Annotated in this window: 53 protein-coding genes, 3 tRNA genes, 1 pseudogene and 1 riboswitch (2 of these 58 cut by a window edge); of the genes and pseudogenes, 41 read left to right on the top strand and 16 right to left on the bottom strand. The window is 36.7% G+C overall.

Annotation, left to right across the window (positions count from 1 at the left end):
- From mfd to HT698_RS02275, 8 genes are all read right to left on the bottom strand, one after another.
- On the bottom strand, positions 1 to 2,705 hold the 5' portion of the coding sequence (mfd, locus tag HT698_RS02310) for a transcription-repair coupling factor (protein WP_173218737.1). The gene continues 805 nt to the left of window position 1, outside the view; only the first 2,705 of its 3,510 coding nucleotides appear in the window; it begins with the start codon at positions 2,703 to 2,705; its stop codon lies off the left edge, out of view.
- On the bottom strand, positions 2,706 to 3,275 hold the full coding sequence (pth, locus tag HT698_RS02305; protein WP_173218739.1) for an aminoacyl-tRNA hydrolase: 570 nt from the start codon (positions 3,273 to 3,275) through the stop codon (positions 2,706 to 2,708).
- 71 nt (positions 3,276 to 3,346) lie between these two features.
- Positions 3,347 to 4,462: a redox-regulated ATPase YchF gene (ychF, locus tag HT698_RS02300; protein WP_001218700.1), complete on the bottom strand. Its 1,116-nt coding sequence runs from the start codon at positions 4,460 to 4,462 to the stop codon at positions 3,347 to 3,349.
- Between the two features lie 84 nt (positions 4,463 to 4,546).
- On the bottom strand, positions 4,547 to 4,741 hold the full coding sequence (locus HT698_RS02295) for a DUF951 family protein (RefSeq protein ID WP_000285186.1): 195 nt from the start codon (positions 4,739 to 4,741) through the stop codon (positions 4,547 to 4,549).
- A 64-nt stretch (positions 4,742 to 4,805) separates the two neighbouring features.
- The gene (dnaN, locus tag HT698_RS02290) at positions 4,806 to 5,942 is read right to left on the bottom strand and encodes a DNA polymerase III subunit beta (RefSeq protein ID WP_173218741.1); all 1,137 of its coding nucleotides are present in this window, start codon (positions 5,940 to 5,942) and stop codon (positions 4,806 to 4,808) included.
- Between the two features lie 158 nt (positions 5,943 to 6,100).
- On the bottom strand, positions 6,101 to 7,462 hold the full coding sequence (gene dnaA, locus HT698_RS02285; protein WP_023944973.1) for a chromosomal replication initiator protein DnaA: 1,362 nt from the start codon (positions 7,460 to 7,462) through the stop codon (positions 6,101 to 6,103).
- A 212-nt stretch (positions 7,463 to 7,674) separates the two neighbouring features.
- Positions 7,675 to 8,433 (bottom strand): ParB/RepB/Spo0J family partition protein, encoded by a 759-nt coding sequence (locus HT698_RS02280; protein WP_173218743.1) that lies wholly within the window; start codon positions 8,431 to 8,433, stop codon positions 7,675 to 7,677.
- Positions 8,434 to 8,490: 57 nt separating this feature from the next.
- Entirely contained in the window at positions 8,491 to 9,672 is a 1,182-nt protein-coding gene (locus HT698_RS02275; protein WP_173218745.1) for a S1C family serine protease, read from the bottom strand.
- Positions 9,673 to 9,854: 182 nt separating this feature from the next.
- On the opposite strand from HT698_RS02275, the gene rlmH reads away from it, so the two are divergent.
- The 7 genes from rlmH (at position 9,855) to HT698_RS02240 (ending at position 13,039) form a co-directional block, all read left to right on the top strand.
- Complete coding sequence (rlmH, locus tag HT698_RS02270; RefSeq protein ID WP_000695935.1) at positions 9,855 to 10,334, top strand: 23S rRNA (pseudouridine(1915)-N(3))-methyltransferase RlmH; 480 nt, start codon at positions 9,855 to 9,857, stop codon at positions 10,332 to 10,334.
- A gap of 43 nt (positions 10,335 to 10,377) precedes the next feature.
- Positions 10,378 to 10,451: transfer RNA gene (locus HT698_RS02265), tRNA-Arg, on the top strand.
- Between the two features lie 165 nt (positions 10,452 to 10,616).
- Positions 10,617 to 10,742 (top strand): competence-stimulating peptide ComC, encoded by a 126-nt coding sequence (gene comC / locus HT698_RS02260; RefSeq protein WP_173218747.1) that lies wholly within the window; start codon positions 10,617 to 10,619, stop codon positions 10,740 to 10,742.
- A gap of 20 nt (positions 10,743 to 10,762) precedes the next feature.
- A complete protein-coding gene (gene comD / locus HT698_RS02255) occupies positions 10,763 to 12,088 on the top strand; it encodes a competence system sensor histidine kinase ComD (RefSeq protein WP_173218749.1) in 1,326 nt (441 codons plus the stop codon).
- Positions 12,085 to 12,837: a competence system response regulator transcription factor ComE gene (comE, locus tag HT698_RS02250; RefSeq protein ID WP_000866064.1), complete on the top strand. Its 753-nt coding sequence runs from the start codon at positions 12,085 to 12,087 to the stop codon at positions 12,835 to 12,837. The genes comD and comE overlap by 4 nt, the downstream gene beginning before the upstream one ends.
- 51 nt (positions 12,838 to 12,888) lie before the next feature.
- A tRNA-Glu gene (locus HT698_RS02245) sits at positions 12,889 to 12,960 on the top strand.
- A 5-nt stretch (positions 12,961 to 12,965) separates the two neighbouring features.
- Positions 12,966 to 13,039, top strand: a tRNA-Asn gene (locus HT698_RS02240).
- Between the two features lie 40 nt (positions 13,040 to 13,079).
- Here HT698_RS02240 and HT698_RS02235 read toward each other — a convergent pair.
- Entirely contained in the window at positions 13,080 to 13,622 is a 543-nt protein-coding gene (locus tag HT698_RS02235; RefSeq protein WP_001158275.1) for a TetR-like C-terminal domain-containing protein, read from the bottom strand.
- Positions 13,623 to 13,749: 127 nt separating this feature from the next.
- On the opposite strand from HT698_RS02235, the gene HT698_RS02230 reads away from it, so the two are divergent.
- Positions 13,750 to 16,392 carry a YhgE/Pip domain-containing protein gene (locus tag HT698_RS02230; protein WP_173218751.1) on the top strand — a complete coding sequence of 881 codons (2,643 nt, stop codon included), beginning with the start codon at positions 13,750 to 13,752 and terminating at the stop codon, positions 16,390 to 16,392.
- Positions 16,393 to 16,418: 26 nt separating this feature from the next.
- On the opposite strand, the gene HT698_RS02225 is transcribed toward HT698_RS02230, so the two are convergent.
- Together HT698_RS02225 and HT698_RS02220 are read right to left on the bottom strand one after the other, a co-directional pair.
- Entirely contained in the window at positions 16,419 to 18,962 is a 2,544-nt protein-coding gene (locus HT698_RS02225; protein WP_164226123.1) for a YfhO family protein, read from the bottom strand.
- 61 nt (positions 18,963 to 19,023) lie between these two features.
- Positions 19,024 to 20,646 (bottom strand): ATP-binding cassette domain-containing protein, encoded by a 1,623-nt coding sequence (locus tag HT698_RS02220; RefSeq protein WP_000958774.1) that lies wholly within the window; start codon positions 20,644 to 20,646, stop codon positions 19,024 to 19,026.
- Positions 20,647 to 20,851: 205 nt separating this feature from the next.
- Between HT698_RS02220 and trpS the strand changes: the two genes are divergently transcribed.
- The gene (gene trpS / locus HT698_RS02215) at positions 20,852 to 21,877 is read left to right on the top strand and encodes a tryptophan--tRNA ligase (RefSeq protein ID WP_000165458.1); all 1,026 of its coding nucleotides are present in this window, start codon (positions 20,852 to 20,854) and stop codon (positions 21,875 to 21,877) included.
- 151 nt (positions 21,878 to 22,028) lie between these two features.
- The gene (guaB, locus tag HT698_RS02210) at positions 22,029 to 23,507 is read left to right on the top strand and encodes an IMP dehydrogenase (RefSeq protein ID WP_173218753.1); all 1,479 of its coding nucleotides are present in this window, start codon (positions 22,029 to 22,031) and stop codon (positions 23,505 to 23,507) included.
- A 49-nt stretch (positions 23,508 to 23,556) separates the two neighbouring features.
- Here guaB and recF read toward each other — a convergent pair whose 3' ends face one another.
- Entirely contained in the window at positions 23,557 to 24,654 is a 1,098-nt protein-coding gene (recF, locus tag HT698_RS02205) for a DNA replication/repair protein RecF (RefSeq protein WP_173218755.1), read from the bottom strand.
- Between the two features lie 2 nt (positions 24,655 to 24,656).
- Complete coding sequence (yaaA, locus tag HT698_RS02200) at positions 24,657 to 25,025, bottom strand: S4 domain-containing protein YaaA (protein WP_061438545.1); 369 nt, start codon at positions 25,023 to 25,025, stop codon at positions 24,657 to 24,659.
- A gap of 158 nt (positions 25,026 to 25,183) precedes the next feature.
- Between yaaA and HT698_RS02195 the strand changes: the two genes are divergently transcribed.
- From HT698_RS02195 to tsf, 12 genes are all read left to right on the top strand, one after another.
- Positions 25,184 to 26,434 (top strand): pitrilysin family protein, encoded by a 1,251-nt coding sequence (locus tag HT698_RS02195; RefSeq protein WP_112445431.1) that lies wholly within the window; start codon positions 25,184 to 25,186, stop codon positions 26,432 to 26,434.
- Positions 26,431 to 27,714, top strand: coding sequence for a pitrilysin family protein (locus HT698_RS02190; protein WP_173218757.1), 1,284 nt, complete (start codon positions 26,431 to 26,433; stop codon positions 27,712 to 27,714). The genes HT698_RS02195 and HT698_RS02190 overlap by 4 nt, the downstream gene beginning before the upstream one ends.
- A gap of 41 nt (positions 27,715 to 27,755) precedes the next feature.
- A complete protein-coding gene (gene rodZ, locus HT698_RS02185) occupies positions 27,756 to 28,598 on the top strand; it encodes a cytoskeleton protein RodZ (RefSeq protein ID WP_173218759.1) in 843 nt (280 codons plus the stop codon).
- A gap of 10 nt (positions 28,599 to 28,608) precedes the next feature.
- Entirely contained in the window at positions 28,609 to 29,154 is a 546-nt protein-coding gene (gene pgsA / locus HT698_RS02180; RefSeq protein ID WP_050441171.1) for a CDP-diacylglycerol--glycerol-3-phosphate 3-phosphatidyltransferase, read from the top strand.
- Positions 29,151 to 29,978: an energy-coupling factor ABC transporter ATP-binding protein gene (locus HT698_RS02175; protein WP_173218761.1), complete on the top strand. Its 828-nt coding sequence runs from the start codon at positions 29,151 to 29,153 to the stop codon at positions 29,976 to 29,978. The genes pgsA and HT698_RS02175 overlap by 4 nt, the downstream gene beginning before the upstream one ends.
- Positions 29,963 to 30,802 carry an energy-coupling factor transporter ATPase gene (locus HT698_RS02170; protein ID WP_061088579.1) on the top strand — a complete coding sequence of 280 codons (840 nt, stop codon included), beginning with the start codon at positions 29,963 to 29,965 and terminating at the stop codon, positions 30,800 to 30,802. Before HT698_RS02175 ends, HT698_RS02170 begins: the two co-directional genes overlap by 16 nt.
- The gene (locus tag HT698_RS02165; protein ID WP_020902295.1) at positions 30,795 to 31,589 is read left to right on the top strand and encodes an energy-coupling factor transporter transmembrane protein EcfT; all 795 of its coding nucleotides are present in this window, start codon (positions 30,795 to 30,797) and stop codon (positions 31,587 to 31,589) included. The genes HT698_RS02170 and HT698_RS02165 overlap by 8 nt, the downstream gene beginning before the upstream one ends.
- A gap of 58 nt (positions 31,590 to 31,647) precedes the next feature.
- On the top strand, positions 31,648 to 32,466 hold the full coding sequence (gene mreC, locus HT698_RS02160; protein WP_061654451.1) for a rod shape-determining protein MreC: 819 nt from the start codon (positions 31,648 to 31,650) through the stop codon (positions 32,464 to 32,466).
- Positions 32,466 to 32,960: a rod shape-determining protein MreD gene (gene mreD / locus HT698_RS02155; RefSeq protein WP_061654453.1), complete on the top strand. Its 495-nt coding sequence runs from the start codon at positions 32,466 to 32,468 to the stop codon at positions 32,958 to 32,960. Before mreC ends, mreD begins: the two co-directional genes overlap by 1 nt.
- A 93-nt stretch (positions 32,961 to 33,053) precedes the next feature.
- Positions 33,054 to 34,232 carry a CHAP domain-containing protein gene (locus HT698_RS02150; RefSeq protein WP_112445445.1) on the top strand — a complete coding sequence of 393 codons (1,179 nt, stop codon included), beginning with the start codon at positions 33,054 to 33,056 and terminating at the stop codon, positions 34,230 to 34,232.
- A 226-nt stretch (positions 34,233 to 34,458) separates the two neighbouring features.
- Complete coding sequence (gene rpsB / locus HT698_RS02145; RefSeq protein ID WP_014017378.1) at positions 34,459 to 35,238, top strand: 30S ribosomal protein S2; 780 nt, start codon at positions 34,459 to 34,461, stop codon at positions 35,236 to 35,238.
- A gap of 79 nt (positions 35,239 to 35,317) precedes the next feature.
- Complete coding sequence (gene tsf / locus HT698_RS02140; protein WP_000808091.1) at positions 35,318 to 36,358, top strand: translation elongation factor Ts; 1,041 nt, start codon at positions 35,318 to 35,320, stop codon at positions 36,356 to 36,358.
- Positions 36,359 to 36,479: 121 nt separating this feature from the next.
- Here the strand turns inward: tsf and cysK are convergent, their stop codons facing one another.
- The 3 genes and pseudogenes from cysK to HT698_RS02130 all read right to left on the bottom strand — a co-directional run bounded on the left by cysK (position 36,480) and on the right by HT698_RS02130 (position 38,327).
- Positions 36,480 to 37,406, bottom strand: coding sequence for a cysteine synthase A (cysK, locus tag HT698_RS02135; protein ID WP_112444666.1), 927 nt, complete (start codon positions 37,404 to 37,406; stop codon positions 36,480 to 36,482).
- Positions 37,407 to 37,502: 96 nt separating this feature from the next.
- Positions 37,503 to 37,616: pseudogene (locus HT698_RS10265) on the bottom strand (PH domain-containing protein); the annotation flags it as partial.
- Positions 37,617 to 37,691: 75 nt separating this feature from the next.
- Complete coding sequence (locus HT698_RS02130) at positions 37,692 to 38,327, bottom strand: YigZ family protein (RefSeq protein WP_112444668.1); 636 nt, start codon at positions 38,325 to 38,327, stop codon at positions 37,692 to 37,694.
- Between the two features lie 56 nt (positions 38,328 to 38,383).
- Here HT698_RS02130 and HT698_RS02125 point away from each other — a divergent pair, with 56 nt between their 5' ends.
- The 19 genes from HT698_RS02125 to HT698_RS02035 form a co-directional block, all read left to right on the top strand.
- Complete coding sequence (locus HT698_RS02125) at positions 38,384 to 39,682, top strand: DEAD/DEAH box helicase (RefSeq protein WP_173218763.1); 1,299 nt, start codon at positions 38,384 to 38,386, stop codon at positions 39,680 to 39,682.
- A complete protein-coding gene (locus HT698_RS02120) occupies positions 39,679 to 40,341 on the top strand; it encodes a ComF family protein (RefSeq protein ID WP_173218765.1) in 663 nt (220 codons plus the stop codon). The genes HT698_RS02125 and HT698_RS02120 overlap by 4 nt, the downstream gene beginning before the upstream one ends.
- Before the next feature lie 79 nt (positions 40,342 to 40,420).
- A complete protein-coding gene (gene raiA / locus HT698_RS02115; RefSeq protein WP_050073478.1) occupies positions 40,421 to 40,969 on the top strand; it encodes a ribosome-associated translation inhibitor RaiA in 549 nt (182 codons plus the stop codon).
- 524 nt (positions 40,970 to 41,493) lie between these two features.
- On the top strand, positions 41,494 to 42,702 hold the full coding sequence (locus tag HT698_RS02110) for an acyl-CoA dehydrogenase family protein (RefSeq protein WP_050242834.1): 1,209 nt from the start codon (positions 41,494 to 41,496) through the stop codon (positions 42,700 to 42,702).
- An 81-nt stretch (positions 42,703 to 42,783) separates the two neighbouring features.
- Positions 42,784 to 43,629 (top strand): 3-hydroxybutyryl-CoA dehydrogenase, encoded by an 846-nt coding sequence (locus tag HT698_RS02105; protein ID WP_050242833.1) that lies wholly within the window; start codon positions 42,784 to 42,786, stop codon positions 43,627 to 43,629.
- Between the two features lie 17 nt (positions 43,630 to 43,646).
- Positions 43,647 to 44,825, top strand: coding sequence for an acetyl-CoA C-acetyltransferase (locus HT698_RS02100; protein WP_050242832.1), 1,179 nt, complete (start codon positions 43,647 to 43,649; stop codon positions 44,823 to 44,825).
- A 610-nt stretch (positions 44,826 to 45,435) separates the two neighbouring features.
- Positions 45,436 to 46,215: an enoyl-CoA hydratase-related protein gene (locus HT698_RS02095; protein ID WP_050242831.1), complete on the top strand. Its 780-nt coding sequence runs from the start codon at positions 45,436 to 45,438 to the stop codon at positions 46,213 to 46,215.
- A 16-nt stretch (positions 46,216 to 46,231) separates the two neighbouring features.
- Positions 46,232 to 46,954, top strand: a complete 723-nt coding sequence (locus tag HT698_RS02090; RefSeq protein ID WP_050242830.1) for a 3-oxoacid CoA-transferase subunit A — start codon at positions 46,232 to 46,234, stop codon at positions 46,952 to 46,954.
- Position 46,955: 1 nt separating this feature from the next.
- Complete coding sequence (locus HT698_RS02085) at positions 46,956 to 47,609, top strand: 3-oxoacid CoA-transferase subunit B (RefSeq protein WP_050242829.1); 654 nt, start codon at positions 46,956 to 46,958, stop codon at positions 47,607 to 47,609.
- 297 nt (positions 47,610 to 47,906) lie between these two features.
- Complete coding sequence (locus tag HT698_RS02080; RefSeq protein WP_173218767.1) at positions 47,907 to 48,815, top strand: LysR substrate-binding domain-containing protein; 909 nt, start codon at positions 47,907 to 47,909, stop codon at positions 48,813 to 48,815.
- Between the two features lie 15 nt (positions 48,816 to 48,830).
- Entirely contained in the window at positions 48,831 to 49,943 is a 1,113-nt protein-coding gene (locus HT698_RS02075; protein ID WP_173218768.1) for an acyl-CoA dehydrogenase family protein, read from the top strand.
- 3 nt (positions 49,944 to 49,946) lie between these two features.
- Positions 49,947 to 50,864, top strand: a complete 918-nt coding sequence (locus tag HT698_RS02070) for an MBL fold metallo-hydrolase (RefSeq protein WP_050242826.1) — start codon at positions 49,947 to 49,949, stop codon at positions 50,862 to 50,864.
- A gap of 105 nt (positions 50,865 to 50,969) precedes the next feature.
- Positions 50,970 to 51,908 (top strand): DUF561 domain-containing protein, encoded by a 939-nt coding sequence (locus tag HT698_RS02065; protein ID WP_050242825.1) that lies wholly within the window; start codon positions 50,970 to 50,972, stop codon positions 51,906 to 51,908.
- Between the two features lie 203 nt (positions 51,909 to 52,111).
- Positions 52,112 to 54,085, top strand: coding sequence for a DHH family phosphoesterase (locus HT698_RS02060; protein WP_173218770.1), 1,974 nt, complete (start codon positions 52,112 to 52,114; stop codon positions 54,083 to 54,085).
- Positions 54,082 to 54,534 carry a 50S ribosomal protein L9 gene (gene rplI, locus HT698_RS02055; RefSeq protein ID WP_000864214.1) on the top strand — a complete coding sequence of 151 codons (453 nt, stop codon included), beginning with the start codon at positions 54,082 to 54,084 and terminating at the stop codon, positions 54,532 to 54,534. The genes HT698_RS02060 and rplI overlap by 4 nt, the downstream gene beginning before the upstream one ends.
- A gap of 43 nt (positions 54,535 to 54,577) precedes the next feature.
- Positions 54,578 to 55,930: a replicative DNA helicase gene (gene dnaB / locus HT698_RS02050; RefSeq protein WP_112444677.1), complete on the top strand. Its 1,353-nt coding sequence runs from the start codon at positions 54,578 to 54,580 to the stop codon at positions 55,928 to 55,930.
- A 1-nt stretch (position 55,931) separates the two neighbouring features.
- Positions 55,932 to 56,198: a Veg family protein gene (locus HT698_RS02045; protein WP_000128619.1), complete on the top strand. Its 267-nt coding sequence runs from the start codon at positions 55,932 to 55,934 to the stop codon at positions 56,196 to 56,198.
- Positions 56,199 to 56,285: 87 nt separating this feature from the next.
- Complete coding sequence (gene cbpD / locus HT698_RS02040) at positions 56,286 to 57,404, top strand: choline binding-anchored murein hydrolase CbpD (protein WP_112444678.1); 1,119 nt, start codon at positions 56,286 to 56,288, stop codon at positions 57,402 to 57,404.
- Positions 57,405 to 57,486: 82 nt separating this feature from the next.
- Positions 57,487 to 57,589: riboswitch (TPP riboswitch) on the top strand.
- 68 nt (positions 57,590 to 57,657) lie between these two features.
- Positions 57,658 to 57,671 carry the 5' end (the start) of a thiamine-binding protein gene (locus HT698_RS02035; protein WP_049513323.1) on the top strand. 277 nt of this gene lie beyond the right edge of the window, so only the first 14 of its 291 coding nucleotides appear in the window; the start codon lies at positions 57,658 to 57,660; the stop codon falls past the right edge of the window.

Here is a 57,671-nt window from a genome sequence, read left to right as displayed (position 1 = left end):
TGGTCCGCATTTTCAATAAATAAAGTATTGGCATTTGGAATGTCCACTCCTGTCTCAATAATGGTAGTTGTCACCAAGATATCGTATTGTCCCTCAATGAAGTCTAATAGAGTATTTTCCAACTGAATCTCACTCATTTGCCCATGAACATAACCAATCGAAGCCTCTGGAATCAACTCCTGTAATTCAGAAATCTTCTGGTCAATCGTGTCAACTTTATTGTAAAGATAGTAAACTTGACCTCCACGCTCCATTTCACGTAAGACAGCATCACGAATGACACTATCATTCTTTTCTAAAACATAGGTTTGCACTGGATAACGATTAGTCGGCGGAGTTTCAATAACAGACAAATCTCTGATTCCCAGCATAGACATGTGAAGGGTACGAGGAATTGGCGTTGCTGTCAAGGTCAGGACATCTACTTGTTTTTTCAGTTCTTTCAAGGCTTCCTTATGCTTGACACCAAATCGCTGTTCCTCATCAATAATCATCAAGCCCAAATCAGCAAACACAACATCTTTTGACAAAACACGATGCGTTCCAATCAAAATATCAACTTGACCATTCTTTAATTTTTCAAGTGTCTCTGCCTGCTCTTTTTTACTTCTAAAGCGACTCAACACATCAATATTAACAGCAAAATTTTGGAATCGTTCCTTAAAATTAGTATAGTGCTGTTGCGCTAAAACCGTCGTTGGAACTAGAACGACCACCTGTTTATGATCATTGACTGCCTTAAAGGCTGCACGCATTGCAACTTCGGTCTTTCCAAAACCAACATCCCCAACCAATAGCCTATCCATTGGCTGAGAATTTTGCATATCTCTCTTGATTTCCTCGATACTACGAAGTTGATCATCTGTTTCAACATAAGGGAAGGCATCATCAAAAGCATCTTGCCCTTCATCATCGGCTGAGAAAGCAAAGCCTTTCAACTGACTACGCTCAGAATAGAGTTTGATTAAATCGTCTGCTATATCCTCTACCTGGTTCTTAACTTTTTGCTTTGCTTTTTTGAAATGACCATCATTTAATTTATTGAGTTTAGGTTCTTTACCGTCACTTGAAACGTATTTGGAAAGTAGATGAATCTGTTCCACTGGGATAGAGATTTGATCCCCGTTTTGGTATTGAACACTAACATAATCACGGTGAATCCCTTTGATTTCAATTGTTTCAATCCCTAGATATTGACCAATTCCATGAATGTGGTGAACAACGTAATCTCCTTTTTCAAGTTCATTGTAATCTTTTAATCTCTCTGCGTTTGAAACATGTTGTCTTCGAAAACGACGTTTCAATTTCTTTTGAAAAATCTCATGTTCAGTTATCAATAAAATCTTTTCATCTACAAAATGAAAACCATGTCTGAGATTGCCCTCGATTAAGTTTACAGATTCTTTACAGATACTTGACTTATCTCTGGAATCCAATTTAATCTGGTATTCCTCTAACATATCCTCCAATGCCTTACTTCCCATTGAATTGCTAGATTGCAAGATAATAGTATAATTCATTTTTTTGTATCGTTCAATTTCTTCTTTTAGAAAAGAAAACTGATTGAAAAATTCCTGCATAGGATATTGATTGAATTGATAAATTTTGTCAAACTTGAGATTTCCTAACCCCTTTTGTAGATTAGAGAAAAAGGTAACCGGACTCTGTTTTTTATAGATTTGTTCTGTATCTGCAAAATACTGCATCTCAGAAAATGCTTTACCATTCTGTAATTCTTCTGTAAAGTATTGCGCTAGCTCCCTTTCAAAGACTTCATACTGATTCATCAATTTTTGATAATCATCAAAGAATATTGGAGTATCTTTTTCAATATAATCAAAGACAGTCCATGTCTTATCATAGCACAAAGATAAAAACTTCCGAGAATCAGAATGAATTTGTTTTTTGTGAAAACTTGAAAGAATTTCTTCTAAGTATGATTTTAAAATAGGTGATAAAGTCTTTGAAATTTGTTTTTCTAAAGCTGACTGACCTCTTTGATAATCATTTTCTCTCAAAAGTATGTCGCTAGCTGGAAAGATTGTGAGTTCTGTCTTATTTTCTTTCGATAATTGTGTTTCTACTTCAAATGACCTGATACCATCAATTTCATCACCAAAAAACTCAATTCGGCAAGGTTCTAACTGGGATATTTCAAAAATATCTAAAATATCTCCTCGTATACTAAACTCTCCCTGAGTTTGTACTTGTGTAACTTTTCGATAGCCTATTTCCTTTAACTGATGGATAAACGCATGTTGATCATATTCTTCACCAACTGAGATTTTTACAATACTATCTTTGAATACATTGGGAGACGGTAAAATTAATCGACTTGCTGCGATATTACATACTAAAATCCCTTTCTTAGACGGATCAGTCAAAAAACGCAAGGCTTCAACCCGTGAAATAATTTTTTCTTGTGAAGACATCAAAAACTCGACCATAGGGGAGTCATCTACCAAAAATGGATAGACAAGTTCCTCACCCAAGATAGAGATAAGATCACTAATAAGACCTTCTGCTTCTCCATAAGTTGATAGCAATAGAACAATCTTATCTTCTTTCTTCAAACTACTAGCGATTGCTAAAGCTTTTGTAGAAGTTGACAAACCTAACATTAATTGTCTTTTCTTATCTGTCAGATTTTGATGCCATTTTTGGATCTGATCATTTTCTGAGAATAAATCTAATAAGGTCGCCATTTATCCGTTATACCTCTGCATCGTTTTCTCAAAGTTTTTCTCTTGTAAATAGTAATTTACAGAATCGTCAACTTTGTCAATAGACTGTAAAATACCGATATAATCATCCTTGTCAAAGGTACTCAAAACATGGTTAACAACTGACATGCCATTTTTAGGTCTTCCGATTCCAATCTTAACACGGTTAAAGACCTGAGTTCCAATATGTTGAATAATAGACTTGATACCATTATGACCACCTGCTGAGCCTTTTGCTCTTAAACGAATCTTTCCAACTTCCATATCAAGATCATCGTAAATGATGAGTAAATCTTCAATATCTAAACCATAGTAAGTCAATAAAGCATGAACTGCTTTTCCACTTTCATTCATAAATGTCGTTGGTTTGACGAGATAAATTTTTTCTCCATTGAAGAAAAAAGATGCTAGATCAGCTTGAAATATCTTATCGTGTGTAAAAGTGACATTCTGCTTCTTCGCTAGTTGATCAATCAACATAAAACCAACATTGTGTTTTGTTTCAAAATATTTATCCCCTGGATTTCCCAAGCCTACAAGTAATTTGGTCATTTATTTTTCCTTTCAAAAGCCAAAAGGGTTGGAATTTTTTTCCAACCTAATTGACACTATTTATTAATTTTTTAGACATTAAAGCGGAATTCCATGATATCGCCGTCTTGGACGATATATTCTTTTCCTTCTTCACGCAAGCGTCCAGCTTCTTTTACGGCCTTTTCAGATCCATATTTCACTAAATCCTCATATGACATAGTTACTGCACGAATAAAACCTTTTTCAAAGTCTGAGTGGATAATACCAGCTGCTTGAGGAGCCTTCATACCACGTTTGAAAGTCCAAGCACGAACTTCTTTTTCACCAGCTGTGAAGTAAGTTCCAAGTCCAAGTAAGTGGTAAGCTGCACGAGTCAACTTGTCAACGCCTGATTCTGTCAACCCAAGAGCTTCAAGAAACTCTTGCTTGTCTTCATCGTCTAACTCAGAAATTTCTTCCTCAGCACGCGCAGAAATCACTACTACCTCTGCATTTTCTGTCGCTGCAAATTCGCGAATTTGTTTGACATAGTCGATAGAATCTGGATCTGAAACTACATCCTCATCTACATTAGCAACATAAAGAACTGGTTTAGTTGTCAAAAGGAAGAGACCTTTGACAACTTTTTGTTCTTCATCTGTAAATTCAATAGTTCGAGCTGATTTTCCATCTTCAAGAACTGGTTTAATCTTTTGAAGAACATTGAATTCTGCTACTGATTCTTTATCTTTTTGCGTACGTGCCATCTTTTCTACACGCGCATAGCGCTTATTAACTGATTCTAAGTCAGCAAGAATCAACTCCAAGTTAATGGTATCAATATCTGCAAGTGGATCCACAAAGGCATCTTCACGTCCTTGCTCGCGCATCACATTTTCATCATCAAAAGCACGAACTACATGAACAATCGCATCTACTTCACGGATATTAGCCAAGAATTTATTCCCTAGCCCTTCTCCTTTTGAAGCTCCTTTTACAATCCCTGCAATATCTGTAAATTCAAATGTTGTTGGAACTGTCTTTTTAGGAGTGATCATTTCAGTCAATTTTTGTAGACGTTCATCTGGAACTTCCACCATTCCAACGTTTGGATCAATAGTCGCAAATGGGTAGTTCGCTGCCTCTGCTCCTGCTTTTGTAATTGCATTAAATAGTGTTGATTTACCAACGTTTGGCAAACCAACGATACCTGCTGTTAAAGCCATATTTTCTCATTCTCCGTTTTCATTTCAATCCCTAATATTATAACACAAAAAGGGAAAACTTGCTAACCCTCTAACTAAGGCTTCCTAGTCAATAATTTTATTCATTTTTCGATCAAAATCATAGCGTCCCATCATGACAACATGGTCACAATTGCTACATTTGATTTTGATATCTGCTCCTACACGCGTAATTTCCCAACGATTAGCCTTTTTACCTGTTGACTTGATGGTGCAAGCGTGTGGTTTTTTCATTTCAACAAAATTTCCAACTTGATACATACTACTCTCCTTTTCTTTTTCGATTATATCATAAAAGAGGCGAGCTAAGCTCAACCTCTTTAACTTAATTTGTACGGACTGGGGTGATAAGCTGCATAAAGTCCTCATCAGTGTCTGCTGGCACAAGAGTAAATGGACGAACAGCTGAGATAAAGCTAATGGTCACCTTTTCGCTATTTAAAGCTTTAAGAGAATCAATCAAATAAGTTGGATTGAAACTAATAGTCAAATCATCACCAGTAACCTGCTCCGTATCGATTTCTTCATTTACTTTACCAACTTCTGGAGAGTGAACATGGGCGCTAACAACCCCATCTTTAATTTCAAGCTTCACAGTACCATTTTGAGTCGCACTTGATAAAAGGCGAGCACGCTCCATTGACTGACGTAAGTTTACAACATCAAAAGTAATAGTAGTGTTAAAATCTGTTGGAATCAAACGATCTGTATCAGGATAGTTTCCTTCGAGGAGACGAGTATAGAAGCTAATATTTTCACTTCTAAAGAGGATTTGATTGTTAGCAAAGAAAATCTCTACAGTTTCAATATCATCTGTAAATACCGCTGAAAATTCGCGTAAAGAACGGCTAGGAATTACAACATCAAAATCATCACTATTTTTCTCAAGCGTTAATTTTTTCTGGCTTAGACGATGAGAGTCTGTTGCCACTGTTTTGAGCTCCTTGTGGTTACTCAATACAAAATGAACACCTGTTAAAATCGGACGACTCTCTTGTGTGCTTGCAGCAAAGGCTGTTTCATTGATAATTTTCTTGAGTAATTTTGTTTCAAGAATTAAAGGAGTACTTGCTGAAATTTCTTGAATTCGTGGATATTGTTCGCTATCTTTTCCTTTTAGGGTAATTTCTGATTTGCCACTGGTTAAAACAATTTGATTTTGTTCAATTTCTTTAAAATCAAGAGTCACATCAGGTAGACTAGATACCACATTGATGAAGAAAGAAGCTTCAAGAAGGATTGAACCTAGAGAAGTAATTAACAAACCAGCATCTTCATTTTTTTGAGAAATAAAATTTTCAATTGAAATTTGACCATTTGATCCAATTAAAGTAACACCTTCATTGGTCACGTCAATTTTGACAGTTGATAAAATAGGAATGGCATTTTTAGAACTAATAGCTCTCTTAGTAATATTTAATGCTTGTAGAAATAAATTTTTATTAATTGAAAAATGAATCATGGATTCTCCTTTATTTATTTTTAGTATTAGAAGGATAATAGTAATAATAGAGTCTGTGAAATCTGTGGAAAACAGACTTTAAACAAGTCATATCAAGTTTTTGGGCTTGTTTAAAAAATGTGGATAAAAAAGATAATAAAGTAAAAGTTATCCACAAGTTATTTGATTTTCTTTTTGATTGATTCAATTTCTAAACGTAAATTATCGTCTTCATCAATCAAAGATTTAATTTTTGCATGGGCATGAATGACTGTTGTATGATCTTTTCCTCCAAATTCCTTCCCAATTTTTGGAAGACTATTATCTGTCAGTTCTCTAGATAAATACATGGCTACTTGACGGGCTAACACAATATTTTGAAGGCGTCTGCTTCCCTTCATTTCTTTGACGCTGACACCATAAAAGTTACCAACTTCATTTTGAATTTTGTCAATTGGGATGACGAGCATTTGGCTAACATCTTGTTTGCGAGCTCTAATAGCTTCTGCAGCAATATCAATAGTGATATCCTTGATTTTTTTTACTCTGGCAATTAAAGTGATGTCGTTGATAGCTCCCTCAAGATCTCGAACATTTGAGTCAAATTGCCCAGCTAGGTATTCTAGAGTATCACTTTGAAAATTGTAGCCTAAATGTTCCGTTTTACTTTGTAAAATGGCAATACGTGTTTCAAAGTCAGGGGGGGTGATAGTTTGGGTCAACCCCCAACTAAAGCGCGTTACAAGCCTTTCCTCGAGTCCTTCTAAATGCTTTGGACTTCTATCACTGGTTAGGACAATCTGTTTTTGCTTGTCATGAAGGGCATTAAAAGTATTGAAAAATTCTTCTTGAGTTGCGACTTTTTTTCCGCTGAGTGACTGGATATCATCGATTAACAAAAGATCAAGACTACGATAGGTCTTTTTAAACTTTTCCATTTCCCCAAGTCTTAGGTGATCAAGAAAGTCATTAATAAAGCTTTCAGCAGGTATGTATTTGACACGCGCATTTGGAATATTTTTCAAAATTTCATTCCCAATGGCATTAAGTAAGTGAGTCTTACCAAGTCCCGGTCCTCCATAGATAAAAAGAGGGTTATAGGTCAGAGCCAAATCTTCAGAGACAGCCAAAGCGGCTGATACTGCCCAAACATTTCCATCCCCTTGAATAAAGTTATCAAAGGTATACTTTTCTTTTAACCCAGTATCCGAATAAGGAATAGATGCTAACTTTGGACTATAATCATAAAGAGTTGAATTTGTAGCTTCTTCAACTTGTGAGATAGCCGTATCTTGAGGTTTAGTGAAAATATAGTGGGGAGTTATCTCAGCATCATAAATTTCAAATCCGGCAACTACAATAATATCTTTTAGTTGTTTTTCCCAGACCATTTCCATTTCAGATCGTGGTAAAAATATAGTGGCAACATTTTCCTCTACCTTGATGAGTTCAGCTTGAATAGCATAGAAATCATACATGGATCGAGTCAGTCTTTCTTGAGCAAATTCTAATATACGATTCCAAAATTGTTTTTCTTTCAATCCTTTCTCCTCCTTTACTATTTAAAAGTTTAATACTAGAGATATTTTACCATAGATAGTAAGAATTTTCCACAAGCTGTGAAAAATAATCCACAATGTTACCAAGTTTTATCCACAGATTGGGGATAAAGTCAGAAACTATTGTTTTATTAAGCTTTTTATCGAAAAACATAGTGGATAACCTTGTGAGATAAAAAAATAAAAGAACAGCCTTATTTCAGGCTGTTGATAATTCTACTATATTCTTCTTGATTTGAGAAAGCAATAATGATTTTTCCACTATCTTTTTTAGACAGTTTGATTTCTACATCTAATCCGAGTAGTTTTTTTAACTGTTCTTCTTCATTTTGTATGAAATGATCATTTTTTTGCTGTTTCTTTTGTTTTTTCTCTGTCAGCAGAGCTTCTAACTTCCTTACAGAAATATCTTCTTCTATAATCCGTTGTAAGAAATAGTCTTGTTGTTCCTTAGTCAACCCAACTAGAGAACGCGCATGAGCTTGTGATAGTTTGCCATTTTCTACTTCTGAGAGAATCTGTTCTGGCAAGGAAAGCAAACGAATGGAGTTGCTGATATAAGGACGAGACTTGCCCATTTTATCTGCAATTTCAGCATGGGTGAATCCTTTCTCTACGAGAGATTCATAAGCGCGTGCTTCTTCTATTGGATTTAAATTTTCCCTCTGTAAATTTTCAATGATGGATTGGACCATCATCTCTTGATCTGAAAGCTGTTTAACAACAGCTGGGATAGACGTTAGACCAGCTAAAAGTGAAGCCCGATAGCGTCTTTCTCCTGCAAGGATTTCATAACCAATCACAGGAGATTGACGAACAATAATCGGTTGAATGACCCCATTTTCTTTGATAGACTGTGCTAGTTCATCTAGTTTTTCTCTATCAAATTCTTTTCGGGGTTGATAGGGATTTTTTTGTATATCTGTGATAGAAATCATTTCAAATTTTTCCATGATTCTACACTAACACATCTTTTCTCTTATGTAAAGCTTTCTTTACATAGATGTCAATTAAGATTCTAAATCACCTGAACTCTTGTCAAGCTTGATGGATGTAGTTTCTTCTTTACCGTTACGATAGTAAGTGATCTTAATGGTGTCTCCGATAGAATGATTGTAAAGAGCACTTTGTAAGTCTGTTGATGAAGCAATCTCTTTGTCATCTACTTTTGTAATAACATCGTATTTTTCAAGGTGACCATTGGCAGGCATATTACTTTGTACAGAACGAACAACTACGCCAGATGTAACATTACTTGGAATATTGAGTCTTCTGATGTCACTTGTACTTATATTAGATAAATTAACCATCTGGATTCCCAAAGCTGGGCGTGTCACTTTTCCGTTCTTTTCTAACTGTTCAATAATATTGATAGCATCATTTGCAGGGATTGCGAAACCAAGGCCTTCTACAGATGTTCCTCCATTTGTGGCAATTTTACTTGAGGTAATTCCGATAACCTGTCCTTGAATATTGATCAGTGGACCGCCAGAGTTACCTGGGTTAATAGCAGTATCAGTTTGGATGGCTTTTGTAGAAATGGCTTGTCCATCTTCAGATTTTAAGGATACATTTCTATTGAGACTAGATACGATACCTTGAGTGACAGTATTTGCATATTCAGAACCTAACGGGCTACCAATGGCAATAGCAGTTTCTCCTACGGTTAACTTGCTAGAATCACCAAACTCAGCTACTGTTGTAACTTTTTCTGAAGAGATTTTGACGACAGCAATATCAGAGAAAGTGTCAGCTCCGACAATTTCTCCAGGTACTTTAGTTCCATCTGACAAACGAATATCTACTTTGCTGGCACCATTTATAACGTGATTATTGGTGACGATGTAAGCTTCTTTATCATTCTTTTTATAAATAACCCCAGATCCTTCACTAGAGATTTGCTGAGAATCTGTATCAGTCTCATCATTACCAAATACGCTATTTTGTCTATTTGCTGAATAAGTAATAACAGAAACAACAGCATCTTTTACTTTATTAACAGCCTGTGTTGTTGAATTTTCGTTTTTATAGGCAGTCTGTGTAATAGTACTATTGTTGTTAGAGTTTCTTACACTACTTTCTTGAGTTAGTTGAGCTATTGAAAAACTACCCAAGGCTCCACTAAAAAAGCTAATGACGATAACGACTAATAATTGAAACCCTTTTTTGTAAAATGTTTTTAAATGTTTCATATTTGCCTCCATATTTTTGAATTACTGAAAGTATAAACTGACTAGCTTAATTATAACTTAAACATAAAAGTTTTACACAAACTGTGGATAACTCTTTTAAAACTGTGATTTTCTCAATTGAAATCTATTTTTTATTTTGTGAATAAGATGTGAAAAAATAGAGAATATGTTAGAATAGAGTCATGAAAATTAAAGTTGTAACAGTTGGGAAACTGAAAGAAAAGTATTTAAAAGATGGTATTGCAGAGTATTCAAAACGAATTTCTCGATTTGCTAAGCTTGAAATGATTGAGCTAGCAGATGAAAAAACACCAGATAAGGCCAGTGAGTCAGAAAATCAAAAGATTTTAGAAATAGAAGGTCAGAGGATTTTATCAAAAGTTGGTGACCGTGATTTTGTTATTGTGTTAGCCATTGAGGGGAAAACACTTTCTTCAGAAGAATTTAGTAAGCAGTTAGAAGAAGCTTCTATAAAAGGATTTTCTACTCTTACCTTTATTATTGGAGGGAGTCTGGGATTAGCACAGGATGTAAAAAAGAGAGCCAATCTCTCTGTTAGTTTTGGTCGTTTAACCTTGCCCCATCAGCTAATGAGACTAGTCCTTGTTGAACAAATCTATCGGGCTTTTACAATTCAGCAGGGATCACCCTATCATAAATAGAAAATTGACTTTTAATTGATTTTTTGGTAGAATAATTGTGTTAGGTCTCATAGCTCAGCTGGATAGAGCATTCGCCTTCTAAGCGAACGGTCGCAGGTTCGAATCCTGCTGGGATCAATATAGTAGCAAAGCTGGGAATTTTCCCGGCTTTTTTCTTAAAAAAGTACACTTGGGGAGAAAAAAATGACAGTTGAGAGAATTTTATCTAAAATGAAATTCCATTTTGTATAATGGTTTTTGTAAGTTAGCTTACAAGAAAAAAACATTTTAGGAGATTTTATTATGAAAAACACAGTTAAATTGGAACAGTTTGTAGCCTTGAAGGAAAAAGACTTGCAGGAGATTCGAGGTGGGGAAAGTAGGGTTTCAAGAATCATCCTTGATTTTCTTTTCCAACGAAAAAAGTAATGAAATAAGGAGAAAGAGTAATGGATTTACTTGGATTTGGGACAGTTATTGTTCATTTTTTAATTATTAGTCACAGTTACCGTTTAATTTGTAAAGGTCAAATAAATAGAAAAGAACTATATGTTTTTGGTATCTATACATTACTAGTAGAAGCAGTACTTGAACTTTCCTTTTATCTTCCATATTTAGATAAAATAGGGATTGAAAGATTTTTATTTCCTTTGGGCTTATATTCCTATTTTCGATGGATGAAACAGTATGAGAGGAATAGAGGACTATTCCTAAGTTTACTACTATCTCTTTTATATGAGAGCACTCATAACTTTCTGTCCGTAACTTTCTCCTCTATAACAGGAGACAATTTTGTTTCACAATATCATTTCCCATTCTTTTTCGTTGTAACGGTGTTGACTTATGTTGTTATATTAAAAATCATTCATTATTTCCACTTAGAACTAACCTATTTTGACAAGGACTACCTTTATCCTTTCTTGAAAAAAGTATTTTTTGCTTTACTATTGTTACATCTTTTATCTTTCGTTTCAGATATAGTAAGTACGATTAAACATTTGAATAGTTTTGGAAGTATCTTGTCATCTATTGTCTTTATTTCTCTCCTTTTGACCTTCTTTGCAATGAATTCGCATAAAGAACAAATGGAGAAAGAGATTGCGTTGAAGCAGAAGAAATTTGAACAGAAACATTTACAGAATTATACAGATGAAATTGTCGGTCTGTATAATGAAATTCGTGGTTTTCGACATGACTATGCTGGGATGCTTGTCAGTATGCAGATGGCAATTGACAGTGGTGATTTACAGGAAATTGACAGAGTTTACAATGAAGTTTTGGTCAAAGCAAATCATAAATTGCGTTCAGATAAGTACACTTACTTTGATTTGAACAACATAGAAGATTCAGCTTTACGAAGTTTGGTTGCTCAGTCTATTGTCTATGCTCGAAATAATGGTGTAGAGTTTACACTGGAAGTAAAAGATACGATTACCAAGCTCCCAATTGAACTATTGGATTTGGTTCGTATCATGAGCGTTTTATTGAACAATGCTGTCGAAGGATCGGCTGATAGCTATAAAAAGCAGATGGAAGTAGCAGTTATTAAGATGGAAACTGAAACAGTTATTGTGATTCAGAATTCATGTAAAATGACGATGACTCCTTCAGGAGATCTATTTGCTTTAGGATTCTCCACTAAGGGAAGAAATCGCGGGGTAGGATTAAATAATGTGAAAGAACTACTAGATAAGTACAACAATATTATTTTAGAAACAGAGATGGAAGGCAGTACATTTAGACAAATCATTAGATTTAAGAGGGAATTTGAATGAAAGTTTTAATTTTAGAGGATGTTATTGAACATCAAGTGAGACTAGAGAGAATATTGGATGAAATTTCGAAAGAATCGAATATTCCAATATCATACAAGACAACGGGAAAAGTCCGTGAATTTGAAGAATACATTGAAAATGATGAAGTAAATCAGCTTTATTTCCTAGATATCGATATTCATGGAATTGAGAAAAAGGGATTTGAAGTGGCTCAGCTCATTCGTCATTACAATCCTTACGCTATTATCGTCTTTATTACCAGTCGATCAGAGTTTGCGACTCTAACCTATAAATACCAGGTATCAGCCTTAGATTTTGTTGATAAGGATATCAATGATGAGATGTTCAAGAAGAGAATTGAGCAAAATATTTTTTACACGAAGAGTATGTTACTTGAAAATGAAGATGTTGTAGATTATTTTGACTACAATTACAAGGGAAATGATTTAAAAATTCCTTACCATGATATTTTGTATATTGAAACGACAGGAGTCTCTCATAAATTGCGCATTATTGGTAAGAATTTTGCCAAAGAGTTTTACGGTACCATGACAGATATTCAGGAAAAGGACAAACATACTCAGCGATTTTATTCTCCTCATAAATCATTTTTGGTAAATATAGGCAATATTAGAGAAATTGATCGAAAAAACTTAGAAATTGTTTTCTATGAAGACCATCGTTGTCCTATTTCAAGATTAAAAATTAGAAAATTAAAAGATATTTTAGAGAAAAAATCTAAAAAGTGATTGACAATTAGTAAGAAATTGATATAATGGTTATATCTGCTACAGATAGAAGGTCCGTTGGTCAAGGGGTTAAGACACCGCCTTTTCACGGCGGTAACACGGGTTCGAATCCCGTACGGACTATTTTATCCGCCATAGCTCAGTTGGTAGTAGCGCATGACTGTTAATCATGATGTCGTAGGTTCGAGTCCTACTGGCGGAGTATAGATAAAAGGGAACACAACTGTGTTCCTCTTTTTGTATCAATTTGTATCACCAAGCATCTTCATAAGGAAATCTGTTATTTCTTGAGGACTTTCTTTTTTTCCATGTGCAATCCAAGTTTGACAGACACCAAAAAGTGCATGAGTTAGATAGATGCTACTGTATTCTAATTCAGTTGTATTGAGATTCAGTTGCATAAATCGCTTTTGTAAATCTGTACTGAGCATGATATGAAGTTTATTTCGTAAGAAATTTTGGATTTCTTTAGTTCCATTTTCAGAAAGAAGGGCAGCCAGAAGTGGTTCTGACTCTAGATATTCAAATACTTCTAAAATAGCATCTCTTTTGTGATGAGCATGTTTTTGAAAAATATATTCAAATGTATGAAATAGCTTGCTTTGATAGTGCTCAATCATATCATACTTATCCTTATAGTGCGTATAGAAGCTGGAACGACTAATTCCGGCTTTTTCTGCTAATTTGACAGTAGAAATTTGATCAAATGGCTGTTCCATCAGTAATTGTACCATAGCATTTTCAATAGTTCGCTTTGTTTTTAAGCGTTTGTTACTTTCTTGCATATTTCCTCCTTGTAAACAAATTAGACTATATGTCTAAAAATGGATTTTTTATCTTGTAATTTAGATTTTTTAATGTATAATCTATTATATCAAAATTTTAGACAATATGTTTAAAAAAGGAGAAACTATGTTTAAAGAATGGAAAGCAATTTTTAAAAAACCAACCTTTATTATTGTCATGATAGGGATTTCTCTTATTCCAGCTCTGTACAATATCATATTTTTGTCATCAATGTGGGATCCATATGGGCAATTGTCTGACTTACCTGTAGCAGTTGTCAATAATGATAAAGAGGCTTCCTATAATGGTAGTAATATAGCAATAGGAAAAGACATGGTGTCCAATTTAAAAGAAAATAAAACCTTGGATTTTCATTTCGTGGATGAAGATGAAGGAAAGAAGGGATTGGAAGATGGCGATTACTATATGGTAGTGACTTTACCCAGTGATTTATCTGAAAAAGCAGCTTCTATTTTAACGGATCATCCAGAACAAATGCAAATCGATTATCAGACTTCAAGTGGTCATAGTTTTATTGCCAGCAAGATGAGTGATTCTGCAATGACACAATTAAAGCAGAATGTCTCTACCAATGTAACCGAGACCTATACCAAAGCTTTATTTAACAAAATGATCGATTTAAAGGATGGCATGAGTCAAGCAGCTTCAGGTAGTGAAAAATTAACTGATGGAGCGAATCAGTTAGTTACAGGAAGTCAAACATTAACTACTAACCTACACTCTTTAGCAGCTTCAAGTTTAACCTTTTCAAATGGAACGGAGCAGTTTACTAAAGGATTATCTGCTTATGTTTCTGGTGTCGAACAACTTCATCTTGGCTTAGGGGATTTTAATAGTGGTTTAGTTACATATACTGGTGCAGTGAGTCAATTAGATAGCGGATTAGGTCAATTATCTTCTAAAAGTCCTGAATTAGTAAGAGGAATCAATCAGTTATATACTGGTGTAGAATCCTATACTGGCGGTGTTTCTCAGCTTAATGCTGGTCTTAATCAATTTTCATCTGGTGTTAGTGCCTATACAAACGGAGTGGGAAATCTTGCAACAGGTGCTAGTCAGTTATCTAATCAATCAGCTACACTTCGAATGGGTATGGAGCAATTAAGTGAAGGGATTCAACAACTTTCTAGCAAGTTAGATGCTTCGTCTGGGAAAAAAGATCAAATTAATCAATTGTCTTCTGGTCTAAATCAGTTAAATCAAGCTATTCAAAATATTGATGTTGGAGATACAAAACAATTAGATTCTGTTTTATCAAGTATAGTATCTCTTTCTAATCAAATGTTAGCAAGTGCTCAGTCTGATAAAGCGACTACATTAGCTAATATTCAATCGACAGCAGCTTATCAATCTTTGACAAGTGAGCAACAAGCTGAGATAAGTGCTTCTGTATCTCAAAATTCGACTGATAGTATTCAATCAGCACAGTCAATTGTAGCTTTAGTTCAAGGTTTACAAGGAAGTTTAGAAAACTTACAAAATCAATCTTCTAATCTTTCGACTTTAAAAAATCAAGCTAATCAAGTATTACCGCTTGCTTCTACTTCTTTGACAGGATTGTCAAGTGGATTAACAGAGATACAAGGAGCTGTTGCTAGCAAATTAGTTCCTGCCAGTCAGTCGATTACATCGGGTGTAAATGCATATACTGCAGGTGTTGATAAAGTTTCTCAAGGCGCAAGTCAACTAAGTAAAAAAAATGCCACCTTGACAGGTAGTTTGGGTCAACTAGTTTCAGGCTCAAACACCTTGACACAAAAATCTTCTAGCTTGACAGCAGGAGTTGGTCAATTAGTTGAAAAAACTCCAGAATTAGTGTCTAGTATTGAAAAATTATCAACTGGCTCTAACCAATTGAATCAAAAGAGTCAAGAATTGATAGCAGGAGTTGATAAATTGCAGTCAGGCTCTAGCCAACTATCTGACAAATCCAGTCAGTTAATTTCAGGTGCTTCTCAATTAGAAAGTGGAGCTAATAAATTGGCAGATGGAGCTGGGAAACTAGCAGAAGGTGGAACAAAGTTAACTTCTGGATTGGAAGGTTTACAGACAGGAGTTGCTTCTTTAGGACAAGGACTAAGTAATGCTAGTGATCAACTCAAATCAGCATCAACAGAATCTAAAAATGCAGAGATTTTGTCAAATCCTCTCAGTCTCTCCAAAACTGACAATGATCAAGTTCCTGTAAATGGAATTGCAATAGCTCCTTATATGATATCAGTTGCTCTCTTTGTTGCAGCAATATCAACGAATATGATCTTTACGAAGTTGCCTTCAGGATGTCATCCGGAGAGCCGTTGGGCTTGGTTGAAATCTCGAGCTGAAATAAATAGTATTATAGCTGTTTTGGCAGGAATTTTGGTATATGGAGGAGTTCATCTTATTGGTCTAACTGCAAATCATGAGATGAGAACATTTATTCTCATTATCCTAACAAGTTTAGTATTCATGTCCATGGTGACCGCTTTAACAACATGGAATAGTCGTATAGGAGCTTTCTTTTCTCTTATCTTGCTTTTATTACAGTTAGCATCAAGTGCAGGTACTTATCCACTTGCCTTGACAAATGATTTCTTTAGAGCTATTAATCCCTGGTTACCAATGAGTTATTCAGTTTCGGGATTACGACAAACAATCTCTATGACAGGAAATATTCATCATCAAGTTATTTTCCTTGCCGTTATATTAGTACTATTTATTTGTTTAGGTATGCTAGCCTATCAACCTAAGAAAATGGAAGAAGATTAAAAAAATCGACCAACTGGTCGATTTTTTTATGTCTTAGATGATTTTCGTTTGTGATTATAGATTCCAAATAGTAAAAGAGAAGTAAAGGAACAGATTGCTCCAGTAATAAAACCATTGGGAATAAAGGAAAGTGTAATAGTTCCTTTTCCCTTAGGAACGTCAACTTTCATAAAGCCAGTTTGAGCTTGTTTCATTTCTATTTTCTTATCATCTTGGTAGGCAGACCAACCTTTGTCATAAGGAATAGTGAAAAAAATAGATGTATCTTGTTGGACATCATATGTAGCAAAAACATTGTTTTTAGAAGTTGATACTGTGACAGGTTGTTCTTTAATTTTTTGAATTGCCTCAGTTAAAGTTTGGGTATCTAAACGGTAGAAGGTAGGAGATTCAAATGATACTTGTGAATTTCCAGGGAAACTAACATGAATATTAAAAGTTTTTGTATCTTTTGTATAGCCTAGATTAAAGAAGGAGAAGACATTATCAGTTGTAAAAGTTTTCTTTTCTCCATTTACAAGAATGTCAACCTTTTTTTGTTTGTCATTAGAAAAGTGAAGGTTTGTGAAAGAAAGATAAACTTGACTGTTTTCGGGAACCTCAATTTGATACTGGATTGCTGCATCCTCATTTGAAGAACTTGTAACACTAATCAAATCATTAGTATTTTCTGTTTTGTCATAAGGAATTGGAGAAAAATAATCAAAATCGACGTTAGCAAGTTGATTTAAAAACGAGGATTGATTATCCAAAGTGTGTTCATTGAACTTGACATCATTGTAAACAGATTGACTAGCAAATGCAATTGGAAGAGAGAATTGATTTTCATATAGGGTAAGATTATCTTTTTGATATACATCTTGGAAACCATACTTATCAATAGGGTTTTCTGAGATATTATACTGGATTCCAAATAAACTATCAGCCAAAATACTATTATTGGCATAACGGAGATTGAGATTAGTCCCAGAGGATTTAAATCCAAGTTTATCCAAAGTAGAGCTTGCTGAACGATTTCGAACAGATGAAAATTGAGAGATTCCATTGTAGTTGAATTTCATACTGTCATTTCCTGTCTGAGTCTCTAGTTTCTCAGTACGAGTAAATTGATTTCCAATATATGTTGAGAAAGATTCCATAGCTGGGATATCTCGATTATATGCACTTCGAGAAGCAAAGCCCCATTCTTTAGCAATTCCGTCCATTTGAGATGAAGCATTTAAACTTATTTCAACTATTATAAATAAAGAGATTAGAATGGCAAATAGATTTACAGAGATAAACTTTTTGATAACTGCAAGGAGTAAAAGAGAATAGACAACTAAAAATTCAAGAGTCAGTAGAATATTCAAATCTGTTAAAAAAGAATAATGTGATTTTAGATAGATGGTAGCTAAAAATCCTGTTACTATAAGAAAAAGCGAAACTAAAAAATTCCAGATTTTAATTTCTTTCAGACGATTTAAGACTTCCGCTGCTGTGTAAATTAACAAGGTAGAGAAAATCCAAGAATAGCGATGTAAAAACATATTTGGAGTATGCATACCTTGCCAAAATAAATCAAGAGCTTCTATATAAAAGCTGGCAATTAGAAATGCAAAGAAGATTGCATAGATAAGTTTCACGTGAAACTTAATAGATTTCATCGTAAAAAATAAAATGGTCAAAATAAAGGGGAGTAGTCCGACAAAAATCATTGGAATAGCCCCATACTTGGTTGTATCAAAGGAACCGATGAATTGCTTAGCAAAGAGATCAAGATACCAGCTACTTTCAGTTTGAAACTTTGTAACTTCAGTCAATTTTTCCCCATGTGTCTGTAAATCAAATAGAGTGGGAAGAGTCATAATTAAACTAGCCATACCAGCTAAAAAGGAGGTGACAACAAAATCAAGAAAAGATGATTTTCGGGTTTTAAAGTCCCACGAAATTTGACAGAGATACCAGAAAATAAGAAACAATGCTGTCATATAGCCAAAATAATAATTTTGAATAAACAAAATTGACAGACTTGTAAAGTACAATAGGAATTTCTTTTCAGTTATCAGTAGATGTAAACCAGTGATAATTAAAGGAATCAAGATAAAAACATCTAGCCAGGTTTTTATCTCTAATTGACTGACAGAGAAACTCATCAGAGCATATGAAGTAGATAAGGCTAGTTTTAAAGGCTTAGGAATCGATTGAAATAAATTATTTAAACTAAAGTAAGTTGACAGTCCAATCAATCCAAATTTTAAGAGAGTTGTCATATAGACAGCATCTGGCATATTCGTTAGATCAAAAAAGTAAACTAGTGGTGAAAAGAAACTACCTAAGTAATAACTAGATAGGGCATAGAAATTTAATCCGAGGCCACTTGTAAAGGTGTAAAACAGACTACTATTTCCATGTAGGATATTTCGTAAGGATACATCAAAAATAACGTATTGATGAAACCCATCCCCTAATAGAGGAGAGTTGTCACTATTCCAGTAGATACCTTGAGATAGGTATACTCCTGTCATAATGACTACGGGAATGATGAAGGAAACAAAATAGGTCCAATATGTTTTAAAAAATAATTTCATGTTACCTCATAAAATGTTAGAAAACTCAGCTGGTTAACCCAACTGAGTTTTGAAGTTTTATTTAGTCTTTCCAAAGTTCTTTAACTTTTGCTTGTACTTCTGCATTTTCTAGGAATTCATCGTAGGTTTCATCGATACGGTCGATGACGCCATTTTTAGACAAGACAATGATATGGTTAGCCAAAGTTTGAATAAACTCGTGGTCATGGCTGGCAAAGATGATTGATTCTTTAAAGTTTTTCAATCCATCATTCAAGCTTGAGATAGATTCCAAGTCCAAGTGATTGGTTGGATCATCAAGTACAAGGACATTTGATTTCAAGAGCATGAGTTTTGAAAGCATGACACGAACTTTTTCTCCCCCTGACAAGACGTTGACAGGTTTGTTAACCTCATCTCCAGAGAAGAGCATACGGCCGAGGAAGCCACGTAGGAAAGTATTGTCATCTTCTTCTTTACTTGCGAATTGACGCAACCAGTCAAGGATTGACTCTCCTCCTGCAAAATCTGCCGAGTTATCTTTTGGCAAGTAAGAACGGCTAGTAGTAACTCCCCATTTGACAGTTCCTTCATAGTCAATGTCTCCCATGATTGCACGAATTAATGCAGTCGTTTGGATGTCATTTTGTCCAATAAGCGCTGTCTTATCACCTGGACGCAAGATAAAGCTGATATTATCTAAAATAGTCTCACCGTCAATCTTTACAGTTAGATTTTCTACTGTCAAGAGATCATTACCAATTTCACGTTCTGCTTTAAAGTTGATAAATGGATATTTACGACTAGATGGCACAATCTCTTCTAGCTCAATCTTATCAAGCATTTTCTTACGTGATGTTGCTTGTCTTGATTTAGAAGCATTAGCAGAGAAACGAGCAACGAATTCTTGCAATTGCTTAATTTTTTCCTCTGCTTTTGCATTACGGTCTGCTAGCAATTTAGCAGCAAGCTCAGAAGATTCCTTCCAGAAGTCGTAGTTTCCGACATAGAGTTTGATTTTTCCAAAGTCAAGGTCGGCCATGTGAGTACATACTTTGTTTAAGAAGTGACGGTCGTGGGATACTACGATAACTGTGTTATCAAAATCAATCAAGAAGTCTTCTAACCAAGTAATCGATTGGATATCCAAACCGTTGGTAGGCTCGTCCAAAAGAAGAACATCTGGTTTACCAAAAAGTGCTTTGGCGAGGAGAACCTTTACTTTTTCACCGTTGGCCAATTCGCTCATATTTTGATAGTGCAATTCTTCTGGGATATTTAGGTTTTGAAGTAGTTGAGAGGCTTCGCTTTCTGCTTCCCAGCCTCCAAGCTCGGCAAACTCTCCTTCGAGTTCGGCAGCACGCACTCCATCCTCATCTGAGAAATCTTCCTTCATGTAGATAGCATCTTTCTCTTTCATGATGCTATAAAGTTTTTCATTTCCCATGATAACAACATCAATGGCACGTTCATCTTCATAGTCAAAGTGATTTTGACGAAGAACAGAGAGACGTTCATCTGGACCAAGAGAGATGTGACCAGTAGTAGGTTCGATATCTCCAGCTAAAATTTTTAAAAAGGTTGATTTTCCGGCACCATTAGCACCGATTAATCCGTAAGTATTTCCTTCTGTAAATTTGATATTGACATCATCAAAAAGTTTGCGATCACTAAAACGTAGTGAAACATCAGATACTGTAAGCAATGTTTTTCTCCTATATGTGTAATATATTTATTCTACTAGAAAATACAGAAATATTCAAATTTTTATTTGTCAATTTTGTGTAAATTATATTTACAGCATACTTTACACGAATCCGTAAATAGCAAGACTGATTTATTTTGATAAATTGCGGTTATTTCATTAAAAAAATGCTATAATTGAAGTGAGCATATCGAAGGAGAACAAAATGACTAAACCCATTATTTTAACAGGAGACCGTCCAACAGGAAAATTGCATATTGGACATTATGTTGGAAGTCTCAAAAATCGAGTATTATTACAGGAAGAGGATAAGTATGATATGTTTGTGTTCTTGGCTGACCAACAAGCCTTGACAGATCATGCCAAAGATCCTCAAACCATTGTAGAGTCTATCGGAAATGTGGCTTTGGATTATCTTGCAGTTGGATTGGATCCAAGTAAATCAACTATCTTTATTCAAAGCCAGATTCCAGAGCTGGCTGAGTTGTCTATGTATTATATGAATCTGGTTTCATTAGCACGTCTGGAGCGTAATCCAACTGTCAAGACAGAAATTGCTCAGAAAGGATTTGGAGAAAGCATTCCGACAGGATTCTTGGTCTATCCAATAGCTCAAGCAGCTGACATCACAGCTTTCAAGGCTAACTATGTTCCTGTTGGGACAGATCAGAAACCAATGATTGAGCAAACTCGTGAAATTGTTCGTTCTTTTAACAATGCATATAACTGTGATGTCTTGGTAGAACCGGAAGGTATTTATCCAGAAAATGAGAGAGCAGGGCGTTTGCCTGGTTTAGATGGGAATGCTAAAATGTCTAAATCACTCAATAACGGTATTTATTTAGCTGATGATGCGGATACTTTGCGTAAAAAAGTAATGAGTATGTATACAGACCCAGATCATATCCGCGTTGAGGATCCAGGTAAAATTGAAGGAAATATGGTTTTCCATTATCTAGATGTTTTTGGTCGCCCAGAAGATGCTCAAGAAATTGCTGAAATGAAAGAACATTATCAACGAGGTGGTCTTGGTGATGTGAAGACCAAGCGTTATCTACTTGAAATATTAGAACGTGAACTTGGTCCTATTCGTGAGCGCCGTATCGAATTTGCTAAGGATATGGGAGAAGTTTATAATATGCTTCAAAAAGGTAGTGAAAGAGCGCGTGAAGTTGCAGGTCAAACCCTATCTGAAGTTAAAGGAGCAATGGGACTTCATTACTTTAACTAAGTTTATTTTATAAGAAACTATCATTTCTATCTCAAAGAAAAGATAGTTTTTTATTTACCCCTGTAACATTTGACAAATTTTTATAGAATGGTATGATAGATACAATATAAAAAGAGTCAAGCTCAAAAAGAAAGAAAAGAGGAAACTTCGAATGTCTAATTGGGACACTAAATTTTTGAAAAAAGGTTTTACCTTTGATGATGTATTGCTTATTCCAGCTGAAAGTCATGTGTTGCCTAACGATGCAGATTTAACAACTAAATTGGCAGATAATCTGACTTTAAATATCCCAATTATTACCGCTGCCATGGACACAGTTACAGAGAGTCAAATGGCCATTGCTATTGCTCGTGCAGGCGGTCTCGGAGTTATCCATAAAAACATGTCAATTGCTCAACAAGCAGACGAGGTTCGTAAGGTAAAACGTTCTGAAAATGGAGTTATTATTGATCCGTTCTTCTTGACTCCTGAACATACAATTGCTGAAGCAGATGAGCTTATGGGACGTTACCGCATCAGTGGTGTTCCAGTTGTTGAAACACTTGAAAATCGTAAATTGGTTGGTATTTTGACAAACCGAGATCTTCGTTTTATTTCAGACTATAACCAACCAATCTCAAACCATATGACTAGTGAAAATCTTGTTACTGCTCCTGTGGGTACAGATCTTGCAATAGCTGAGAGCATTCTTCAAGAACACCGTATTGAAAAGCTTCCGTTGGTAGATGAAGAAGGTCGTCTTTCTGGTTTGATTACTATCAAAGATATTGAAAAAGTTATTGAGTTTCCAAATGCTGCTAAAGATGAGTTTGGTCGTCTACTAGTTGCAGGTGCAGTAGGTGTTACTTCAGATACATTTGAACGTGCAGAGGCTCTTTTTGAGGCAGGAGCGGATGCGATTGTTATTGATACTGCACATGGTCATTCTGCAGGTGTCTTGCGTAAAATTGCTGAGATTCGTGCTCATTTCCCAGATCGTACTTTGATTGCTGGAAATATTGCTACTGCTGAAGGTGCACGTGCCCTTTATGAAGCAGGTGTAGACGTTGTCAAGGTTGGTATTGGACCAGGTTCTATCTGTACTACTCGTGTGATTGCTGGTGTTGGTGTTCCACAAGTAACAGCTATCTATGATGCTGCAGCTGTTGCGCGTGAATATGGTAAAACGATCATTGCTGACGGTGGAATCAAGTATTCTGGAGATATTGTAAAAGCACTTGCGGCTGGTGGAAATGCTGTTATGCTTGGATCAATGTTTGCTGGAACTGATGAAGCTCCAGGTGAAACTGAAATCTTCCAAGGACGTAAGTTCAAGACTTACCGTGGTATGGGATCAATCGCTGCTATGAAAAAAGGTTCAAGCGATCGTTACTTCCAAGGTTCTGTCAATGAAGCAAACAAACTTGTTCCAGAAGGAATTGAAGGTCGTGTTGCTTATAAAGGTGCGGCAGCTGATATTGTCTTCCAAATGATTGGAGGTATTCGCTCTGGTATGGGTTACTGTGGTGCAGCTAACCTTAAAGAACTACACGATAATGCTCAATTTATTGAAATATCTGGTGCTGGTTTGAAAGAAAGCCACCCTCACGATGTACAAATTACTAATGAGGCACCAAATTATTCTATGTAAAAGAAATGAAAAGAACTCCTGTGAAAACAGGAGTTCTTTTACAATATTGTCAAGTTTTGTTTACAACAACTTTACCATCTTGAATAGTGAAAATACTTAGATTTTCTGGTAGATTTTGAAGATGGTCTAAGCTTGTTGTTGTAATAAAGGTTTGTATTGAATGAGAAATCGTTTCTAATAATTTTAGTTGTCTAGTGTTATCAAGTTCACTCATGACATCGTCAAGCAGTAATATTGGAGATTCTGTAGTAATACTTTCCATTAATTCGATTTCTGCTAATTTTATAGAAAGGACGAGACTACGATGTTGGCCTTGACTTCCGAAACTAGCATCCATCCCATTTATATAAAAAGAAATGTCATCTCGATGAGGACCGACACCAGTATTCTTTTTTAATAAATCTCTGGATCTACTTTTTTCTAAAGAAATTTTGAAAGATTCGGATAAGTCTTCTTTGTCAGTTAGCTTGACAGAAGATTGATAGTATATTGACAACTCTTCAATCTGATTAGAAAGCTCAAAATGTTTCTTACGGCCAAAATATTCTAGTTTTTTTATGAAATCTAAGCGGTGATTCATCACACGACATCCATAATCAACTAGCTGATCATCTAGTACTGAAAGGAAGGTTTCATCTATTTTTTGAGCTGATTTTAGGTAAGTGTTTCTTTGCTTTAGGATGTGGTTATAATTGGTTAAGTCAGATAAATAGATTGGCTTGATTTGTCCAAGTTCCATATCAATGAATTTTCGTCGAACCGAAGGTGCTCCTTTAATTAGTTGTAAATCTTCAGGAGCAAATAAGACAACATTCATGTGTCCTACATAATCTGAAAGGCGTGCCTGTTTTAAATGATTAACTTTTGTCACACGTCCTTTTTGTGTTAGTTCGATTTCGAGGGGAATAGATCCCGTTTTTTTCTGAACAAGACCTGAAAGATGAAGTTGTTCCTCATCAAAATGAATGAGATTTTTATCTGTTCGAGTTCGATGACTACGCGTTAAGGCTAAAAAATAGATAGCCTCTAACATATTTGTTTTTCCTTGTGCATTACGTCCCAAAAAGACATTCAATTTAGGATTAAAGTCTATTTTCGTCTCTTTGTAATTACGAAAAGTCTTGAGAGATAGGTGTTGTAGCCACATGATTATCTACCAGGGAATCGCGGAGCTTGTTTGCTTTTTGGTGATGAAGTAGGTTTAGAGTTGTCTTTTTTTACTCCTTTATTCATCTCCTTAACAAGTTTAGCGATTCGTTCTTTTTCAACTTTATCAGCTTGGTATTCATCTAGTTCTTCAGAAGTAGGTTGTGTCAACAAGATGTCAATATTCATGTCAGGGATGTCAACTTTATCGCCAATACGAAGTTTTTTACCGCGACGACTCTCTAATTCCCCATTAAAGTAAACAGAATGTTCAGAGAGAAAGGATTTGATAGCTCCTCCGCTATGTGTGATTCCAAGTTCTTTGAGTAGTGCTTGGAGGGTAATAAATTCTTCAAATAATTTGTATTCCATAATTCACCTCAATCTTTGGTATTATACCATATTTTCCTAAAAATAGTGAGAGAAACAGGGAGAAATGTAAGCGATTTTTATTTCAAAAGTGTTACAGAGAACAAGAAAATTTCAGGTTTTCGTGATATAATAGAAGTCTGTATATAAGGAGGTAAATCATGGAGTTAGTGCATGGAATTTCAACACATTTTATCCAATCAAAGAAGTTTAAAACGAACAAAATCGCCGTGCGTTTTACCACTCCATTATCCCTCGATACGATTGCAGGTCGCATGTTGAGTGCGAGTATGCTAGAGACTGCTAATCAGATGTACCCCACTTCTCAAGATTTGAGAAGACATTTAGCCAGTCTATACGGTACAGATATGTCAACCAATTGTTTCAGAAGAGGGCAAAGTCACATTGTAGAATTGACATTTACCTATGTTCGTGATGAGTTTTTAAGTAGGAAAAATATGCTAACTTCTCAGGTTTTGGAACTTGTAAAAGAAACTCTTTTTTCACCCGTAGTAGTTGATAATGGGTTTGATTCGGCCTTATTTGAAATTGAGAAAAAGCAATTGCTAGCAAGTTTAGCAGCTGATATGGATGATTCTTTTTATTTCGCACATAAAGAATTAGATAAATTATTTTTTCATGATGAACGTCTCCAATTGGAATATAGTGATTTACGAAATCGTATTTTAGCTGAAACTCCACAAAGTTCTTATTCTTGTTTCCAAGAATTTTTGGCCAATGATCGAATCGATTTCTTTTTCCTAGGTGATTTTAATGAGGTTGAAATTCAAAATGTATTAGAATCATTTGCCTTTAAAGGTCGAGAAGTGGATGTGAAGATTCAATATTGCCAACCTTATTCCAATATCTTGCAAGAAGGCATGGTTAGGAAAAATGTGGGACAGTCTATTTTAGAGTTGGGATATCATTGCTCTGCTGAATATGGTGATGAGCAACATTTCCCCATGATTGTAATGAATGGTTTACTTGGTGGATTTGCTCACTCTAAACTATTTACAAATGTCCGTGAAAATGCTGGATTGGCTTATACTATTTCAAGTCAGCTTGATTTGTTTAGTGGATTCTTGAGGATGTATGCTGGTATCAATCGAGAAAATCGTAACCAGGCTCGTAAAATGATGAATAATCAACTGATTGATTTAAAAAAAGGATATTTTACAGAGCTTGAGTTAGAGCAGACCAAGGAAATGATTCGTCGGTCTTTGTTACTTTCTCAAGATAATCAATCTTCATTGATTGAACGTGCTTATCAAAATGCCTTACTTGGAAAATTTTCGGCAGACTTTAAAAGTTGGATTGCAAAACTCGAGCAAGTTGCCAAAGATGATATTTGTAGAGCAGCTAATAATGTGAAACTACAGGCGATTTACTTTATGGAAGGAATAGAATGACAAAGGTTATTTTTGAAGAAAAATACTATCCAGCTGTAAAAGAAATGGTTTATCGGACTCGTTTGGCCAACGGATTGACAGTTGCTCTTTTGCCTAAAAAGGAATTTAAAGAGGTTTACGGGAGTGTCACTGTTCAGTTTGGTTCAGCAGATGCGCTTGTCACAGGAGTTGACGGAGCTGTAAAACAATATCCTGCAGGAATTGCTCATTTTCTTGAACATAAATTATTTGAAAGAGAAGATTCTAGCGACTTGATGTCGGCTTTTACGAGTCTAGGTGCAGATAGTAATGCCTTTACAAGCTTTACAAAAACAAGTTATCTTTTTTCAGCAACGGATCATTTTTTAGAAAATTTAGACTTACTTGATGAATTGGTAACATCAGCACACTTTACTGAAGACTCCATTCTGAGAGAGCAGGATATTATCCAGCAAGAACGAGAAATGTATCAAGATGATCCAGATTCGTGTTTATTCTTTTCAACTTTAGCGAATTTGTATCCAGGAACACCTTTAGCAACTGATATAGTTGGTAGTGAGGAGTCCATTTTCCAAATCAATCTAACTAATTTGCAAGAAAATTTTACAAGATTTTACAAACCTGTAAACATGTCTCTGTTTTTAGTTGGTAATTTTGATGTGGATCAAGTACAGGACTACTTTGAAAGAAAAGAACGTAAAGATTTAGATGTTCAGGAAGTAGCAAGAGAAAAGTTTGTTTTACAAGATGTAAAGCAAACAGACAGTATGAGAATGGAAGTGTCTTCTCCTAAATTAGCGATTGGGATTAGAGGTAAGCGAGAAGTTGCTGAGGCCGATTGCTATCGACATCATATTTTATTAAAATTATTGTTTGCAATGATGTTTGGTTGGACTTCGGATCGTTTTCAAAAATGTTATGAATCAGGTAAAATTGATGCGTCCTTATCTCTGGAAGTTGAAGTAACAAGTCGCTTTCATTTTGTCATGTTGACAATGGATACAAAAGAGCCAGTTGCTTTATCTCATCAGTTTAGGAAGGCCATTCGTAATTTTACAAAGGATTTAGATATTACAGAGGATCATTTGGATACTATCAAAAGAGAGATGTTTGGAGAATTTTTCAGTAGCATGAACTCTCTTGAATTTATTGCAACGCAATATGATACTTTTGGACAAGGTGAGACAATCTTTGATTTGCCGAAGATTTTACAGGAAATTACTTTAGAGGATGTCCTTGATGCTGGACATCATTTAATAGATGAAGGGGATATAGTTGATTTTACAATATTCCCATCGTAGTAACCTATCATAATAGACACTAGAAAGAAGGGATGACAAGTATGAGAAAAAAAACAATTGGAGAGGTTTTACGATTAGCTAGAATCAATCAGGGATTGAGTTTAGATGAATTGCAGAAAAAAACAGAAATCCAGTTAGATATGTTGGAAGCAATGGAAGCAGACGATTTCGATCAACTTCCAAGTCCTTTTTACACGCGTTCTTTCTTGAGAAAATATGCATGGGCTGTTGAGTTAGATGACCAAATTGTTTTGGATGCTTATGATTCTGGGAGTATGATTACTTATGAGGAAGTAGATGTTGATGAAGACGAGTTGACAGGTCGTAGACGTTCAAGTAAGAAAAAGAAGAAAAAAACATCATTTTTACCTTTATTCTATTTTATCCTTTTTGCTTTATCGATTTTAATTTTTGTGACCTATTATGTTTGGAACTATATTCAAACTCAACCAGAGGGGGCTTCTCTTTCTAATTACAGTGTGGTTCAATCAACAAGTTCAATAAGTTCAACTAGCTCTGTTCCCCACTCTTCAAGTAGTAGTTCATCTAGCAGTTCTTCTAGTGTAGAATCAGCTATAAGTGTGTCAGGTGAAGGAAATCATGTAGAAATCGCTTATAAGACAAGTAAGGAAACAGTTAAATTGCAATTGGCAGTTTCAGATGTTACAAGTTGGATCAGCGTTTCAGAAAGCGAACTTGAGGGCGGTGTAACCTTATCACCGGATAATAAAAGTGCAGAAGCAACAGTTGCAACAAAAAATCCTGTAACAATTACGTTAGGTGTTGTAAAAGGTGTTACTTTGACAGTAGATAATCAGACTGTTGATTTATCGAAGTTAACAGCGCAGACTGGACAAATCACTGTAACCTTTACTAAAAATTAAGGAAAAACGAATGAAAAAAGAACAAATTCCCAATCTCTTAACAATAGGTCGAATTCTCTTTATACCTATTTTTATCTTTATTTTAACAGTAGGAAATTCGATAGAGAGTCATATAGTGGCAGCTATTATCTTTGCTGTTGCCAGTATTACCGACTATTTAGATGGATATTTAGCACGTAAATGGAATGTGGTCAGTAATTTTGGTAAATTTGCAGATCCTATGGCGGATAAGTTACTAGTTATGTCGGCTTTTATTATGCTGATTGAGTTAGGTATGGCTCCAGCTTGGATTGTTGCAGTAATTATCTGTCGTGAGTTGGCTGTGACAGGTTTAAGGCTTTTATTGGTTGAAACTGGTGGAACAGTTTTAGCAGCGGCAATGCCTGGAAAAATTAAAACTTTTAGTCAGATGTTTGCGATTATTTTCTTGCTATTACATTGGACTTTGCTTGGTCAAGTTCTACTTTATGTAGCCTTGTTTTTCACTATCTACTCTGGCTATGATTATTTCAAGGGTAGTGCTTATGTATTTAAAGGGACATTTGGTTCGAAATGAAATCAATAATTGATGTAAAAAATCTTTCTTTTCGCTATAAGGAAAGTCAGGAATACTATGATGTGAAAGATATTACGTTTCACGTGAAACGTGGAGAATGGCTTTCGATTGTAGGGCATAATGGTAGTGGTAAATCAACGACGGTTCGCTTAATTGATGGCTTACTGGAAGCAGAATCCGGAGAGATTGTAATTGATGGCCAACGGCTGACTGAGGAAAATGTTTGGAAAATACGTCGTCAAATCGGTATGGTTTTTCAAAATCCAGACAATCAATTTGTTGGAGCGACTGTTGAAGATGATGTTGCCTTTGGTTTGGAAAATCAGGGCCTTTCTCGTCAAGAAATGAAAAAGAGAGTGGAGGAAGCTCTGGCTTTAGTTGGCATGTTAGACTTTAAAAAGAGAGAGCCGGCGCGTCTATCAGGTGGCCAAAAGCAACGTGTGGCCATTGCAGGCGTTGTAGCCCTAAGACCAGCTATTTTAATCTTAGATGAAGCAACGAGTATGTTGGACCCTGAGGGGCGTAGAGAACTGATTGAGACAGTACAGGGAATTCGGAAAGACTATGATATGACGGTCATTTCTATTACCCATGATTTGGAAGAAGTTGCCATGAGTGACCGCGTATTGGTCATGAAAAAAGGGGAAATTGAATCAACTAGTAGCCCAAGAGAACTTTTCTCTCGAAATGATTTAGATCAAATTGGATTAGACGATCCTTTTGCCAATCAAGTAAAATATTCTTTGAGCCAGAATAGCTATGATTTACCTGAAAATTATTTGACAGAAAGTGAGCTAGAGGATAAATTATGGGAATTGCTCTAGAAAATGTGAGTTTTACATATCAAGAAGGGACTCCCTTAGCTTCAACAGCTTTGTCGGATGTTTCTTTGACGATTGAAGATGGTTCTTATACGGCTTTAATTGGGCACACAGGTAGTGGTAAATCAACTATTTTACAACTCTTAAATGGTTTATTGGTGCCAAGTCAAGGGAGTGTGAGGGTTTTTGATACCTTAATCACCTCGACTTCTAAAAATAAAGATATTCGTCAAATTAGAAAACAGGTTGGCTTGGTATTTCAGTTTGCTGAAAATCAGATTTTTGAAGAAACGGTTTTGAAAGACGTTGCTTTTGGACCGCAAAATTTTGGAGTTTCTGAAGAAGATGCGGAGAAGATTGCGCGTGAGAAACTGGCTCTGGTTGGAATTGATGAATCACTTTTTAATCGCAGTCCGTTTGAGTTGTCAGGGGGACAAATGAGACGTGTTGCCATTGCAGGCATACTTGCCATGGAGCCAGCTATATTAGTCTTAGATGAGCCAACAGCTGGCCTAGATCCTCTGGGTAGAAAAGAGTTGATGAATTTGTTCAAAAAACTCCACCAGTCAGGGATGACCATCGTCTTGGTAACGCATTTGATGGATGATGTTGCTGAATATGCGAATCAAGTCTATGTAATGGAAAAGGGACGTTTGGTTAAGGGTGGTAAACCGAGTGATGTCTTTCAAGATGTTGTTTTTATGGAAGAAGTGCAGTTGGGAGTACCTAAGATTACGGCTTTCTGTAAACGATTGGCTGATAGAGGCGTGTCATTTAAACGATTACCGATTAAGATAGAGGAGTTCAAGGAGTCGCTAAATGGATAGTATGATTTTGGGGCGTTATATCCCAGGGGATTCGATTGTTCACCGATTGGATCCACGTAGCAAATTGCTTGCTATGATGTTACTAATTTTGATCGTTTTTTGGGCTAATAATCCCTTGACGAATCTAATTCTTTTTATAGCGACAGGGATATTTATTGCCTTGTCAGGAGTATCTCTTTCATTTTTTATTCAGGGCTTGAAGTCTATGTTTTTCTTGATTGCCTTCACAACTATTTTTCAACTATTTTTCATTTCTAATGGGAATGTGTTATTTGAGTTTTCGTTTGTGAGAATCACAGATTATGCTTTGCAACAAGCTGGGATTATTTTTTGTCGTTTTGTATTGATTATTTTCTTTTCAACTTTGTTAACCTTAACGACCATGCCCTTAAGTTTGGCATCAGCTGTCGAAGCTTTATTAGCACCTTTAAAGCGTGTGAAAGTTCCAGTTCATGAAATTGGTTTGATGCTGTCCATGAGTCTACGTTTTGTTCCGACCTTAATGGATGATACGACGCGGATTATGAATGCACAGAAAGCGCGTGGAGTGGATTTTGGTGAAGGAAGCATCGTTCAAAAAGTAAAGGCGATGATTCCTATTTTGATTCCTCTTTTTGCAACAAGTTTAAAACGTGCAGATTCCTTGGCTATCGCCATGGAAGCGCGTGGTTATCAGGGTGGAAAAGGTAGAAGTCAATACCGACAACTGAAATGGACTCGAAAGGATACGCTGACTATTCTTGTTATTATCGTACTTGGTTGTTGCTTATTTTTCTTAAAATCTTAGTAGCTTTTAGGAATTGATAAAAAGTTACTGTAACAGTTTTTGATATAAAGGTAGGGATATGAACCGTTTTAAAAAATCAAAATATGTCATTATTGTTTTTGTCACTGTTCTGCTTGTCTCAGCTCTCTTAGCGACGACTTATTCAAGTACAATTGTGACAAAATTAGGAGATGGGATCTCATTGGTTGATAGAGTTGTGCAAAAACCTTTTCGGTGGTTTGATTCTGTCAAATCAGATTTGGCTCATTTGACACGAACATATAATGAAAATGAAAGTTTGAAGAAACAGATTTACCAGTTAGAAGTCAAATCAAATGAGGCGGAAAGTTTAAAGACGGAAAATGAACAACTGCGCCAATTGCTTGATATGAAGTCTAAATTGCAAGCCACAAAGACTTTAGCAGCAGATGTTATTATGCGTTCTCCGGTATCTTGGAAGCAGGAGTTGACCTTAGATGCAGGTAGATCAAAAGGTGCTTCTGAGAACATGTTAGCTATTGCAAATGGTGGCTTGATTGGGAGTGTTTCAAAAGTGGAGGACAACTCTACTATGGTCAACCTTCTGACAAATACGGAAAATGCTGATAAGATTTCTGTTAAAATTCAACACGGCACTACTACAATTTATGGAATTATTGTTGGCTACGACAAGGAAAATGAAGTTCTTAAAATTAGTCAATTAAATAGTAATAGCGATATTAGTACAGGCGATAAGGTAACAACAGGTGGATTAGGAAACTTTAACGTTGCTGATATTCCTGTAGGTGAAGTGGTTGCCACAACGCATAGTACAGACTATTTGACACGAGAAGTAACTGTTAAATTGAGTGCAGATACTCATAATGTGGATGTGATAGAATTAGTGGGGAATTCATAATGAGACAGTTGAAGCGGGTTGGAGTGTTTTTATTGCTCCCTTTCTTTGTTCTAATTGACGCCCATATTAGCCAGCTTCTGGGCTCATTTTTCCCCCATGTACATTTAGCTAGTCATTTTCTTTTTCTATTTCTCTTATTTGAGACGATAGAAGTATCAGAATATCTCTACCTAGTCTATTGTTTTGTGATAGGCTTGGTTTACGATGTTTACTTTTTCCATCTAATAGGGATTGCAACTCTCTTATTTATCTTATTGGGAGCCTTTCTTCATAAATTGAATAGTGTTATTTTATTGAATCGTTGGACACGAATGCTCTCTATGATTGTACTGACATTCCTGTTTGAAATGGGTAGTTATCTTTTGGCTTTTATGGTAGGGTTGACAGTGGATAACATGTCGATTTTTATAGTCTATAGCTTGGTACCGACGATGATTTTAAATTTTTTATGGATTACTGTTTTTCAATTTATTTTTGAAAAATATTATCTATAAGAACGACATATAAATGTAACAAAGGCGTAATATTTATTGGAGTTTTTTTTGGTATACTAGTATTGTCTTAAACAGAAGGAGTATTTATTAACCATGAAGAAAAAAATCTTAGCCTCGCTTTTATTAAGTACAGTAATGGTTTCCCAGGCAGCAGTATTGACGACTGCCCATGCAGAAACGACTGATGACAAAATTGCTGCTCAAGATAATAAAATTAGTAACTTAACAGCACAACAAGAAGAAGCACAAAAACAAGTTGATCAAATTCAGGAGCAAGTATCTGCTATTCAAGCAGAGCAATCTAACTTGCAATCTGAAAATGATAGATTACAAGCAGAATCTAAGAAACTCGAGGGTGAGATTACAGAACTTTCTAAAAACATTGTTTCTCGTAACCAATCTTTGGAAAAACAAGCTCGTAGTGCTCAAACAAATGGAGCCGCAACTAGCTATATCAATACCATTGTAAACTCAAAATCAATTACAGAAGCTATTTCACGTGTTGCTGCAATGAGTGAAATCGTATCTGCTAACAACAAAATGTTGGAACAACAAAAGGCAGATAAAAAAGCAATTTCTGAGAAGCAAGTAGCAAATAATGATGCTATCAATACTGTAATTGCTAATCAACAAAAATTGGCAGATGATGCTCAAGCATTGACTACTAAACAGGCAGAACTAAAAGCTGCTGAATTGAGTCTTGCTGCTGAGAAAGCGACAGCTGAAGGGGAAAAAGCAAGTCTATTGGAACAAAAAGCAGCAGCTGAGGCAGAGGCACGTGCAGCTGCGGCAGCAGAAGCAGCTTATAAAGAAAAACAAGCTAGCCAACAACAATCAGTACTTGCTTCAGGTAATACAAACCTAACAGCACAGGTACAAGCAGTATCTGAATCTGCAGTAGCACCTGTTCAGGCTAAAGTACGTCCAACATATAACACGGATGCCTCAACTTATCCAATTGGAGAATGTACCTGGGGAGTTAAAACATTAGCACCTTGGGCTGGAGACTATTGGGGTAATGGAGCACAGTGGGCTACAAGTGCAGCTGCAGCAGGATTCCGTACAGGATCGACACCTCAAGTTGGAGCAATTGCATGTTGGAACGATGGTGGATATGGACACGTAGCGGTTGTTACAGCTGTTGAATCAACAACACGTATCCAAGTATCAGAATCAAACTATGCAGGTAATCGCACACTTGGAAACCACCGTGGATGGTTTAATCCAACAACGACTTCTGAAGGTTTTGTGACATATATTTATGCAGACTAATTAGAGAGAGGGACTCGAATAGAGCCCTCTTTTTTAGGTTTTACCAGAGACAATAACTATTAAAAATTATATCAAAATAGCTTGAAAATATTGGAAAAGTATGGTAAAATGAAAATTGTCGTGTGAACGATAATACTCATTCTTGATGAATTGTGAAGCAGTTGCTCTTGGGTCGTTTTGCGAGTTGAAGTCAAGAAGAGGAAAAAAACAAAAAGGAGAAATACTCATGGCAGTAATTTCAATGAAACAACTTCTTGAGGCTGGTGTACACTTTGGTCACCAAACTCGTCGCTGGAACCCTAAGATGGCTAAATACATCTTTACAGAGCGTAACGGAATCCACGTTATCGACTTGCAACAAACTGTAAAATACGCTGACCAAGCATACGACTTCATGCGTGATGCGGCAGCTAACGATGCAGTTGTATTGTTCGTTGGTACTAAGAAACAAGCAGCTGATGCAGTTGCTGAAGAAGCAGTACGTTCAGGTCAATACTTCATCAACCACCGTTGGTTGGGTGGAACTCTTACAAACTGGGGAACAATCCAAAAACGTATCGCTCGTTTGAAAGAAATCAAACGTATGGAAGAAGATGGAACTTTCGAAGTTCTTCCTAAGAAAGAAGTTGCACTTCTTAACAAACAACGTGCGCGTCTTGAAAAATTCTTGGGTGGTATCGAAGATATGCCTCGTATCCCAGATGTGATGTACGTAGTTGACCCACATAAAGAGCAAATTGCAGTTAAAGAAGCTAAAAAATTGGGAATCCCAGTTGTAGCGATGGTTGACACAAACACTGATCCAGATGATATCGATGTAATCATCCCAGCTAACGATGACGCTATCCGCGCTGTTAAATTGATCACAGCTAAATTGGCTGACGCTATCATCGAAGGACGTCAAGGTGAGGATGCAGCAGCAGTTGAAGCAGAATTTGCAGCTTCAGAAACTCAAGCAGATTCAATTGAAGAAATCGTTGAAGTTGTAGAAGGCGACAACGCTTAATTCATAATAAATAGTAATTACCTAGGAGGGCGGGGCTTAGCCCTGCTCTCCTATTTTTAAAAAATATAGGAGAATCAAAATGGCAGAAATTACAGCTAAACTTGTTAAAGAGTTGCGTGAAAAATCTGGTGCTGGTGTTATGGACGCTAAAAAAGCATTGGTTGAAGTGGAAGGCGATATCGAAAAAGCGATTGAATTGCTTCGCGAAAAAGGTATGGCAAAAGCAGCTAAGAAAGCTGACCGTGTTGCTGCAGAAGGTTTGACTGGTGTTTATGTTGACGGTAACATTGCAGCAGTTGTTGAAGTAAATGCTGAAACTGACTTCGTTGCGAAAAACGCTCAATTTGTTGAGTTGGTAAACGCAACAGCTAAAGCAATCGTTGAAGGAAAACCAGCTAATAATGAGGAAGCACTTGCTTTGACTATGCCTTCAGGTGAAACTCTTGAAGCTGCATACGTATCTGCAACAGCGACTATCGGAGAAAAAATCTCATTCCGTCGCTTTGCTTTGATTGAAAAAACAGATGCACAACACTTCGGAGCATACCAACACAACGGTGGACGTATCGGTGTTATCTCTGTAATCGAAGGTGGAGACGAAGCACTTGCTAAACAAATTTCAATGCACATTGCTGCTATGAAACCAACAGTTCTTTCATACAAAGAATTGGATGAGCAATTTGTTAAAGATGAGTTGGCACAATTGAACCACGTTATCGACCAAGATAACGAAAGCCGTGCAATGGTTAACAAACCAGCTCTCCCACACTTGAAATATGGATCAAAAGCTCAATTGACTGATGATGTTATTGCTCAAGCTGAAGCTGACATCAAAGCTGAGTTGGCTGCAGAAGGCAAACCAGAAAAAATCTGGGACAAAATCATCCCAGGTAAAATGGATCGCTTCATGCTTGACAATACTAAAGTTGACCAAGCTTACACACTTCTTGCACAAGTTTACATCATGGATGACAGCAAGACAGTTGAAGCATATCTTGAATCAGTTAACGCTTCAGTAGTTGAGTTCGCTCGCTTTGAAGTTGGTGAAGGTATTGAGAAAGCTGCAAACGACTTTGAAGCTGAAGTTGCAGCTACAATGGCAGCAGCCTTGAATAACTAATTATAGAAAGGAAGTAAATTTGCTTCCTTTTTTCTATGCAGTCGATCCTTATAGGGAGAACTTCCTATTTTCAAGGTAAAAATAAAAAGCCCTATAATAAGGGCCAATTGTATTTAGGAGACTAAACTTCAAATTCATAGAGTGCTGTAGAGAGATAACGTTCACCGTTATCTGGTGCTAGAGCAAGGACTTTTTTACCTGAACCTAATTTTTTGGCAATTTCGATGGCTCCGTAGATAGCTGCAGCTGAAGAAATCCCTACAAGGAAGCCTTCTTTTCCACCAATTTCACGTCCGAGTGCAAGAGCATCATCTGATGTTACACGAACAATACCATCATAGGCGTTTGTATCAAGTGTATCAGGAATAAATCCAGCTGAGATACCTTGAATTTTGTGAGGACCAGGTTTTTCACCAGATAGAATAGCAGATTCATCAGCTTCCACTGCATAAACTTGAATATTTGAATTTGCTGATTTGAGTGCATGAGAAACACCAGAAATTGTTCCACCGGTACCAACCCCAGCAACAAAGGCATCTAATCCATCTTTACCGAAAGCAGCTAGTATCTCAGCTCCTGTTGTTCTTTCGTGTACTTCTGGATTAGCTGGGTTGTCAAATTGAAGAGGAAGGAAACCATCACGTTCAGCAGCGATTTCTTGAGCCTTAGCAATAGCACCTTTCATTCCCTCGCTACCAGGAGTTAGGACGAGTTCAGCACCATAAGCTTGGATAATCTTACGTCGTTCCACACTCATAGTTTCAGGCATAACGATAACAACTTTATACCCTTTAGCAGCCCCTACCCATGAAAGTCCAATACCAGTGTTTCCACTTGTTGCTTCAACAATAGTAGAACCAGGTTTCAGAATACCGTCTTGTTCAGCTTTTTCAATCATGCTAAGAGCAATACGGTCTTTTACAGAAGAACCAGGGTTAAATGCTTCAAGTTTTACATAGACATCTGCAGCACCTTCTGGCACAATGTTGTTTAGTTTAACAATCGGAGTTTGACCGATTAGTTCAGTAATGTTGTTATAAATAGACATATGAATACCTCTTTGTATAAGATATATCTAGTATAACGCTATCTATACCATTTGTAAAATATAGAAATCCTATCGAAGTGATAGGATTTTTTTATATCACAGGTCTAAGCCATTAATTTTTAAGCGATTGTGATAAGTTAATTTTAGTAAATAGGTGTAAAGAAGAAAGTTATCAGTTTTCTTTTTGAATTGCTTCATTTTCTAGTAACTCTTGGCAAGAACCTTTTTATGTTGCTAATTAAAGTAGCGGTGAAAATATCAGTGAAACACTGTATTATCTATTGTTTACACTAGGTTTACAGGAACCTCAACTTCGCGTAAACCTTGATCAGTTAAAGTGACTTTTCCATTAAAAAACTCCACCAGTGCAGCTTTAATAGTTTCTTTTTCTTCTTTATCAACATAAATCATCGTATCGACTTGATCTGTAAAATTTGTATCTAGCTCCATGAGATTATGTTCTTTAAGGAAGTTACTGTACTCTTGGTACTGAGCGTAAGATATTTGAATAGCAATGCCAGCTTGTTCCTTTATTTCAATGATGCCAATTTCTTTGACGGCTAAGGCAACACTGCCTGCGTACGCACGAATTAGTCCTCCAGCGCCTAGTTTAATACCACCAAAGTAGCGTGTCACGACCACACAGACATTGGTGAGATTGTGATTTTCTAGTACCCCAAGCATGGGAACACCAGCAGTGCCACTAGGCTCGCCATCATCACTTGTACGTTTGATTTCACTACGTTCCCCAATAATAAATGCAGAGCAGTTATGCGTAGCTTTGTAGTGTTCTTTTTTGATAGCAGTAATGAAGTCACGAGCCTCTTCTTCGCTATAAACACGCTTGGCATGACAGATAAAGCGGGATTTTTTGATTTCTTCTTGGACTTGACCGTCCTCTTTAATTGTTCTAAATTCCATGATTTAATTGTACTAAAAAATCATCTAAAGCGCTAGGTTTTTACGAATAAAGAAGTATGAAAGTAAATCCAAATTATCTCGGTCGTTTGTTTACGGAGAATGAATTAACAGAAGAAGAACGTCAGTTGGCGGAGAAACTTCCAGCAATGAGAAAGGAGAAAGGGAAACTTTTCTGTCAACGTTGTAATAGTGCTATTTTAGATGAATGGTATTTGCCCATCGGTGCTTACTATTGTAGGGAGTGTTTACTGATGAAGCGAGTCAGGAGTGATCAAGCTTTATACTATTTTCCACAGGAGGATTTTCCGAAGCAAGATGTTCTTAAATGGCGTGGTCAATTAACTCCTTTTCAAGAGAAGGTGTCAGAGGGACTGATTCAAGCAGTAGACAAGCAGGAGCCAACCTTAGTTCATGCGGTAACAGGAGCTGGAAAGACAGAAATGATTTATCAAGTAGTGGCTAAAGTGATTAATGGAGGTGGTGCAGTGTGTTTGGCTAGTCCTCGCATAGATGTTTGTTTGGAGCTGTATAAGCGCCTGCAACAGGATTTTTCTTGCGGAATAGCTTTGCTACATGGAGAATCGGAACCTTATTTTCGAACACCACTAGTTGTTGCGACGACCCATCAGTTATTGAAGTTTTATCAAGCTTTTGATTTGCTGATAGTGGATGAAGTAGATGCTTTTCCTTATGTTGACAATCCCACGCTTTACCACGCTGTCAAGAATAGTGTAAAGGAGAATGGATTGAGAATCTTTTTAACAGCGACTTCGACCGATGAGTTAGATAGGAAGGTTCGCATAGGAGAACTAAAACGATTGAGTTTGCCAAGACGGTTTCATGGAAATCCGTTGATTATTCCTAAACCTGTCTGGTTATCGGATTTTAATCACTGTTTAGAGAAAAATCGGTTGTCACCAAAGTTAAAGTCCTATATTGAGAAGCAGAGAAAGACAGCTTATCCGTTACTCATTTTTGCTTCAGAAATTAAGAAAGGGGAGCAATTAAAAGAAATCTTACAGGAGCAATTTCCAAATGAGAAAATTGGCTTTGTATCTTCTGTAACAGAGGATCGATTAGAGCAGGTACAAGCTTTTCGAGATGGAGAACTGACAATACTTATCAGTACGACAATCTTGGAGCGTGGAGTTACCTTCCCTTGTGTTGATGTTTTCGTAGTAGAGGCCAATCATCGTTTGTTTACCAAGTCTAGTTTGATTCAAATTGGTGGACGAGTTGGACGAAGCATGGATAGACCGACAGGAGATTTGCTTTTCTTCCATGATGGGTTAAATGATTCAATCAAGAAGGCGATTAAGGAAATTCAGATGATGAATAAGGAGGCTGGTCTATGAAGTGCTTGTTATGTGAGCAGACTATGAAGACTGTTTTAACTTTTAGTAGTCTCTTACTTATGAAGAATGATGCCTCCTGTCTTTGTTTAGATTGTGATTCTACTTTTGAGAGAATTGGAGAAGAGTACTGTCCAAACTGTATGAAAATAGGATTGTCAACAAAGTGTCAAGATTGTCAATTTTGGTGTAAAGAAGGAGTTGAGGTCAGTCATAGAGCGATTTTCACTTACAATCAAGCTATGAAGGATTTTTTTAGTCGATATAAATTTGATGGAGACTTCCTTTTAAGAAAAGTTTTTTCTTCATTTTTAAGTGAGGAGTTGAAAAAGTACAAAGAGTACCAATTTGTAGTCATTCCATTAAGTAAGGAGAGATATGCTGATAGAGGATTTAATCAGGTTGAGGGCTTGGTCAATGCAGCAGGATTTAAGTACCTGGATTTGTTAGAGAAAAGAGAAGAACGAGCCAGTTCTTCTAAAAGTCGTTCAGAGCGCTTGGCGACAGAACTTCCTTTCTTTATTAAAAGTGGAGTCCGCATTCCTAAGAAAATCCTACTTATAGATGATATCTATACTACAGGAACAACTATAAATCGTGTGAAGAAACTGCTGGAAGAAGCTGGTGCTGAGGATGTAAAAACATTTTCCCTTGTAAGATGAGGAAAAAATTTGCAAAAATAGAATGAAAGCGTTATAATAAAATCATAAAAACAAAAATGTTTAGAAAGAAGGTACTCATATGATTAAATATAGTATCCGTGGTGAAAACCTAGAAGTAACAGAAGCAATTCGTGATTATGTAGTTTCTAAACTCGAAAAGATCGAAAAGTACTTCCAGCCAGAACAAGAGTTGGATGCCCGAATTAACTTAAAAGTTTATCGTGAAAAAACTGCTAAAGTGGAAGTAACGATTCCGCTTGGCTCTATTACTCTTCGTGCAGAAGATGTATCTCAAGATATGTATGGTTCAATTGACCTTGTAACTGATAAAATTGAACGTCAGATTCGTAAAAACAAAACAAAAATCGAGCGTAAAAATAAAAATAAGGTAGCAACTAGTCAATTATTTACAGATGCTTTGGTGGAAGATTCAAATGTTGTCCAGTCTAAAGTTGTTCGTTCAAAACAAATTGATTTAAAACCAATGGATTTGGAAGAAGCTATTCTACAAATGGATTTGTTAGGACATGATTTCTTTATTTATGTGGATGTTGAAGATCAGACAACCAATGTGATTTATCGTCGTGAGGATGGCGAGATTGGTTTGTTAGAGGTTAAAGAATCTTAAGAAAAATGAAATATAAAAAGTGGTTTACTTTCGGGTAAATCACTTTTTATATTTCAAGGAAGAGGGAGTTTGTGTAGCTAATTGAAATTAGAGTTGAACGTCTTAGGTGCTAAAATATTGCTAGTAATTGGATTGAATTTCCTAGTCAATTTGTTTAGATTTTATTTCTCTATATAAAGCGACTGTGTTTAGTTTAAGTATTTTTTATCTATTTTGTCTTTTGTAATACAAGTAGCTATGAGGAGTAATAGATATCTAAATAATTACTGAGACATTAGAGGGTATGTAGATTGTAGAATGGAAGTTTGGAAGAAAACAGTTATTGATTATATAAGAGAGATGGCTTGTCTCTATGGATAAATTTTCAAAAAGTAAGTGGAAGAACTATCTATAAATTCAACTTATAGCTCTATTCATTTTTATTAAGTAGACAAAATACTGGTTGAAGCGATAGAATGGACTTGTCAACAAATAGCGAGCAATAAAATGTAAGCGTTCTTAAAATAAAAGAAGGAGTCATAACTATGGCAACAAAACAAGAAATTTTACGTGAACTATATCCTGAGGATCTCTTTCATTACGCTGATGGTTTAACATTAGGGGAAGCTGAAGTACTACAAGAAACTCGTCGTTTGATTGAAAAACATCTACGTCCAGTTATCAACGAATACTGGGAAAAACCTGATTTCCCATTTGAGGAATTTTACGCTGTCGCTAAGGGTGCTCAAATCATGAACAATCCAAAATTGTTTGAAGGGCGTGAAGGAAGTTATAAACCATCTGAATTGTATATTACCTTTTTATATCTAGAACTAGCTCGCTTCGATGCTTCAATCGCAACTTTCTATACAGTTCATGGAGGACTTTGCTATAACACTATTTTATTGGGTGGGGATGAAAGACAACAGAAAGAATTTCTTCCTAAGTTGGCTTCATTTGACTGGCAAGGATGTTTTGCCTTAACAGAACCGCTTTCTGGATCTGATATTGCTGGTGGTCTATCAACAACTGCTGAGCGTGTTGGAGATAAGTGGATTTTGAACGGAGAAAAGCGTTGGGTTGGTGGCTCAGATACAGCAGATGTTGTTCCTGTATTTGCTCGTGATGTGGCAGACGGTAAGGTGAAATGTTTTATTGTCCGTAAAGGTGCTCCTGGCTACCATGCAGAGCCTATTCCACATAAGATTGCACTGCGTTGTATCCGCAATGGTCATATTACAATGAAGAATGTAGAAGTTCCAGACTCAGATCGTTTGGTTAACATCAATGGATTTGGAGATGTAGCACGTATTTTAACATTTACTCGTGCCGATGTAGCGCACATTGCTATGGGAGTAACATGTGGTTCATATGTGGCAGCTCTTAAATATGCAAAAGACCGTCAACAGTTTAAACGTCCGATTGCCAAATTCCAAATTGTTCAAGAAAAATTAGCTAGAATGCAAGCCAATGCTGTAGCAGCTCTTGCATATTCAACTCGTATTGCTGAAATGCAGGAAGAGGGTAATGAGTTGATGCTCAATTCTGCTCTAGCGAAAATGCATAACTCTTTAGTAATGCGTGAAACAGTAGCTCTTGCGCGTGAAACATGTGGTGGTAATGGTATTACTTTGGAAACAGATGTGGCACGATTCTTTGCAGATGCGGAATCAATCTATACTTATGAAGGTTCGCACGAAGTCAATGCTTTGATTGTAGGTCGTGAAATTACTGGATTGGGTGCATTTGTTTAATAGAACTAGGACGATTGAAGGGTTTATTTTCAATCGTCCTTGCTTCATAACGTGATTTACTTAGAATAAAAAGGAGAAAAAATGATCTCAAATGTAATGATAATTGGCTCTGGTCAGATGGGAAGTGGTATTGCTCAAGTATTTGCTCAAGCTGGATTTACGGTTTATTTGAATGATATTAAAGAAGAATTTGTTCAACGAGGATTGAATAACATAACAAAACAGTTGGAACGTTCGGTTGAAAAAGGACGTCTATCTGCAGATGAGAAAGACAAAGTGGTTGCCAATTTAATTCCTTCTACTTCATACGAAGACGCGAAAAATGTACAATTGGTTATCGAGGCTGCGACTGAAAATCGTGATATTAAACTCAGTATATTTAAACAATTGGACGAAATCACAGATTCTAAAACAATTCTAGCATCAAATACTTCCTCTCTATCTATCACAGATATTGCAGCCGCAACTAAGAACCAAGAACGTGTGATTGGAATGCACTTTTTTAATCCTGCTCCAGTGATGAAATTAGTTGAAGTGATTAAAGCTTTGCAGACTTCGGATGAAGTAGTGGCAGAAATCCGTGAACTTACAAAGAAAATTGGAAAAACTCCTGTTGATGTTAAAGATTCTTATGGATTTGTAGTAAACCGTGTATTGATTCCTATGATCAATGAAGCTATTTATATCTTAGGAGAAGGAGTTGCTAGTGCTGAAGAAATAGATGAGGCAATGAAACTAGGTGCGAATCATCCTATTGGTCCCTTAGCTTTGGCCGATTTGATTGGATTGGATGTTTGCCTTGCAATTATGGGTGTTTTGAACCAAGGATTTGGTGATCAAAAATACCGTCCTGCTCCTCTTTTGAAGAAAATGGTAGAGGCTGGAAAATTGGGACGTAAGTCAAAAGAAGGGTTCTTTACTTACTAGAAAAAATGGAGGTAGTCATGAAAGATGTAGTTATTGTATCGGCGGTACGTACTCCTTTGGGTTCCTTTGGAGGAAGCTTGAAGAATATTTCAGCTGTCGAATTGGGCTCTTTGGTAATTAAGAGTGTTTTGGAAAAAGCGAATATTAAATCAGAGCAGGTAGATGAAGTGATCATGGGGAATGTCCTAGGCGCAGGTTTAGGTCAAAACGTGGCTCGCCAAATGAGTATTCATGCAGGACTCCCTGAATTTACACCAGCTTTTACTATCAATAAGGTTTGTGGTTCAGGTTTGAAGGCAGTACAATTGGCTGCTCAAGCTATTCAGTGTGGGGATGCTGATATTATCGTAGCTGGTGGGGCAGAAAATATGAGTCAAGCTCCATACGTATTGCCAAACTTCCGCTGGGGAGGACGCATGGGAGACTCTAACGTTGTTGATACCATGATTAAAGATGGGTTGTCTGATGCCTTCAACGAATATCATATGGGGATTACAGCTGAGAATGTGGCTGAAGAATATGGTATTAGCAGAGATGATCAAGATGCTCTTGCTTTAGAATCACAAAAAAGAGCAGTGGCAGCTATAGAATCTGGACGCTTTAAAGAAGAAATTGTTCCAGTGGTCATTCCGCAACGTAAAGGAGATCCGGTTGTCTTTGATACAGACGAATTTCCTAGAAAAGATGCCAGCTTGGAAAGCTTGTCTAAGTTACGTCCTGTTTTCAAAAAAGACGGTTCTGTTACGGCGGGGAATGCTTCTGGTATCAATGATGGAGCAGCAGCTGTCTTGGTCATGAGTGCTGACAAAGCTGAAGAATTAGGACTTCCAGTGATTGCTCGCATTCGTTCTTATGCAAGCGCAGGTTTGGATCCTAAGATTATGGGATGTGGACCGATTTATGCGACACGCAAGGCTCTTGAAAAAGGCAATTTGACAGTTGATGATCTTGACTTGATTGAGTCAAATGAAGCTTTTGCCGCCCAGGCTTGTGCGGTTGGTAAAACGCTTGGTTTCAATACAGATATTGTCAATGTTAACGGTGGTGCTATTGCTCTTGGTCATCCAATCGGGGCTTCAGGTTGTCGTATCCTAGTGACTCTTGTACATGAGATGATGAAGCGCGATGCCAAAACTGGATTAGCGACTCTATGTATTGGAGGCGGTATGGGCACAGCTCTTATCGTTGAACGCTAATGAACTATTTATGTCGTGTGTCTTTCTTTTAATATACCATTATTAAATAGAGTTTTATTTGGAAACTGATAATTCTTATACCTTATCACGCATGCTCTTCATGATGCTGCGTGATAAGGTATTTTTGATAGTGTAAGTTAGTAGCAGTCATGGAACATAGATTAAATTAAGATCTAAGTCTGCTGGATAAGAATTGTAGTAGAGCTGTTAGGAAAAGGCGTTTAAGAAGTAACTTCTATATTAAAGTGAAACAAGAATTTAACAATTTAATTTTTGAATTCAAATCAATTTATAATAGTTTAGAAACGATATTGCACTAGTCCAGATTCACTTCGCTATATATTTTCCTAGACTTAAGGTAGTTGATATTGTTGAAATGAACTATTTTTTAATGGTCATATATGTATTTATATGATTGCTATCGTTCATTTGATGGGGATTATTTGAAGCAAAATTAAACTATAAGCTGTACTTATAGGATTATAAACTAAGATTAAGTAGACGGATTGATTTAAATGAGTTATCATAAAAATGTAAGCTCTTACATTTGGTATCGGTATTTGTTGACACTGTACTCTGTACTCAAAAAAAATTAAGTAGGAGCAGAATAATGAGTAAAACAGTTTTATTAGAGCAGAAGAATGGGATTGGTTACCTTACAATAAATCGTCCAGCAGCTTTGAATGCTTTAAGTTCAGAAGTTTTGACTGACTTAAATCATGTTTTAGACGAAATTGAAGCAAGTGATGATATTCGTGTTGTGATTGTAACTGGACAAGGTGAAAAAGCATTTGTTGCAGGAGCGGATATCAAAGAGATGGATCAAATGTCTCCTATCCAAGCACATGATTATATGACCTATGCTAATGATACGTTTACCCGTCTATCTGAACTAACGCAACCAACTATTGCAGTTCTAAACGGTTATGCTTTAGGAGGTGGTTTGGAATTAGCTCTATCAACAGATATTCGTATTGGTTACGAAAAGACCACTGTAGGATTTCCAGAGGTAGGCCTAGGTATTATTCCAGGATTTGCTGGAACACAAAGAATGTCTCGCTTAATTGGTACCAGCAAGACAAAAGAACTAATTTTTACTGCTAGAATGGTTAAAGGTCAAGAAGCCTATGAATTAGGCATCTTGAATAAATTGGTGGCAGCCGAGGAATTGTTGACAGCAGCTGAGGAATTGGCAGTCTCTATTATGAAAAACGCTCCTTTGGCAGTTGAAAAAGCCAAGCATATTATTCAAGTTGGATCAGAACTCCCACTGAAAAATGCGATTCGATTAGAAACAGAAGCTGAAGCTCTCCTCTTCTCAACAGAAGATAAGGTAGAAGGAATGCGCGCTTTTGTTGAGAAACGCAAAGCTGAGTTTCAGCGTAAATAGAAAGAGGAGATAGAAGATGCAAGTTGTAACATTATCGGATGCAATTTCCTTGATTCACTCAGGAGATAAAGTAGGAATTTCAGGTTTTCTTGGAGTAGGGGAACCACTTGAATTGATTGAAGAATTGGTTTCTCAAAACCAGCAAGATTTGACATTGGTATCAGTCGTAACATCTCAACCTGGTAAGGAAGTCGGTGTGGGGCGTCTTTGTGAAAATCACCAAGTTAAAAAATACATTGCAGCTCACGTAGGAACGTCTGCAGCAGCTCAACACGAGTATTTCAGTGGAAATATGGAAGTTGAATTTACTCCAATGGGAACTGTTGTTGAACGATTACATGCAGCTGGAGCTGGTCTAGGAGCAGTATTGACACCAACAGGTGTAGGTACTATTTTGGAAAAAGATCAGGAGAAGGTTACTCGCAATGGAAAAGAATATTTAATTTATGATCCATTGAAGATTGATGTAGCTTTGATTAAGGCTACGAAGGCAGACAAGTATGGGAACTTATACTTGGACGGTACGACAAAAAATATTTCACTTCAGCTAGCTTTGGCAGCTAATACAGTCATTGTAGAAACTAATGAGTTGTTAGAAGTGGGAGAAATTGATCCTAATGATATTTACATCCCAGGTATCCTTGTCGATTATGTTGTTCAGGGATTGTCTCCAGAAGAGCATCATAAAATGATGGGTGATTTGTGGACAGAGACTAAGAAACTTGCGGGGGTAAACTAAAATGAAGGCAAAAGAAATTATTGCAAGACGTGTGGCGCTTGAGTTTAAAGATGGGGATGTTGTGAATCTGGGATTTGGTATTCCAAATGCATCTGCCGATTATATCCCTGAGGGAGTTAATGTCATTCTTCAAGCAGAAAATGGAGCTCTTCGTTTTGGGGAAACCCCTACCAAAGATGGATACAATGCAAACTTGGCAAATTCGGGAGGTGCCCCAATCACCTTGTTGCCAGGAGCCGCCTTGTTTGATTTGCAAACATCTTTTGCGATTATTCGTGGAGGTCATGTGGATGCTACAGTATTAGGTGCACTTGAAGTGAGCCAAGACGGTAGTATCGCAAACTGGATTATTCCAGGTAAGTTTGCCCCAGGTATGGGTGGTGCTATGGACTTACTTGTTGGAGCAAAACGTGTTATTGGTGCGATTCAACATACGACAGGGGATGGTCAATCAAAATTGTTGAAAGAGTGTACCCTTCCTTTGTCAGCTAAAGGAGTATTGGATTTGATTATTACTGATTTAGCTGTTTTTGGAATCCAAGATGGTAAATTCTTATTGAAGGAATTAGCTCCTGGTGTGACTTTAGAGGAAGTCCTTGAAAAGACAGACGGAGATGTTATTGTTTCAGATGATTTGAAAATCATGCCTATTTGATAATGAGCAATCGGTAGGAAGATATTTTTTTCATAGTGTGGTATGATATATATTGATAACTTTTGTAAGCGATTTATAAATGAGAGTGCAATAGTTATCTAACAGACTATACCTAATGAAAAGAGGTTGAAAGATTTCTAAATTATATGATTTGCTATAAGATTTAATTATTGGGTAGCTTGTATAAATAACGGAGATAGAACTGAGCTTGTGTTAGTTTAGAGTTTCCTGTTTGCGTATAAGTTTGGTGAAAAAGATAGTATCTATAGTAGCGAAGGAAAGAGAGGTGATTGGCCAGTGGATATTATTCAAATGAATTATTTTATCAATATTATAGAATGTGGATGTAATCTTTCCGTTGCTGCGAAAAAAATCCACATCAGTCAGTCTGCCTTAAGTCAGTTTGTAACAAATTTTGAAGCGACTGAAGGGGTTCAGTTATTTCATAGAAAAAATGGGAGATTAGAAAGTCTCACTGGAGCTGGAAGAAAGATTTATCGGTTTGCTACTGAGATTGTGAATCGTCATGAAGAAATGCTTTCCATGATTCATAGTGAAGCGCAAAAACAAAAAGGGACAATAAACCTTGGAATTCCATCCTTGATTTTACATGTGTATTTTGCTAGTTTGCTTCCACAATTTTTCAAAAATAACCCTCATATCCATATACAAGTGACAGAAGGAGGGGGAAAAGAAATTCGTCAAAAAATGACGGAAGGAGATTTGAGCCTAGCATTTTTGATTGAGCCTACTTTGTTGGATACAAAGAAGTTTGATCAGCATATTATCCAACTGGATGAGTATGTTGCTTATATGGATAAAAATCATCCACTTTCAGATAAAGGATTGCTGGAATGGTCAGATATATCTGACTATGAGATAGCAACCTTTAATAAGTCCTTTACTACTTATGATTTGGTTACTGAAAAATTCGCTTCACAGGGAATTTCTCCTAAATTTGCTTATCTTTCCTCTACATGGGACTTTTTGGTTGAGTCAACTTACCAAACGGACTTAATCGCGATTTTACCTAAACCGATTAGCCATCTAGTAGATAGTAGTCGCTTTAAAGCAGTGACTTTTAAAGATTCGATTCCATTTAATATTTGGTTTTGTAGACCATATAAACCTTCCTATAGTGAGGTTGAATCATATGTTTACGAAGAGCTATTGAGGGATTATTACCAACCTGTTGCTGATAATTAAATTGAGGTGAAGATGATGATTGATAATAATGCCTTGGAGCATGAACTGGATGCAGAGTTACGGAATTTACTTTTACCCTATTTGAGGAACAGGGAGGATGAAAATCAATTTCCGAAAGAGTTACTCTCTAAATTTATTGATAAATATAATATTTTTTCCTCTTGTGTAGATAGTCAGCTTGATGGGTCGACTGTACCTTTTCTAACTCTTATTCGTCTGATTGCAAAGTATTTTCCAGCATTTTCTACAATTTTATTGACTCAAGCTTACTATGGAATCTACCCTTTTATGCGTTTTGGAACCATAGACCAGCAGTCTCACTATCTTGAATCATTAGTAAAAGGTGAGAGATTAGTAGGCTTGGGATTCTCTGAAGGAAAATCCATGGAAAGTTTGTCAGTAATTGAAACTACTGCTGCGAAAACAGCTACTGGTTGGCGTTTATCAGGTGAAAAATCAATTGTGTCTAATTGTCGATTTGCTGATATTTTATTGATACTTGCGAAGATAGAAGCAGATGGGGGAAAAGATTCTTTTGGTTTTTTCATAGTCGATACAAGAGATCCAGGTGTTGTTATTGGTGATGACATTAGCAAACCAGGTCTAAAGGGGTTACCCATCAGTTCTGTTGCCTTTGACAATGTGCTTCTGACGCAAGACAGATTATTGGGTTTGAGCTTATCAGGTGCTGAACAATTGAATGATATTCTTCAAAAATTACAGCTTGGTCTTAGTGCAGTCTCCCTCGGAGTTGCTGAAGGTGCATTTGAAAAAGGATTGTCTTTTGTGAAAGTTAAACGTGGGTTTGGCAAGCGTTTACTAGATGCAACTGTTTATCAGTATCAGTTTGCAGACTTGTATACAAAATTGTGTTCAGCAAAAGCGTATTTTAATTCGTATCAAGATAACATGAGAGATGCACTTTTGTTTGTATGTCAGATTAAACTTTATACAACAAAAGTTGCCTTGGAGATTTCTGAGGATATTATTCGGTTGATGAGCCCTCTGCATACTGTGGAAGATATTCCCATTGACCGGTATTTAAAAGATGCTAAAACGCTTGAAATGTATGGTAAATCAGGAGATTCGATTCGCAAGCGAATTGCCTGTCAGTGGCTAAAGGAGTAAAGAATGACAAATCTCACACTACAGGAATACCAGTTCCATGATATGAAGTTGACTTGGCTACGTGGTGCAGATAAATTAACTGATGCAGGAACACTTTTTGGCCCTGTTCCTAAAGTTGTATGGTCGCGCTATTATCCAACCAATGAGGATAATATGATGGCTGAGCTAACAGATCCAATTTTGATTCAATATAAGGAGAAAAATTACCTTATTGATACTAGTTTTGATACAGCTAAATTATCAGAAAAACAAAGACGAAATTTAGGTATTTTATCAGAGAGCAGGGTTGAGGAGAGTTTGGAACTCTTAGGATTGACTACTAGTCAGATTGATGTTGTTCTCATGACTCATATGCATCATGATCATTCAGGTGGTTTGACCTATAGGGATGTCTCTGGAGACTTGGTATCCAAGTATCCCAAAGCAAAAATCATTGTAAACGATGTCGAATGGTATGAAATGCGAAATCCTAATAATCGGACAAAAGGCACTTATCTTAGAGAAAACTGGGAACCAATTGAAAAGCAAGTAACAACTTTTTCAGAATACATTAATGTGATTCCAGAAATTCAAATGATTCGTACGAGTGGTCATAGTAATGGTCATAGTATTATTCTATTGAAACAAGGAAAGGATACGATGATTCATATGGGAGATTTGATGTTGACACATGTTCATCGGAATTCTCTGTGGGTTCCTGCAGTGGATGATTACCCTATGAAATCAATCTTGGCAAAAGAGAAGTGGCTCCGTCAAGCTTTTGAAAATGACTATAAATTTTTCTTTTATCATGATCAATTTTTAGCAGTCGCCCAGTTTGATAAAGAAGGTAAAGAATTTGTAGATTATGTGCCACGCTCTCGACCTCCAATAATTCCTTTTACAGATAGGCAAGATCGCAAACCAATTTTTTTAGGATAGTCGTATATAAGGAGACAAATGATTTCATTTTCTTGTTGACTTGGATCAGGTGGGATGACTACCCATACGCCAACAAGAAGCAACAGAAAATAAAGGAGTATTCACATGTCTATTACAAAACTTTTACAAATTAAATATCCAATTTTTCAAGGAGCTATGGCTCAAATTTCTCATTATCAATTAGCTGCAGCTGTATCAGAAGCTGGGGGATTGGGAATTATTGCCTCCGGTGGGATGACTGGAGAACAGTTACGTGAAGAAATTCGTGAGTTAAGAAAGTTGACAGATAAGCCTTTTGGTGTCAATATTATGTTGATGATGAAGAATATCAAAGATATTGTTACAGTTATTATCGAAGAAAAAGTACCTGTTGTTACAACTGGGGCGGGAACACCAAAACATGTCATGCCTTATTTGAAGGAAGCTGGAATTAAGGTTATTCCAGTTATTGCTAGTGTGAAACATGCTCAAAAAATGCAAGAACTCGGAGTTGATGCTGTTATTGCAGAAGGTTCAGAAGCAGGTGGTCACATCGGAGAAAGTAATACTATGGCTCTTATCCCGCAAATTGTAGATGCTGTTACGATTCCTGTTATCGCAGCAGGAGGAATTGCGGATGGTAGAGGGCTAGCTGCAGCCATTGCTTTAGGAGCAGCAGGTGTACAGATGGGAACTGTTTTTCTAGCTTCAGATGAGTGTCCGATTGCTACAGAGTACAAAGAAGCAGTTTTGGAGGCAAATGACACGGCAACTGCTGTTACTGGACGGATTGCTGGGGCACCAGTTCGTTGCATCCGAAATGCCATGACTGATCATTATATTGAATTAGAGCAAAAAGGAACTAACCGTGAGGAATTAGAGGAAATTACTATCGGATCTCTTTCTAAAGCGGTTTATGAAGGAGATACAGAAAATGGTTCAATGATGAGTGGTCAGATTGCGGGGTTAGTCAAAGAAATCAAACCTTGTAAGTTTATTATAGAGTCTATTGTAAGCCAAGCTCAAGAAAGATTGAAAGGTCTTCAGATAGAAGTTGGAGAATAGTCTCTTTTAGTTAAAGAAACTATCGTTAATGAAGAAAATAGAGGATGACTACTTCTTCCTCTATTTTTTATGTTCAAATCAAGAAGAAATAGAGACTGAATGTATAAACTCACAGCTAAACTGTTAATGCTAATAGCCATAAACTTCTTTAAAAGTCGCTTTTTGAGGGTTATTATGGTATAATGGGTGCCAAGAGGTTTGGAATGAAAAAATTTTATGTAAGTCCAATTTTTCCTATTCTAGTAGGATTGATTGCGTTTGGAGTCTTATCCACTTTCATTATTTTTGTTAATAATAATCTGTTGACGCTTTTAATTTTGTTTCTTTTTGTAGGAGGCTATGTTTTTTTATTTAAGAAACTGAGAGTGCATTATACAAGGAGTGATGTAGAACAGATACAGTATGTAAACCACCAAGCGGAAGAAAGTTTGACATCTCTATTGGAACAGATGCCTGTAGGTGTTATGAAATTGAATTTATCTTCTGGAGAGGTTGAGTGGTTTAATCCCTATGCTGAATTGATTTTGACCAAGGAAGATGGCGATTTTGATTTGGAAGCTGTTCAAACGATTATCAAGGCTTCAGTAGGAAATCCGTCTACTTATGCCAAACTGGGTGAGAAGCGTTATGCTGTTCATATGGATGCTTCTTCCGGTGTTTTGTATTTTGTAGATGTATCCAGGGAGCAAGCCATAACAGATGAGTTAGTAACGAGTCGACCAGTGATTGGAATTGTATCTGTGGATAATTATGATGATTTGGAGGATGCAACTTCTGAGTCAGATATTAGTCAAATCAATAGTTTTGTAGCTAATTTTATATCAGAGTTTTCAGAAAAATACATGATGTTTTCTCGTCGGGTAAGTATGGATCGATTTTATCTATTTACTGACTACACGGTGCTTGAGGGCTTGATGAATGATAAATTTTCTGTTATTGATGCTTTCAGAGAAGAGTCGAAACAGAGACAGTTGCCCTTGACCTTAAGTATGGGATTTTCTTATGGCGATGGAAATCATGATGAAATAGGGAAAGTTGCTTTGCTCAACTTGAACTTGGCTGAAGTACGTGGTGGCGACCAGGTGGTTGTCAAGGAGAATGATGAAACGAAAAATCCAGTCTACTTTGGCGGTGGGTCGGCTGCGTCCATCAAGCGCACTCGTACCCGTACTCGATCAATGATGACAGCCATATCTGATAAGATTCGTAGTGTGGATCAAGTGTTTGTAGTTGGGCATAGAAATTTAGATATGGATGCCTTGGGCTCTGCTGTAGGTATGCAGTTGTTCGCCAGCAATGTGATTGAAAATAGCTATGCTCTTTATGATGAAGAACAAATGTCTCCAGATATTGAACGTGCTGTTTCATTCTTAGAAAAAGAAGGAGTTACGAAGTTGTTGTCTGTTAAGGATGCAATGGGGATGGTGACCAATCGTTCTTTGTTGATTCTTGTAGACCATTCAAAGACAGCCTTAACATTATCAAAAGAATTTTATGATTTGTTTACACAGACCATCGTTATTGACCACCATAGAAGGGATCAGGATTTTCCAGATAATGCAGTCATCACTTATATCGAAAGTGGTGCAAGCAGTGCCAGTGAGTTGGTAACGGAATTGATTCAGTTCCAGAATTCTAAGAAAAATCGTTTGAGTCGTATGCAAGCAAGTGTCTTGATGGCTGGTATGATGCTGGATACTAAAAATTTCACCTCACGAGTGACTAGTCGGACATTTGATGTTGCTAGCTATCTCAGAACGAGAGGAAGTGATAGTATTGCTATCCAAGAAATCGCTGCGACAGATTTTGAAGAATATCGTGAGGTCAATGAACTGATTTTACAGGGGCGTAAATTAGGTTCAGATGTACTAATAGCAGAGGCTAAGGACACGAAATGCTATGATACAGTTGTTATTAGTAAGGCAGCAGATGCCATGTTAGCTATGTCAGGTATTGAAGCGAGTTTTGTTCTTGCGAAAAATACACAAGGATTTATCTCTATCTCAGCTCGAAGTCGTAGTAAACTGAATGTACAACGGATTATGGAAGAGTTAGGCGGTGGAGGTCACTTTAATTTGGCAGCAGCTCAAATTAAGGATTTAACCTTGTCGGAAGCAGGTGAAAAACTGACAGAAATTGTATTAAATGAAATAAAGGAAAAGGAGAAAGAAGAATGAAAGTAATCTTTTTAGCAGATGTTAAAGGAAAAGGTAAAAAAGGCGAAATTAAGGAAGTACCAACAGGGTATGCGCAAAACTTTCTTATCAAAAAGAACCTAGCAAAAGAAGCGACTGCTCAAGCTGTAGGTGAACTTCGTGGTAAACAAAAATCCGAAGAGAAAGCTCACGCTGAGATGATTGCAGAAGCAAAAGCAATTAAAGCCCAACTTGAAGCAGAAGAAACGGTTGTAGAATTTGTTGAAAAAGTTGGTCCAGATGGTCGTACCTTTGGTTCTATTACCAATAAGAAGATTGCAGAAGAATTGCAAAAGCAATTTGGAATTAAGATTGATAAACGTCATATTCAAGTACAAGCTCCGATTCGAGCGGTTGGTTTGATTGATGTGCCAGTGAAAATCTATCAAGATATCACAAGTGTAATCAATCTTCGTGTGAAAGAAGGATAAGTTTACACCTTCTTGACAAGATTGTAAAAGGAAGGGAAGTCTGATGGCAGAAGTAGAAGAGTTACGAGTACAACCTCAAGATATCTTAGCTGAGCAATCTGTTTTGGGGGCTATCTTTATTGATGAGAGTAAACTTGTTTTTGTGCGAGAATATATTGAGTCTCGGGACTTTTTTAAGTATGCCCATCGTTTGATTTTCCAAGCTATGGTTGATTTATCCGATCGTGGCGATGCTATAGATGCAACAACGGTTCGTACCATTCTTGATAATCAAGGTGATTTACAGAATATTGGTGGCTTGTCTTACTTGGTTGAGATTGTCAATTCTGTGCCAACTTCTGCTAATGCGGAGTACTATGCTAAGATTGTTGCAGAAAAAGCAATGCTACGGCGATTAATCTCCAAGTTGACAGAGTCTGTCAATCAAGCTTACGAGGCTTCGCAACCAGCTGATGAAATCATTGCTCAGGCAGAAAAAGGCCTGATTGATGTCAGTGAAAATGCTAATCGAAGTGGATTTAAGAACATTCGAGATGTGTTGAATATCAACTTTGGAAATCTGGAAGCTCGCTCGCAGCAAACGACTGATATTACAGGTATTGCGACAGGCTATCGTGATTTAGATCATATGACGACTGGTCTTCATGAGGAGGAGTTGATTATCTTAGCAGCTCGTCCGGCGGTTGGTAAGACAGCCTTTGCCTTGAATATTGCTCAGAATATTGGGACCAAGTTGGACAAAACGGTTGCTATTTTTTCACTGGAAATGGGTGCGGAAAGTCTAGTGGATCGTATGTTGGCGGCAGAAGGTTTGGTGGAATCCCATTCTATCCGTACGGGGCAATTGACTGATGAGGAATGGCAAAAGTATACCATTGCTCAAGGGAATCTAGCCAACGCGAGTATCTATATCGATGATACGCCAGGGATTCGAATCACGGAAATTCGTTCTCGCTCACGCAAACTTGCTCAAGAAACGGGTAATCTTGGTTTGATTTTGATAGATTACTTGCAGCTTATCACGGGAACTGGGCGAGAAAACCGCCAACAAGAAGTTTCAGAAATTTCACGTCAGTTGAAAATCCTAGCAAAAGAACTGAAAGTTCCAGTAATTGCTCTAAGTCAGCTTTCTCGTGGTGTAGAACAACGTCAGGATAAAAGACCAGTCTTGTCTGATATTCGTGAATCTGGGTCTATTGAGCAAGATGCTGATATCGTAGCTTTTCTCTATCGTGACGATTACTATGAGCGTGGTGGTGAAGAAGAGGACGGTATCCCAAATAATAAGGTGGAAGTTATTATCGAGAAAAACCGTAGTGGAGCTCGTGGAACAGTGGAATTGATTTTCCAAAAAGAATACAATAAATTTTCAAGTATCTCAAAAAGGGAGGCATAAAATGACAGATGCATTTACAGATGTAGCTAAGATGAAAAAAATCAAAGAGGAAATCAAGGCACATGAGGGTCATGTAATTGAAATGACCTTGGAAAATGGGCGTAAGCGTCAAAAAAATAGATTGGGTAAGTTAATTGAAGTTTATCCATCCCTATTTATTGTGGAATTTGGGAATGTGGAAGGAGATAAACAGGCTAATGTTTACGTTGAATCCTTTACTTACTCAGATATCCTTACAGAAAAAAATCTAATTCATTATCTGGACTAAAGTGAGAAATTTTCTCACTTTTTCTTTTTTCTCCGAATAGTTTAAGTGAAGGTAATCTTCGATTTATATTATTTTCAAGGAGGAAGAATGAAAATTTTACCGTTTAAAGTAACAGAGACAAGGTTTTCTTTCAGAAAATCAGCTAAAAAGGTTGTTCCTTTTTTAGTAGTAGGATTGATGTTAGCAGCGAGTGATAGTGTATATGCCTATTCTGGAGGAAATGGATCGATTGCGCGTGGAGATGATTATCCTGTTTATTATAAAAATGGGAGCCAGGAGATTGATCAGTGGCGCATGTATTCTCGTCAGTGTACTTCTTTTGCAGCCTTTCGTTTGAGTAATGTCAATGGTTTTGAGATTCCAAGGGCTTATGGAAATGCGAATGAATGGGGCTATCGTGCTCGTCGTGAAGGTTATCGTGTCGATAATAGACCAGCGATTGGCTCTATTGCTTGGTCTACTGCAGGAACTTATGGGCATGTTGCCTGGGTGTCAAATGTAATGGGAGATCAGATTGAGATCGAGGAATATAACTATGGTTATACAGAAGCCTATAATAAACGAATTATAAAAGCAAATACGATGACAGGATTTATTCATTTTAAAGATTTAGCTGGTGGCAGTGTTGGGAATAGTCAAACCTCAGTTTCAACAGGAGGAACACATTATTTCAAGTCTAAGTCTGCTATCAAAAATCAGCCACTAGCTAGCGCAACTGCGATTGATTACTATTATCCTGGGGAGAAGGTTCATTATGATCAAATTCTCGAAAAAGATGGATACAAGTGGTTGAGTTATACAGCTTATAACGGAAGTCGTCGTTATATCCAGCTAGAGGGAGTGACTTCTTCACAAAATTATCAGAACCAATCAGGGAATAGCTCTAATTATAGCTCAAATAATGGATCGACTGTCGGTTGGAAGAAAATAAATGGTAGTTGGTATCATTTTAAATCAAATGGGTCTAAATCAACGGGATGGTTGAAAGATGGTTCTAGCTGGTATTATTTGAAATCATCTGGTGAAATGCAGACAGGCTGGTTAAAGGAAAATGGCTCGTGGTATTATCTGGATAGTTCAGGGGCAATGAAAACAGGCTGGTATCAAGTTTCTGGTAAGTGGTATTATTCTTACTCTTCAGGTGTCTTAGCTGTTAATACGGCGGTGGATGGCTACAGAGTAAACAGTGATGGAGAACGAGTATAGAAAATTGGAGTAGGAAATGTTTCCTGCTCTTTTCTGTAAGCAGTTTCCTTGACATTTTTCTTAATTTGCGCTATCATATATCCATATAATATATGGGAGTCTGTGTACAGTCTGAGAGGAAGTGTTAAACTTCGACCGCACCTGATCTGGGTAATGCCAGCGGAGGGAACGATACTTAGTCTATTCTTGACCTTTTCCATATATGGTAAAGGTTTTTCTTTTTGTCAAAGGAAAACGAGAAGAGGAGGTTTTTATGAAAGCAAGCAT

The organism is Streptococcus sp. 3109 (genome assembly GCF_013276905.1).
GTDB lineage: Bacteria > Bacillota > Bacilli > Lactobacillales > Streptococcaceae > Streptococcus.
The sequence above is the reverse complement of the archived record's forward strand: the minus strand, read 5'-3'. Positions and strand labels throughout refer to the sequence as shown.

Coding starts and splice junctions, on each gene's coding strand:
- pth (WP_173218739.1), bottom strand. CDS start 3,275: ATGACCAAATTACTTGTAGGCTTGGGAAATCCAGGGGATAAATATTTT.
- ychF (WP_001218700.1), bottom strand. CDS start 4,462: ATGGCTTTAACAGCAGGTATCGTTGGTTTGCCAAACGTTGGTAAATCA.
- HT698_RS02295 (WP_000285186.1), bottom strand. CDS start 4,741: ATGTATCAAGTTGGAAATTTTGTTGAAATGAAAAAACCACACGCTTGC.
- dnaN (WP_173218741.1), bottom strand. CDS start 5,942: ATGATTCATTTTTCAATTAATAAAAATTTATTTCTACAAGCATTAAAT.
- HT698_RS02280 (WP_173218743.1), bottom strand. CDS start 8,433: ATGGAAAAATTTGAAATGATTTCTATCACAGATATACAAAAAAATCCC.
- HT698_RS02275 (WP_173218745.1), bottom strand. CDS start 9,672: ATGAAACATTTAAAAACATTTTACAAAAAAGGGTTTCAATTATTAGTC.
- rlmH (WP_000695935.1), top strand. CDS start 9,855: ATGAAAATTAAAGTTGTAACAGTTGGGAAACTGAAAGAAAAGTATTTA.
- comC (WP_173218747.1), top strand. CDS start 10,617: ATGAAAAACACAGTTAAATTGGAACAGTTTGTAGCCTTGAAGGAAAAA.
- comD (WP_173218749.1), top strand. CDS start 10,763: ATGGATTTACTTGGATTTGGGACAGTTATTGTTCATTTTTTAATTATT.
- comE (WP_000866064.1), top strand. CDS start 12,085: ATGAAAGTTTTAATTTTAGAGGATGTTATTGAACATCAAGTGAGACTA.
- HT698_RS02235 (WP_001158275.1), bottom strand. CDS start 13,622: ATGCAAGAAAGTAACAAACGCTTAAAAACAAAGCGAACTATTGAAAAT.
- HT698_RS02230 (WP_173218751.1), top strand. CDS start 13,750: ATGTTTAAAGAATGGAAAGCAATTTTTAAAAAACCAACCTTTATTATT.
- HT698_RS02225 (WP_164226123.1), bottom strand. CDS start 18,962: ATGAAATTATTTTTTAAAACATATTGGACCTATTTTGTTTCCTTCATC.
- trpS (WP_000165458.1), top strand. CDS start 20,852: ATGACTAAACCCATTATTTTAACAGGAGACCGTCCAACAGGAAAATTG.
- guaB (WP_173218753.1), top strand. CDS start 22,029: ATGTCTAATTGGGACACTAAATTTTTGAAAAAAGGTTTTACCTTTGAT.
- recF (WP_173218755.1), bottom strand. CDS start 24,654: ATGTGGCTACAACACCTATCTCTCAAGACTTTTCGTAATTACAAAGAG.
- yaaA (WP_061438545.1), bottom strand. CDS start 25,025: ATGGAATACAAATTATTTGAAGAATTTATTACCCTCCAAGCACTACTC.
- HT698_RS02195 (WP_112445431.1), top strand. CDS start 25,184: ATGGAGTTAGTGCATGGAATTTCAACACATTTTATCCAATCAAAGAAG.
- HT698_RS02190 (WP_173218757.1), top strand. CDS start 26,431: ATGACAAAGGTTATTTTTGAAGAAAAATACTATCCAGCTGTAAAAGAA.
- rodZ (WP_173218759.1), top strand. CDS start 27,756: ATGAGAAAAAAAACAATTGGAGAGGTTTTACGATTAGCTAGAATCAAT.
- pgsA (WP_050441171.1), top strand. CDS start 28,609: ATGAAAAAAGAACAAATTCCCAATCTCTTAACAATAGGTCGAATTCTC.
- HT698_RS02175 (WP_173218761.1), top strand. CDS start 29,151: ATGAAATCAATAATTGATGTAAAAAATCTTTCTTTTCGCTATAAGGAA.
- HT698_RS02170 (WP_061088579.1), top strand. CDS start 29,963: ATGGGAATTGCTCTAGAAAATGTGAGTTTTACATATCAAGAAGGGACT.
- HT698_RS02165 (WP_020902295.1), top strand. CDS start 30,795: ATGGATAGTATGATTTTGGGGCGTTATATCCCAGGGGATTCGATTGTT.
- mreC (WP_061654451.1), top strand. CDS start 31,648: ATGAACCGTTTTAAAAAATCAAAATATGTCATTATTGTTTTTGTCACT.
- mreD (WP_061654453.1), top strand. CDS start 32,466: ATGAGACAGTTGAAGCGGGTTGGAGTGTTTTTATTGCTCCCTTTCTTT.
- HT698_RS02150 (WP_112445445.1), top strand. CDS start 33,054: ATGAAGAAAAAAATCTTAGCCTCGCTTTTATTAAGTACAGTAATGGTT.
- rpsB (WP_014017378.1), top strand. CDS start 34,459: ATGGCAGTAATTTCAATGAAACAACTTCTTGAGGCTGGTGTACACTTT.
- tsf (WP_000808091.1), top strand. CDS start 35,318: ATGGCAGAAATTACAGCTAAACTTGTTAAAGAGTTGCGTGAAAAATCT.
- cysK (WP_112444666.1), bottom strand. CDS start 37,406: ATGTCTATTTATAACAACATTACTGAACTAATCGGTCAAACTCCGATT.
- HT698_RS02130 (WP_112444668.1), bottom strand. CDS start 38,327: ATGGAATTTAGAACAATTAAAGAGGACGGTCAAGTCCAAGAAGAAATC.
- HT698_RS02125 (WP_173218763.1), top strand. CDS start 38,384: ATGAAAGTAAATCCAAATTATCTCGGTCGTTTGTTTACGGAGAATGAA.
- HT698_RS02120 (WP_173218765.1), top strand. CDS start 39,679: ATGAAGTGCTTGTTATGTGAGCAGACTATGAAGACTGTTTTAACTTTT.
- raiA (WP_050073478.1), top strand. CDS start 40,421: ATGATTAAATATAGTATCCGTGGTGAAAACCTAGAAGTAACAGAAGCA.
- HT698_RS02110 (WP_050242834.1), top strand. CDS start 41,494: ATGGCAACAAAACAAGAAATTTTACGTGAACTATATCCTGAGGATCTC.
- HT698_RS02105 (WP_050242833.1), top strand. CDS start 42,784: ATGATCTCAAATGTAATGATAATTGGCTCTGGTCAGATGGGAAGTGGT.
- HT698_RS02100 (WP_050242832.1), top strand. CDS start 43,647: ATGAAAGATGTAGTTATTGTATCGGCGGTACGTACTCCTTTGGGTTCC.
- HT698_RS02095 (WP_050242831.1), top strand. CDS start 45,436: ATGAGTAAAACAGTTTTATTAGAGCAGAAGAATGGGATTGGTTACCTT.
- HT698_RS02090 (WP_050242830.1), top strand. CDS start 46,232: ATGCAAGTTGTAACATTATCGGATGCAATTTCCTTGATTCACTCAGGA.
- HT698_RS02085 (WP_050242829.1), top strand. CDS start 46,956: ATGAAGGCAAAAGAAATTATTGCAAGACGTGTGGCGCTTGAGTTTAAA.
- HT698_RS02075 (WP_173218768.1), top strand. CDS start 48,831: ATGATTGATAATAATGCCTTGGAGCATGAACTGGATGCAGAGTTACGG.
- HT698_RS02070 (WP_050242826.1), top strand. CDS start 49,947: ATGACAAATCTCACACTACAGGAATACCAGTTCCATGATATGAAGTTG.
- HT698_RS02065 (WP_050242825.1), top strand. CDS start 50,970: ATGTCTATTACAAAACTTTTACAAATTAAATATCCAATTTTTCAAGGA.
- HT698_RS02060 (WP_173218770.1), top strand. CDS start 52,112: ATGAAAAAATTTTATGTAAGTCCAATTTTTCCTATTCTAGTAGGATTG.
- rplI (WP_000864214.1), top strand. CDS start 54,082: ATGAAAGTAATCTTTTTAGCAGATGTTAAAGGAAAAGGTAAAAAAGGC.
- dnaB (WP_112444677.1), top strand. CDS start 54,578: ATGGCAGAAGTAGAAGAGTTACGAGTACAACCTCAAGATATCTTAGCT.
- HT698_RS02045 (WP_000128619.1), top strand. CDS start 55,932: ATGACAGATGCATTTACAGATGTAGCTAAGATGAAAAAAATCAAAGAG.
- cbpD (WP_112444678.1), top strand. CDS start 56,286: ATGAAAATTTTACCGTTTAAAGTAACAGAGACAAGGTTTTCTTTCAGA.